This is a genomic window from uncultured Gimesia sp., from assembly GCF_963976445.1.
Taxonomy (GTDB): domain Bacteria; phylum Planctomycetota; class Planctomycetia; order Planctomycetales; family Planctomycetaceae; genus Gimesia.
In genome coordinates this window covers 173,015-230,685 of sequence record NZ_CAXBKP010000007.1, presented here as the reverse complement: position 1 = coordinate 230,685, position 57,671 = coordinate 173,015, and the positions used below count along the sequence as shown (strand labels likewise).

At 50.0% G+C, this 57,671-nt stretch carries 52 protein-coding genes (2 of these 52 running past the window's edge); 27 read left to right on the top strand and 25 right to left on the bottom strand.

The features are described from left to right. Window positions 1–180, top strand: the final stretch of a protein-coding gene (locus AAC022_RS10590; RefSeq protein ID WP_339730765.1) for a discoidin domain-containing protein. 2,892 nt of this gene lie to the left of the window's left edge; the window shows 180 of its 3,072 coding nt (coding positions 2,893–3,072); the start codon falls outside the window, past its left edge; its stop codon occupies window positions 178–180. Between the two features lie 92 nt (window positions 181–272). Here the strand turns inward: AAC022_RS10590 and AAC022_RS10585 are convergent, their stop codons facing one another. Continuing rightward, window positions 273–737, bottom strand: a complete 465-nt coding sequence (locus tag AAC022_RS10585) for a hypothetical protein (RefSeq protein ID WP_339730763.1) — start codon at window positions 735–737, stop codon at window positions 273–275. Window positions 738–1,324: 587 nt separating this feature from the next. On the opposite strand from AAC022_RS10585, the gene AAC022_RS10580 reads away from it, so the two are divergent. From AAC022_RS10580 to AAC022_RS10565, 4 genes are all read left to right on the top strand, one after another. Further along, on the top strand, window positions 1,325–1,774 hold the full coding sequence (locus AAC022_RS10580) for a carboxypeptidase-like regulatory domain-containing protein (RefSeq protein ID WP_339730761.1): 450 nt from the start codon (window positions 1,325–1,327) through the stop codon (window positions 1,772–1,774). Between the two features lie 79 nt (window positions 1,775–1,853). Continuing rightward, complete coding sequence (locus AAC022_RS10575; RefSeq protein ID WP_339730759.1) at window positions 1,854–2,777, top strand: DUF1559 domain-containing protein; 924 nt, start codon at window positions 1,854–1,856, stop codon at window positions 2,775–2,777. A gap of 108 nt (window positions 2,778–2,885) precedes the next feature. Then, entirely contained in the window at window positions 2,886–3,806 is a 921-nt protein-coding gene (locus AAC022_RS10570; RefSeq protein ID WP_339730756.1) for a DUF1559 domain-containing protein, read from the top strand. Next, entirely contained in the window at window positions 3,796–6,726 is a 2,931-nt protein-coding gene (locus tag AAC022_RS10565; RefSeq protein ID WP_339730754.1) for an FG-GAP-like repeat-containing protein, read from the top strand. Before AAC022_RS10570 ends, AAC022_RS10565 begins: the two co-directional genes overlap by 11 nt. A gap of 187 nt (window positions 6,727–6,913) precedes the next feature. On the opposite strand, the gene AAC022_RS10560 is transcribed toward AAC022_RS10565, so the two are convergent. The 7 genes from AAC022_RS10560 to AAC022_RS10530 form a co-directional block, all read right to left on the bottom strand. Beyond that, window positions 6,914–9,232, bottom strand: a complete 2,319-nt coding sequence (locus AAC022_RS10560) for a sugar-binding domain-containing protein (protein WP_339730752.1) — start codon at window positions 9,230–9,232, stop codon at window positions 6,914–6,916. 52 nt (window positions 9,233–9,284) lie between these two features. After that, complete coding sequence (locus AAC022_RS10555) at window positions 9,285–10,379, bottom strand: aldose epimerase family protein (protein WP_339730750.1); 1,095 nt, start codon at window positions 10,377–10,379, stop codon at window positions 9,285–9,287. A 10-nt stretch (window positions 10,380–10,389) separates the two neighbouring features. After that, complete coding sequence (locus AAC022_RS10550; RefSeq protein WP_339730749.1) at window positions 10,390–12,021, bottom strand: solute:sodium symporter family transporter; 1,632 nt, start codon at window positions 12,019–12,021, stop codon at window positions 10,390–10,392. A 198-nt stretch (window positions 12,022–12,219) separates the two neighbouring features. Then, entirely contained in the window at window positions 12,220–13,257 is a 1,038-nt protein-coding gene (locus tag AAC022_RS10545; RefSeq protein ID WP_339730746.1) for a galactitol-1-phosphate 5-dehydrogenase, read from the bottom strand. Window positions 13,258–13,501: 244 nt separating this feature from the next. Beyond that, window positions 13,502–14,650 (bottom strand): DNA-binding transcriptional regulator, encoded by a 1,149-nt coding sequence (locus AAC022_RS10540; RefSeq protein WP_339730745.1) that lies wholly within the window; start codon window positions 14,648–14,650, stop codon window positions 13,502–13,504. Between the two features lie 143 nt (window positions 14,651–14,793). Beyond that, window positions 14,794–15,321 (bottom strand): hypothetical protein, encoded by a 528-nt coding sequence (locus AAC022_RS10535; protein WP_339730744.1) that lies wholly within the window; start codon window positions 15,319–15,321, stop codon window positions 14,794–14,796. Window positions 15,322–15,470: 149 nt separating this feature from the next. Beyond that, window positions 15,471–16,493, bottom strand: a complete 1,023-nt coding sequence (locus tag AAC022_RS10530; protein WP_339730742.1) for a DUF1559 domain-containing protein — start codon at window positions 16,491–16,493, stop codon at window positions 15,471–15,473. A gap of 357 nt (window positions 16,494–16,850) precedes the next feature. Here AAC022_RS10530 and AAC022_RS10525 point away from each other — a divergent pair, with 357 nt between their 5' ends. Further along, complete coding sequence (locus AAC022_RS10525) at window positions 16,851–17,927, top strand: hypothetical protein (protein ID WP_339730741.1); 1,077 nt, start codon at window positions 16,851–16,853, stop codon at window positions 17,925–17,927. An 85-nt stretch (window positions 17,928–18,012) separates the two neighbouring features. Here AAC022_RS10525 and AAC022_RS10520 read toward each other — a convergent pair whose 3' ends face one another. Genes AAC022_RS10520 through AAC022_RS10510 form a run of 3 tightly spaced genes read right to left on the bottom strand, consistent with a single transcriptional unit; the run spans window position 18,013 to window position 20,317 of the window. Continuing rightward, on the bottom strand, window positions 18,013–19,563 hold the full coding sequence (locus tag AAC022_RS10520; protein WP_339730740.1) for a hypothetical protein: 1,551 nt from the start codon (window positions 19,561–19,563) through the stop codon (window positions 18,013–18,015). A 17-nt stretch (window positions 19,564–19,580) separates the two neighbouring features. Then, a complete protein-coding gene (locus AAC022_RS10515; RefSeq protein ID WP_339730738.1) occupies window positions 19,581–19,940 on the bottom strand; it encodes a hypothetical protein in 360 nt (119 codons plus the stop codon). Between the two features lie 20 nt (window positions 19,941–19,960). Continuing rightward, a complete protein-coding gene (locus tag AAC022_RS10510) occupies window positions 19,961–20,317 on the bottom strand; it encodes a DUF2089 family protein (RefSeq protein ID WP_339730737.1) in 357 nt (118 codons plus the stop codon). A 259-nt stretch (window positions 20,318–20,576) separates the two neighbouring features. Here AAC022_RS10510 and AAC022_RS10505 point away from each other — a divergent pair, with 259 nt between their 5' ends. The 5 genes from AAC022_RS10505 to AAC022_RS10485 all read left to right on the top strand — a co-directional run bounded on the left by AAC022_RS10505 (window position 20,577) and on the right by AAC022_RS10485 (window position 29,643). Then, entirely contained in the window at window positions 20,577–21,140 is a 564-nt protein-coding gene (locus AAC022_RS10505) for a tetratricopeptide repeat protein (protein ID WP_339730735.1), read from the top strand. A 289-nt stretch (window positions 21,141–21,429) separates the two neighbouring features. Beyond that, window positions 21,430–22,701, top strand: coding sequence for a dGTP triphosphohydrolase (gene dgt, locus AAC022_RS10500; protein ID WP_339730734.1), 1,272 nt, complete (start codon window positions 21,430–21,432; stop codon window positions 22,699–22,701). A 247-nt stretch (window positions 22,702–22,948) separates the two neighbouring features. After that, complete coding sequence (locus tag AAC022_RS10495; protein WP_339730731.1) at window positions 22,949–26,071, top strand: restriction endonuclease; 3,123 nt, start codon at window positions 22,949–22,951, stop codon at window positions 26,069–26,071. 721 nt (window positions 26,072–26,792) lie between these two features. Then, a complete protein-coding gene (locus AAC022_RS10490) occupies window positions 26,793–28,283 on the top strand; it encodes an amidohydrolase (RefSeq protein ID WP_339730730.1) in 1,491 nt (496 codons plus the stop codon). A gap of 154 nt (window positions 28,284–28,437) precedes the next feature. Further along, window positions 28,438–29,643, top strand: coding sequence for a methionine adenosyltransferase (locus AAC022_RS10485; RefSeq protein WP_339730728.1), 1,206 nt, complete (start codon window positions 28,438–28,440; stop codon window positions 29,641–29,643). 10 nt (window positions 29,644–29,653) lie between these two features. On the opposite strand, the gene AAC022_RS10480 is transcribed toward AAC022_RS10485, so the two are convergent. Both AAC022_RS10480 and AAC022_RS10475 read right to left on the bottom strand, forming a co-directional pair. Then, on the bottom strand, window positions 29,654–30,328 hold the full coding sequence (locus AAC022_RS10480; protein WP_339730726.1) for a protein-L-isoaspartate(D-aspartate) O-methyltransferase: 675 nt from the start codon (window positions 30,326–30,328) through the stop codon (window positions 29,654–29,656). A 157-nt stretch (window positions 30,329–30,485) separates the two neighbouring features. Further along, a complete protein-coding gene (locus tag AAC022_RS10475) occupies window positions 30,486–31,646 on the bottom strand; it encodes a hypothetical protein (RefSeq protein WP_339730724.1) in 1,161 nt (386 codons plus the stop codon). A gap of 636 nt (window positions 31,647–32,282) precedes the next feature. Here AAC022_RS10475 and AAC022_RS10470 point away from each other — a divergent pair. Genes AAC022_RS10470 through hypE form a run of 12 tightly spaced genes read left to right on the top strand, consistent with a single transcriptional unit; the run spans window position 32,283 to window position 43,172 of the window. Beyond that, window positions 32,283–32,786, top strand: coding sequence for a cyclic nucleotide-binding domain-containing protein (locus AAC022_RS10470; RefSeq protein WP_339730723.1), 504 nt, complete (start codon window positions 32,283–32,285; stop codon window positions 32,784–32,786). Then, window positions 32,783–33,910 (top strand): 4Fe-4S dicluster domain-containing protein, encoded by a 1,128-nt coding sequence (locus AAC022_RS10465; protein ID WP_339730720.1) that lies wholly within the window; start codon window positions 32,783–32,785, stop codon window positions 33,908–33,910. The genes AAC022_RS10470 and AAC022_RS10465 overlap by 4 nt, the downstream gene beginning before the upstream one ends. Continuing rightward, complete coding sequence (locus AAC022_RS10460; RefSeq protein ID WP_339730719.1) at window positions 33,907–34,782, top strand: FAD/NAD(P)-binding protein; 876 nt, start codon at window positions 33,907–33,909, stop codon at window positions 34,780–34,782. Before AAC022_RS10465 ends, AAC022_RS10460 begins: the two co-directional genes overlap by 4 nt. A 2-nt stretch (window positions 34,783–34,784) precedes the next feature. Next, on the top strand, window positions 34,785–35,573 hold the full coding sequence (locus AAC022_RS10455; protein WP_339730718.1) for an oxidoreductase: 789 nt from the start codon (window positions 34,785–34,787) through the stop codon (window positions 35,571–35,573). A 5-nt stretch (window positions 35,574–35,578) separates the two neighbouring features. Continuing rightward, window positions 35,579–36,871: a Ni/Fe hydrogenase subunit alpha gene (locus tag AAC022_RS10450; RefSeq protein WP_339730717.1), complete on the top strand. Its 1,293-nt coding sequence runs from the start codon at window positions 35,579–35,581 to the stop codon at window positions 36,869–36,871. A gap of 25 nt (window positions 36,872–36,896) precedes the next feature. Then, window positions 36,897–37,373, top strand: coding sequence for a hydrogenase maturation protease (locus AAC022_RS10445; RefSeq protein WP_339730716.1), 477 nt, complete (start codon window positions 36,897–36,899; stop codon window positions 37,371–37,373). Then, window positions 37,366–37,737, top strand: a complete 372-nt coding sequence (locus AAC022_RS10440) for a hydrogenase maturation nickel metallochaperone HypA (RefSeq protein ID WP_339730714.1) — start codon at window positions 37,366–37,368, stop codon at window positions 37,735–37,737. Before AAC022_RS10445 ends, AAC022_RS10440 begins: the two co-directional genes overlap by 8 nt. Then, window positions 37,734–38,423 carry a hydrogenase nickel incorporation protein HypB gene (hypB, locus tag AAC022_RS10435; protein ID WP_339730712.1) on the top strand — a complete coding sequence of 230 codons (690 nt, stop codon included), beginning with the start codon at window positions 37,734–37,736 and terminating at the stop codon, window positions 38,421–38,423. Before AAC022_RS10440 ends, hypB begins: the two co-directional genes overlap by 4 nt. Further along, complete coding sequence (gene hypF, locus AAC022_RS10430) at window positions 38,401–40,698, top strand: carbamoyltransferase HypF (RefSeq protein WP_339730710.1); 2,298 nt, start codon at window positions 38,401–38,403, stop codon at window positions 40,696–40,698. Before hypB ends, hypF begins: the two co-directional genes overlap by 23 nt. Next, window positions 40,689–40,964, top strand: coding sequence for a HypC/HybG/HupF family hydrogenase formation chaperone (locus tag AAC022_RS10425; RefSeq protein WP_339730708.1), 276 nt, complete (start codon window positions 40,689–40,691; stop codon window positions 40,962–40,964). The genes hypF and AAC022_RS10425 overlap by 10 nt, the downstream gene beginning before the upstream one ends. Beyond that, on the top strand, window positions 40,961–42,055 hold the full coding sequence (gene hypD, locus AAC022_RS10420) for a hydrogenase formation protein HypD (RefSeq protein WP_339730707.1): 1,095 nt from the start codon (window positions 40,961–40,963) through the stop codon (window positions 42,053–42,055). The genes AAC022_RS10425 and hypD overlap by 4 nt, the downstream gene beginning before the upstream one ends. Before the next feature lie 40 nt (window positions 42,056–42,095). Beyond that, entirely contained in the window at window positions 42,096–43,172 is a 1,077-nt protein-coding gene (gene hypE / locus AAC022_RS10415; protein ID WP_339730705.1) for a hydrogenase expression/formation protein HypE, read from the top strand. A 34-nt stretch (window positions 43,173–43,206) separates the two neighbouring features. On the opposite strand, the gene AAC022_RS10410 is transcribed toward hypE, so the two are convergent. The 10 genes from AAC022_RS10410 to atpD all read right to left on the bottom strand — a co-directional run bounded on the left by AAC022_RS10410 (window position 43,207) and on the right by atpD (window position 50,574). Beyond that, entirely contained in the window at window positions 43,207–43,713 is a 507-nt protein-coding gene (locus AAC022_RS10410) for a CBS domain-containing protein (RefSeq protein WP_339730704.1), read from the bottom strand. A 75-nt stretch (window positions 43,714–43,788) separates the two neighbouring features. Further along, complete coding sequence (locus AAC022_RS10405) at window positions 43,789–44,676, bottom strand: F0F1 ATP synthase subunit gamma (protein ID WP_339730703.1); 888 nt, start codon at window positions 44,674–44,676, stop codon at window positions 43,789–43,791. A gap of 1 nt (window position 44,677) precedes the next feature. Then, on the bottom strand, window positions 44,678–46,225 hold the full coding sequence (locus AAC022_RS10400; RefSeq protein WP_339730701.1) for an alternate F1F0 ATPase, F1 subunit alpha: 1,548 nt from the start codon (window positions 46,223–46,225) through the stop codon (window positions 44,678–44,680). Window positions 46,226–46,275: 50 nt separating this feature from the next. Next, the gene (locus AAC022_RS10395) at window positions 46,276–47,073 is read right to left on the bottom strand and encodes a hypothetical protein (protein WP_339730700.1); all 798 of its coding nucleotides are present in this window, start codon (window positions 47,071–47,073) and stop codon (window positions 46,276–46,278) included. Between the two features lie 30 nt (window positions 47,074–47,103). Next, window positions 47,104–47,382, bottom strand: a complete 279-nt coding sequence (locus AAC022_RS10390; protein ID WP_339730697.1) for a F0F1 ATP synthase subunit C — start codon at window positions 47,380–47,382, stop codon at window positions 47,104–47,106. 14 nt (window positions 47,383–47,396) lie between these two features. Then, complete coding sequence (locus AAC022_RS10385; protein WP_339730695.1) at window positions 47,397–48,116, bottom strand: F0F1 ATP synthase subunit A; 720 nt, start codon at window positions 48,114–48,116, stop codon at window positions 47,397–47,399. Beyond that, window positions 48,113–48,433, bottom strand: coding sequence for an ATP synthase subunit I (locus tag AAC022_RS10380; protein WP_339730692.1), 321 nt, complete (start codon window positions 48,431–48,433; stop codon window positions 48,113–48,115). Before AAC022_RS10380 ends, AAC022_RS10385 begins: the two co-directional genes overlap by 4 nt. Beyond that, window positions 48,433–48,786, bottom strand: a complete 354-nt coding sequence (locus AAC022_RS10375) for an AtpZ/AtpI family protein (protein ID WP_339730690.1) — start codon at window positions 48,784–48,786, stop codon at window positions 48,433–48,435. The genes AAC022_RS10380 and AAC022_RS10375 overlap by 1 nt, the downstream gene beginning before the upstream one ends. Beyond that, complete coding sequence (locus AAC022_RS10370) at window positions 48,779–49,174, bottom strand: F0F1 ATP synthase subunit epsilon (protein WP_339730688.1); 396 nt, start codon at window positions 49,172–49,174, stop codon at window positions 48,779–48,781. Before AAC022_RS10370 ends, AAC022_RS10375 begins: the two co-directional genes overlap by 8 nt. Then, window positions 49,171–50,574 (bottom strand): F0F1 ATP synthase subunit beta, encoded by a 1,404-nt coding sequence (atpD, locus tag AAC022_RS10365; protein WP_339730686.1) that lies wholly within the window; start codon window positions 50,572–50,574, stop codon window positions 49,171–49,173. Before atpD ends, AAC022_RS10370 begins: the two co-directional genes overlap by 4 nt. Before the next feature lie 447 nt (window positions 50,575–51,021). Here atpD and ppsA point away from each other — a divergent pair, with 447 nt between their 5' ends. From ppsA to AAC022_RS10345, 4 genes are all read left to right on the top strand, one after another. After that, window positions 51,022–53,445: a phosphoenolpyruvate synthase gene (ppsA, locus tag AAC022_RS10360; RefSeq protein WP_339730685.1), complete on the top strand. Its 2,424-nt coding sequence runs from the start codon at window positions 51,022–51,024 to the stop codon at window positions 53,443–53,445. 60 nt (window positions 53,446–53,505) lie between these two features. Next, window positions 53,506–53,958: a hemerythrin domain-containing protein gene (locus AAC022_RS10355; RefSeq protein WP_339730683.1), complete on the top strand. Its 453-nt coding sequence runs from the start codon at window positions 53,506–53,508 to the stop codon at window positions 53,956–53,958. A 78-nt stretch (window positions 53,959–54,036) separates the two neighbouring features. Beyond that, the gene (locus AAC022_RS10350) at window positions 54,037–55,041 is read left to right on the top strand and encodes a zinc-dependent alcohol dehydrogenase family protein (RefSeq protein WP_339730682.1); all 1,005 of its coding nucleotides are present in this window, start codon (window positions 54,037–54,039) and stop codon (window positions 55,039–55,041) included. Window positions 55,042–55,275: 234 nt separating this feature from the next. Further along, on the top strand, window positions 55,276–56,649 hold the full coding sequence (locus tag AAC022_RS10345; RefSeq protein ID WP_339730681.1) for a sulfatase: 1,374 nt from the start codon (window positions 55,276–55,278) through the stop codon (window positions 56,647–56,649). Between the two features lie 20 nt (window positions 56,650–56,669). Here the strand turns inward: AAC022_RS10345 and AAC022_RS10340 are convergent, their stop codons facing one another. Next, the gene (locus AAC022_RS10340; RefSeq protein ID WP_339730680.1) at window positions 56,670–57,557 is read right to left on the bottom strand and encodes a sugar phosphate isomerase/epimerase family protein; all 888 of its coding nucleotides are present in this window, start codon (window positions 57,555–57,557) and stop codon (window positions 56,670–56,672) included. Between the two features lie 50 nt (window positions 57,558–57,607). Then, window positions 57,608–57,671, bottom strand: partial view of a 3-deoxy-7-phosphoheptulonate synthase gene (aroF, locus tag AAC022_RS10335; RefSeq protein ID WP_339730679.1) — the final stretch only. The gene runs 953 nt beyond the window's last position; only the last 64 of its 1,017 coding nucleotides appear in the window; its start codon lies off the right edge, out of view; it ends in the stop codon at window positions 57,608–57,610.

The following is a 57,671-nucleotide window of genomic DNA, read 5'->3' as shown; positions in this document are numbered from 1 at the left end:
AGTGACGACGGCAAGACGTGGTCCACGCCGATCATCGAGGGTAAAGCGACGACGGCAATCACTGATATCCCGTTTCCTCAAGACGTTTCTGCCCGCTTCGTGAAGATCGAGCAAACAGGTCAGCACGGTCTATTTTGGTCGATCCATGAATTGAAAGTGTATGGCAAGCCGACTGAGTGACGGCTTGCGTCTTTTCAGGTCCCGTGTTTTTGGAACTACCACGAAAAAACTGGATTGTCGTTCATGCAGGGAGCCTGTTCCTGATGAGCACGTTAGTTCTTCGTCAGTGAATCGAACAGTTGCTCGTATTTTTCTGAGGTCGCGCTGATCGTGATATGAAAAGTGGATGATAAGGGAGTGATGACTTTCGGTACTGAGACAACAGTTCCGTTGATCAACATTGCAATTTGCATCCCTGCGGGATTTGCTGTTGCCAAAGCCAGCTTGGTCTCGCCGGCAGGTGTGAGATTTACGATAAGCGCTGGAGGGATATCCGGTGTGTCCTCGGACCGTTGAACAGTCGCCACATCCGCAGCCGTAATAATTGCCGGCGTTGTCAGATAAATCGTTGCGTTAGTATCAGGGATCGTTGCCTGCTTGGTAGTCGGGGTTTTAATAGGGGAGACTATGTAGAGCTCCAGCGTGGCTTTTTTTGCCAAGGGGCGTGGAACGTTCTTGATCTTTGCGCATCCGGTTAGAAGTAAGAGGGCAAGGCAGGCGCATTGCAGTATTCGCATGGTTCATCCTTCAACATTTAGCATGGTCAAACTCGGATTGAGAATAATCTTACAAACCAACTGTATACTTCAAATTTATTGCGGCAGTGCAGGCATGTAAAAATCCGATACATAATAAATCATAGTTTTGGCTTGCCAGTGATTCGCTACTTTTTCTTCGTGCCTTGGTCTTCGTCTTTACTGTCGGTTTATTTTAGAATACTTGCAACAACTTTAGGGGTAAATATCTCTGACCACAATATTGGTCGCGACAGTGTTCAAAATAATCAATAACAGTGTTCAAAAGTGTCGAATGTGGCAGGTGGCACTCACAAACCAAGACGATATTTCTATTTGAGAAGTCATTTTTATGGGTGTTCTATTGTGCGCTTTGTTCGGGGAATATAATTAAGAAATTCACTAAGGTACCTGTAGGATTTGTGTTGAGTGCCTTTACTGAATATTGATTATGCAGTTCATTACGCATATGATAGCACAATAGTAGTCTAATGATCCGGATGGCGTCGTCGTCAAATGTATCACACATCTCTGGGACTCTATTTCATCGACCTGTTTCGGGTTATTCTTCTGAGAGGAAAGCATTTTCTATGTTTCATCGTCATCAGTATTCTCTGGTTATCCTACTCTTTCTTTGCATGGGTTGTGGTGAAGGCGTTCCACCAAGCAAGTTAGATCGGCAGTCTGTGAGCGGTTCCGTCACGCTGGATTCCAAGCCGCTGTCCAACGGTTCAATCACATTTCATCCACTAAGTGCTACAGGTGAGTCAACCGTGTCAGGGACTCTGGTCAAAGAGGGTGCCTTTAAGCTATCTGAAGAGAACGGGCTTCCCCCAGGCAAGTATAAAGTGGTTATTACGTCGTCAGCTGCGACAAGCAGTCTCCCCACGGACCCGGAAGCAGCTATGGATGCGGCTTCCAAGCCACCAGCGGAAGGCCCGGAAATTCCTGCAAAGTACAATTCGAATACAGAATTGACATGCGATATTGTTGATGGCCCCAACGATTCACTTTCATTTGATTTAAAATCGGGATCCTGATCACACAACTCATCTAATTCATTTTTATTGTTAATGTATAAATGTTCTTTTTTCTTTTCATTTCTTTAAGGATGTTGCTATGTGTAACAAACGAAAGTCAGGTTTTACTCTGATTGAGTTACTGGTCGTCATCGCCATCATTGCCATCTTAATCGCGTTGTTGTTGCCCGCTGTGCAACAGGCGCGTGAAGCAGCCCGCCGTTCACAGTGCAAAAACAATCTGAAACAGCTGGGGTTGGCCATGCACAATTACCATGAAGTGACGGGCAATTTCCCGATCGCCTCAATGGGGATCGGGGTTCCCGGTCTGTCCAGTTCACAAAGTGGGCATGTCTGGATGCGCTACATTCTTCCGTATATCGATCAGGCGAATATATACAATCAGTGGGATGAATCCCTGCAGTATGCTCAGGGAGTTAATACCGCCCTGATCCGGACTGTGATCAAACCATTACTCTGTCCTTCGGATTCGGCCACGAAAACCTGGAATAACACTCCCAACTATAACTATGCGGTTAACTTCGGAAATACGACGGTTCAAAATGTGACTCCGTTTAATGGTGTCGCCTACCTGGGCGGCCCATTCAAGTATTCCATTTCGGCCACGACAGGGTTTTCATTCAAGATCCGTGACATCGCGGACGGTACTAGTAATACGCTGTTGTTAGGCGAAATTCGTCAGGGACAAAATGGCCAGGATCTACGAGGTCTGATCTGGTATGTACCTCACGTGGGGTTCACAGCGCATTACCCGCCCAATACCAGTGTACCGGATAACCTGAATCCTGGTTTTTGCGTTGCCGCGAATTCGGCAATCAACCTGCCATGTCAGGGAACCAGCACAGCGGCTCCACTCAACTTCTCAGCCCGCAGTATGCATACGGGTGGGGTGCATGTGGCAATGTGCGATGGTGCAGTCCGCTTCGTTTCGGAGAACATCGATATCGGCACTTGGCGCGCACTCAGTACGCGGTTTGGGAACGAAGTCATTGGTGAATTCTAGATCTGCCACAGAGTTTGCGCCATCAGGCCTGAGGTGACATTGCCGCAGGCCTATTGGTGCATCCAATTTTACGAGTTATCATTTCCATTTATATTAGAGGAGATTCCATTGAGACGCTCTAAAAAATCAGGTTTTACACTGATTGAGTTACTGGTGGTGATCGCGATTATCGCAATCTTAATCGCTTTACTGTTGCCCGCAGTACAGCAGGCACGTGAAGCGGCCCGTCGTTCGCAGTGTAAAAATAATCTGAAACAACTAGGATTGGCTATGCAAAACTACCATGAAGTGACGGGAAATTTTCCGATCGCCTGCATGGGGAGCATCGCTGCAGGCGACAATAATCAGAGTGGCTGTGTCTGGATGCGGTATATCCTGCCTTATATCGATCAGGCGAACATGTATAACCAATGGGATGAATCCGGACAGTATACCCATGGACCAAATAACGCCCTGATTAAGACCGTCGTTACGCCACTTCTCTGTCCTTCTGACTCGGCCACGAAGACCTGGAATAATACCCCCAACTATAACTATGCAGTCAACTTTGGGAATACTACAGTCGAAAGCGTGACTCCTTTTAACGGTGTCGCCTATCTGGGGGGGCCATTCAAACATTCCAATTCGAGTACGATAGGTCATTCCTTCAAAATACGAGACGTCGCAGATGGCACGAGTAATACTATTTTGCTAGGTGAGATTCGTCAGGGACAAAATGGCCAGGATTTGCGAGGTCTCATCTGGTACGTGCCACACGTCGGCTTTACGACGCATTATCCTCCTAATAGTAGTGTGCCGGATAATCTGAATCCCGGTTTTTGTGTCGCTGCCAATTCTGCAATCAAGCTCCCTTGTCAGGGAACGAGCTCAACAGCCCCACTCAACTTCTCCGCTCGCAGTATGCATACGGGCGGCGTGCATGTGGCACTGTGTGATGGTGCGGTCCGCTTCGTTTCGGAGAACATTGATATCGGCACCTGGCGCGCACTGAGTACGCGGTTTGGGAACGAAGTGATTGGTGAATACTAGTACGCCTCAAAAGTTTCGCTATCAGATCTGGATCTACATCGCCGCAGGCCTCTTGACCTGTGGCGGTGTTGTCTATTACCTGTCTGGTTCATCAACAGATTCCAAAGAGTTGCTCGCGCATGCGAATCGTGAACTGGCGGCAGGTCACGCTGCCAGTGCGCAAGCATTAGCAGATCAGATCATAGCCCGGGACCCCAAACAGATTAACGCCATTCTGCTGGCTGCCCGAGCAGCACAATCGCAGAATGATCGTCCTGCGACCCTGGCTTATTATGAAAGCCTTCCTCAATCATCGAGTCCCGAACTCGTCGACAGTCTCTGCTTCGGTGCCGACCTCGCCATACAATGGGGACAGGTTTCGGCTGCCGAGAAGCTGTATCGAAGGTGTCTCGATGAATTACCTCTTCACCAGCGAGCGAACGCGGGGCTGGCCTACTTGCTCGGAGTCGAAGGCCGCTGTGCGGAATCCGTGGAGCCTCTGCTTCGACTTGTTCAGCAGAGCCAGTTCGGTTTACATCATCTGGTCTTGCTGGGGGCGAGCCATCCTGTCATTGCCGATACCGGCTTCATTGAACGTTGCCGCACAGAGAATCCTCAGGATCCACTTCCGCTGATCGGCTTGGCGCGTACTGCCGCCTCACAGAACGAATTCGACACCGCGCGTGAATGGCTCGAAACCGTTGTCAGCCAAGAGCCGCTATCAGCTGAAGGTCAGGCCCAGTTGGGGCAGGTTCTGCAGTCCATACATGCAGAAGAGTTCAAGAAATGGAATCGTGACCTGCCTGAAGATGTAGAATGGAATGCGGGAGTCTGGGTAGCGCGGGGGCTGTGGTTTCGTGAGCACGATGATCTTCGCGCGGCAGCACGGTGCCTGTGGGAGGCGGTACGCCGCGATCCTGATCACAGGGTCGCCAACCTTCAACTCGGACAAACACTGGTTGCTTTGGGATTAAAGGAAGAAGCGCAGCCCTTCCTCAAACGCGGTAAACAGTTACTGGAGCTGGCGCAGGTGGTGGATGATCTCTTCGCGCATCCACGAAATACGGCTGGCATGCAGCGAGCTGCCCAGCTTACGGAAGAACTGGGGCGTCTCTGGGAAGCCTGGGGATGGGCGATGCTGGAATTCACACAGAATCCTCAGGTCAATTGGCCACGCACCGTGATTGAACGCCTGCAGCCCCGACTGACTGCAAATCTACCACGCACCCTGATCAGTGCGAATCCTGCAGCACGCATTGATCTTTCAAGTTATTCACTGCCCGAGTGGGAGGGAGCGGATATCGCGGAAACGAATGAGCGTTCCGTGTCTAATCTGTCTGTCGCATTTCGGGATGATGCAGTGGTGTCTGGAATCGACTTTGTCTATCGCAGTCGCGGAAAGGCCGAGACGGGTGAAATGCGGATGTATGAGAGCAACGGCGGGGGCGTTGCCGTTTTCGATTATGACAGCGACGGGCACCCGGACCTCTATCTGACACAGGGAGGAACGCTTTCGCCCGAAACACAAGCACCCGGCATGACTGATCGCATCTTTCACAATCTGGGAACGGGGGCTTTTGCTGATGTGACCATAAATGCTGGACTCGGTAGCGCGTCCTACGGTCAGGGGGTGACCGTAGGAGACTTTAACAACGATGGTTTTCCGGACCTGTACGTGGCCAACCTCGGACAGAATCAGCTGTATGAAAACCTGGGCGATGGAACATTTCAGAAAGTGACCCACACATCGAAAGACAGTCCCGAACAGTGGACGACCAGTTGCCTGATCGCGGATCTAAACGGCGACGGTCTTCCTGATATTTACGATGTAAATTATCTGTCGATTGAAGATGCGCGCCGGGCCACCTGTCGCAAAGGGGAAGAGCTTCAGTGGTGTAATCCCAGCAGCTTTGCCGCTTCGCAGGATCGATTGTATTTGAATACTGGTGATGGGACTTTTAAAGAGATCAGCGAGCAGGCGGGGATTGTCGTTCCGGATGGAAAGGGATTGGGGATTGTCGCCGCTGATTTTAATGGCGCGGGACAATTGAGTCTTTTTGTAGCGAATGATGCCGTGGCGAATTTCTTTTTTCAAAACGACTCGAAATCTTCTGCAGCACCGCAGTTCAGAGAGTCCGCGACCAGTCTGGGGCTGGCATTTGAAACTAATGGTTTCCCGCAAGCCTGTATGGGAGTTGCGGCAGGAGATGTCAACGGGGATAGCTGGCTTGATCTATTCGTGACGAACTTTTATGCACAGTCCAACACGCTGTACCTCAATCAGGAAGGGGGCGTGTTTCTTGATGCCACTGGTCGCAGTGGCTTACGCGAACCGGGATACCATCGGCTGGGATTCGGAACTCAGTGCCTGGATGCGGAATTGGATGGTTGGCCTGATCTCGTCGTCACCAATGGTCACGTGCTCGACCTGAGCGCGGGGGGCATACCGTATCAGATGGCGCCACAATATTTTCGTAATGTCGGTCAGGGAGAATTTAAAGAGGTCGCCGCCAGCAAATTAGGCGACTACTTTGAACAGGCCAGGCTCGGCCGCGGTCTGGCGCGGCTGGATTGGAATCGAGACGGGCGGCCCGACTTCGTGGTTTCGAATATCAATGCCCCTGCATCCCTGGTGACCAATCTCACAGAGACACCAAATCACTACCTCGCCATTCAACTCTATGGCGTTACCTCGTCACGCGATGCGATCGGAGCAGTCGTGACAGTTCGCACTGGTGAGCGTGTCCAGGTGCAACAGTTGACTGCCGGCGATGGCTTTCAGGCCAGCAACCAGCGTCAACTCCTGTTTGGACTGGGAGACAAGATGATCATCGATGAACTCACCGTGCGTTGGCCATCCGGCAAACAAAGCAAATACTTGAATGTGCCCGTTGATCGAGAACTGAAGCTCATCGAAGGCGAAGAGGCGTCCTCGATTTAGGAACTGGTAACCGAAGTCAGGCCAACTTAACGAGCCGCAGAGCAGGATGTTTCAATACGCTGGGCATTCGTGATCTTGGTTTTCATCGCTTCCGAAGTAACCGATGCAGTAACCAAAAATAGAGGCACCGCAGGAGGGCAGGCCCGCATTGCCCCCCTGCGATTCAGTGCCTGTTTGCACCGTGAATCTAGGGCTGGTTGGAGAACAGTAACTCATGCAGCTTGGCGAGATCTTTGGCGGGAATTTTGATTACCTTGCGGTCGTAGGTCATTAAACCGTTGATTTCCCCTTCGACATCGGTTGTCTGGGTGTAAACCCCGGCTGCGATGCCGCGTTTGCGGAGCTCGTCCAGCAGTTGCAGTGATTTCTGGTAACGTGATTTGTACTCGGCTTCGTCCTTCGGTAGATCACCATAACCCCAGTTGCGTCGGGTGGAATCCCATAAGTGATCTTTCACTGGATAGCCGTGACCGCCGAACTCTCCGATGACTTTGATGAATTCATCGTCGTAACGATCTGCATCGAAGGGAAAACCGGGATGGGGATATTGATGCGCGTCGACCACATCGCCTACAGGCCAGAAATTGCCGCCGCTGGCGATGTTGATCAGTCGAGACGGATCTCGTTTGACGGTCCATTTTCCCACTTCTACAGTGCGGTGTTGGCCCCAGGCTTCGTTGAACGGAACCCAGACCACAATTGAGGGATGATTCTCTAGCGTGTCAATCATGCTTTCCAGTTCGACCATGTACTGATCGTGCTGTGGATCAGGCCATTTGGCATCTTTAGGATTGGGTTTGAGTCGTGTCCAGGGGGGATTGTGTCCTGCACTGACTTGATCCTGCCAGACCATCATGCCCAGTCGGTCACAGTGATAATAAAAACGCCGCGGCTCAACCTTGATGTGCTTACGGATCATGTTAAAGCCGGCGGCTTTGAGATACTCAATGTCGAACAGCAAGGCTTCATCGGAGGGGGGAGTCAACAGGCCATCAGGCCACCAGCCTTGATCCAGAGGTCCCCAGTGGAAGATGGTTTTTCCGTTGAGCGTGAAACGCAAATGCCCATCTTTATCACGAATTTTGCTGACACTGCGAATTCCCGTGTAAGACTTGACCTGATCCGAGACATTGCCCTTTTCGATCAAGGAAATTTCCAGATTGTAGAGATGCGGTGAGTCGGGAGACCAGAGTTTTGCGTCGGGAACGGTCAGCGATAATTCGTTGGTGCTCCCTTGGGCCACTACGTGGGTCTCTGCGACTTTTTGATCCCCGTCTTTGACGATGATCTGGATGGTTTGATCTGGCTTACCACCGATGATCTGGGGACGAACTGTAATGGTTCCCGCCTTAACGTCCGTTTGGATCTTCAGATCTTTGATATAGCTCGATCCGACCTGCTCCAGCCAGACGGTCTGCCAGATCCCCGAGACCTGGGTGTACCAGATTCCGTGTGGGTCCAGGATCTGCTTACCGCGAAGTTGCCAGCCTTCAGTGGCATCTTTGACACGGACGACGACACTATTTTCTCCGGGGCGAATCAGGTCTGTCACGTCAAAGGAGAAGGGGGTATGCCCGCCTTTATGAGAGCCGACAAGCTTCCGGTTCACGAATACGTCGCAGAAATAATCGACGGCTTCAAAATTCAGCAGGGTTCGACGATCGGCTGACTCGGGCGCTGTAAAGGTGCGACGATACCAGAGTGCTTCTGAAGGATTGAGCAACCGTTGGACACCACTCAATTTCGATTCCAGGCAGAACGGGACCAGGATTTGACCAGCCCAGTCTGTGGGGATCTTCTTCTGATCGAGGGGCGTGATTGCATAGTCCCAATTGCCATTGAGGTTCTTCCAGTTATCACGGACGAGTTGTGGACGAGGGTATTCGGTCCAGGCGTTTTCAGGGGTGACTTGTTCGCCCCATTTTGTGATCAATTTGGAATGAAAGGGGACGGTACTGCGTTTAGGAGGAGGCAGTACGGGGACCTGCTTGGCATCGATGACGTGCACATCAATAAACTGGCCCCCTCCATCCTGGTAGCAGTGTACTGCCAGCAGGTTCTTCCCTTTTTGAAGGGCCTGTCGCCCTTTTTCGTCCAGGGGAATCACGCTAAAGTTGGTAGTCCAGCCTGTTAAATCTGCGACCTGCTGACCGTTAATATAAATCTGGGCTTCATCATCATGATGTACCATCAACGCGGGTTTTTGTGGGACGTCTTTCAGCTGGAACGATTTTCGCAGCCAGATGTTTTTCGTTTTCCATTCGGTTCCGACGCGTGAACCGGGAGTTCTACGAGTGCCGAATCCTCCGAAACCTGCCTGCCATTTGCTGTCGTCAAACTGAGTTGATTGCCAACCGTCGGCAGGACGTTTGAGCGTATACTGCCATTGATCGTTGATTTCCTGTGCCATCACGAATGTGCAACTGAAAATCAGCAATGCAAATGCTGAGACAATGCGAAATAAAACAGAGGACGAGAACAAGTTTGTTTTTCGGGTTGGATACATAGCGCCGTTCCAAAGGAGTCGTTGTTGAATCTGCTGTAATTGAAGTGTTTGATTATTTGGTTGAGAATTGAAAGACCGTCGTCGACTTATATTCTTCACCCGGTTTCAAAATCGTTGTCGGAAAGTTTGGTTGATTGGGACTGTCGGGATAATGTTGTGTCTCCAGGCAGAAACCGCCGCGATGCAGATACGGTTTACCAGACTTGCCACTCAAACGCCCGTCCAGAAAGTTGCCACAATAGAACTGGATTCCAGGTTCCGTGGTACGGATTTCGAGAACGCGACCTGATTCGGGTTCGTATACTTTGGCAGCGAGTGTCAGCTGATTTTCTTTACCGTGTTTGTTGAGGGCCCAGTTATGATCAAAGCCGCCTCCGAATTCCAACTGCTGGTGTTGCTGATTGATATCCCGTCCGATTGGTTTGGGGGAGGTAAAGTCGAATGGTGTTCCCGCGACAGCCGCCAGTTCGCCGGTGGGAATCAGAGTCTGATCAACGGGCGTGTATTTCCTGGCATTCAGCATCAGTTCATGGTCGAGAATGGTCCCTGTGCCTTCCCCCTTCAAGTTGAAGTAGGTGTGCTGCGTCAGATTGATGGGCGTTGCTTTGTCGGTCGTTGCGAGGTAGTCCACGATCAGCTGGTTTTCGTTGTTCAGCGAATAGGTGACTTTGATGTTGAGGTTTCCCGGATATCCTTCTTCCCGATCTTTGGCAAGATAGGTCAGTTCGATTTTCGTAGGAGAAACCAGTGTTGCGTCCCAGACGACTTTGTCGAGACCGATGACGCCGCCGTGCAGATGATTCTCGCCATTGTTTTTTGCCAGCGTATAGGTTTCACCATTGAGCGTGAATTGACCTTTGGCGATGCGGTTGCCGTAGCGGCCGACAATGGCGCCGAAGTAGGGCTTGTCAACCGCGTTGATATAGTCCTCAACACGATTGTAACCCAGAGCAATGTCCGCCATTTTTCCGTTCCGGTCGGGGACGGAAATGGACGTGATGATGGCACCATAGTTGGTGACTTTTACTGTCATGCCTGAGTTATTTTTCAACGTATACAGCTTGATGCTGTCGAAATCTTCGACCTGACCCCGTGCAGGGGCAGCCAGGCACAAAACAACGGCAGTAAATAATGAGAATATTTTCATTTCAACTTCCTTACGAGGCGAGGACTGAGAAGTCTGCAAACGTAGCGTAAATGGTGAATACAATCACGATCAGGATAAGTCCGGCTGGTTTGGCGAATTGCCACGGCGTCATATCGACGGCTCCCACATCTTCCTGTTCAAATTCAGTTTCGCGAGGGGCGACTTCACCAATCACCAGCATCAATATTAGTAACCAGCTAAAGACAAGTCCCAGAAAGTGGAATTCGTGCAGGGAAGCGACGATAGTATCGAACGGAGGGACGAAGTACCCAATGGCAATCACGGCGAAGCCCACAATTAATCCGGCCTTGGCGGCAATCGAAGGCACGCGTTTGGTTAACATGCCCATCAGAACCACAGCAAAAATGGGGATGAAGTAAATACCGTTCATTTTCTGCAGGTAGCCGAAGATGCTGGTGGTATTCGCCAGGAGGGGAGCAAGACTCATCGCTACCACGGCGACAATCCAGCCGAATATTTTACCCGATTTTACCACAGAGGCCTCACTGGCATCCTGTTGGAACACGTTTTTATACAGCCCCAGACTGAACAGGGTGCAGGAACTGTTCAACGCGGAATTGAAACTGGAAAGGATGGCACCGATCATGGCGGCAGCGAAAAATCCAGTCAGCGGCGCGGGGAGTACGCGGTTCACCAGTAACCCGTAGGCATGGTCTGCTTTGATATCTTCGCCCGCAAACATGGTGAAGGCGATCATGCCGGGAATCACAAGATAGAGCGGTCCGAGCAGCTTCAATGCGCCTGTCAATAGAACGCCTTTCTGCCCTTCGGCTAAACTGCTGGCACCCAGCGTACGTTGAATAATCTGTTGGTTGGTCGTCCAGTAGAACAGGTTTAAGAGAAAGATACCTGAGAAGACGGTTCCAAAAGGGACTGATGATTCGGGGCTGCCAATCGAATTGAGTCGCTCTTTCTGTTCTTCAAAAATCTGTGAGGCACCTGCGGAGATTCCCCCATCACCACCAAGCATTGACAGTGCGAAGCCGGTAATTAAGAAGCCTCCAACCAGCAGGCCGATGCCGTTGATTGTGTCTGAGACGGCGACTGTTCGTAAACCGCCGAACAAGGCATAAATGGATCCGATGATGCCGACAATCCAGACAATCAGCCACAGCGAGAGTGTGTGCGCATCGATGCCCAGTGATTCGGGCCAACTGCCCAACATCGAAGGGACGTCAAGAATGCCGAGCATGCCTGTGGCACCGGTGTAGAGAATAATCGGTAACAGGATTCCCACATAAGCTACCAGGAAGATCAGGTTCGTAATCACCTGTGTCTGGTGATCAAAACGAATTCCCAGGTATTCAGGAACAGTGGCGACCCCACTTTTGAGGAATCGCGGCAGAAAGAACCAGGCCATAAAGACCAACGCAATCACACAGAGCACTTCCCAGACCATCACGCACAGTCCGTCAGTGAAAGCAGCGCCGTTAAGCCCGACCATCTGCTCGGTGGAGAGGTTTGTGAGTAACAGTGAACCAGCGATTAAGGGAAAGGTCAGCGAACGCCCGGCGAGAAAATAGCCGCTGCTGCTGGAATGATCATCGCGGCGCGTAATCATCCAGGTCAGAAAGGCGACCAGGCCTGTAAAAAACAGAAAAGAAATAATTGTCAGTAGCATGATGTTTCGTTCCCATAATCGTTTGAGGCTATGATTTGGTTCAAGTGCATCGAAATCGTGCGTTAGTTGAAAGGCATTCGATACAGTACACAGCCTCTGCTCTGAATACCAGTAAAACAACAGCGTTCAGGGGCTGTTGCACTGGTTTCCTTCAGTGAGACTTATCTGTTTTCCGGATCAGTAATTTTCTATTCCTTTTTAAATGGTAGGGTCGAGAATGACTTTCATAGCGCCCGGCTCACCAGCATACAGGCGCGCAAACCAATCGGGACCTTGTTTCAGTGAAGCGGTTGCGGTGATGAGTGGATCAACGCGAATGGCCTGTTTCTGCAGTAAATCAATACAGGCGGGATACTCGCCGCTGGAAGCACATGATCCAAAGATGGATAACTCACGTGTGACAATCGATTGCAAAGGCATTTCGATCGTGGGGGAAAGATTGCCAATCAGGGTGACCGACCCTCCTTTCCGTGCGCAGTCAACGGCGGTACGCACGGTGGCCGTGGTTCCGACTACTTCCAGTACGACATCGGCACCATGGCCGTTCGTTCGTTGTCTGACTTCAGTGGGCACGTCTACTTCATCTGCCTTCAAGGTTACATCTGCACCCAGTTGCTGCGCCAGTTCCAGACGGCCTGAGTCCAGGTCGACGGCAATGACCTGGGAACAGCCGGCGAGCCGGATTGCCTGGATGACCAGCAACCCGATCATTCCACTTCCGACGACGACTGCCGTATCGCCGAGCGAAACGGGAGTCCGATTGGCGGCATGCACGGCAACGGAAACCGCTTCGATCATCGCCGCATGGGCAAAGGGGAGATCTTTCGGCAGCGGGTAGCAGATATGCTGTGGAACCGAAACAAATTCGGCAAACGCACCATGTCGTCGGTATTCCTCGCACGAAACACCCAGTACCTTGCGCTGATCACAGAGGTTGATCTCACCACGGCGACAATAGAAACATGCGCCGCAAGAGACGGTTGAATCAAACGTGACATGATCGCCGGGCTGGAATCCGGAAACGTGGTCACCTACTTCTGTGACCACGCCGGCAGCTTCATGCCCCATTACCAGTGGCGGAATGCGTCGTCCGGTGCTGCCATCGTATCCATGAATATCACTGCCGCAAATGCCACAGGCGCGAACTTGAACCAGGATATCAGTCGCGCCGATCTCTGGTTTCTCAAAGTCGGTCAATTCAAGTTGCTGATATTCCGTTAATACCATTGCTTTCATGTTATTGCTTCTATGATTAATGCGAGCGAGAATCATCGGTTGAACAAGGGACTCTGTTCAGGAGTCAGGGACTTTCCCGCCAAGAAGATTCCGAGGAAATCGCCTTTTTATAGCCAGATGATCTACTTCTGAGTCTAATCACCGAACAGGGAGAGATGCTTTACAAGAGTCGATTATAAAAGCGTGCTGATTAGAATCAATGAGATGGGACGTCAGTGGTATAAGATATATTGTCACGTCGGAATCAGGCCTGAGCTTGCTGACGAAACTCTCCAGGAGTGATCTTGGTCAGTCGCTTGAAGACGACGTGCATGTACTCCGGATGCTCGAATCCGCATAAAGTAGAGATGCGTTCGATCGAGAGGTCTGTTGTATGCAACAGCTCCTGAATGCGCCTGACTTGCACATGTCGGATCTCTTCCTGTGGAGTGCGTCCGAGATATTTTCTCAACTGACGTTCCAGAGTGCTGCGCGAGACAGAAGCGTTCTGTGTAACTTCGTCAACACTGATCCCCCGGCAGGCATTTTCGCGAATGAACTGCAGCGCTGCTGCGATATTCGGGTCATCAATGGCAACAACATCTGTAGATTGTCGGGTGGCGATTCCAATCGGTGGGATCACCTGAGAAGACTTTGCGATCTTTTTGCCGTTCATGACCTGGGACAGCAGATCGGCGGCACGGAAACCGACGGCTTCCGCATTGGGAATGACACTGGACATGGGAGGGGCACAGATGCGACACAGTAACTCGTCATTATCGACACCGATCACGGCCACATCTTCTGGTACTGCCAGTTCGGCATTCGAACAGGCGTCGAGCACATGTTGCCCGCGCATATCGTTGCAGGTCATCACGGCGAACGGTCGCGGAAACTGCTTCAGCCATTTTGTCAGTCTGCTTTGAACATCTTCCCATGATCGTACTGAAGGACCATGCCAGGGAGAGTTGTAGATATCACAGTCAAAACCGGCTGCACGTAATGTTTCGACAAAGCCGTCCTGTCTGCGCTGGGACCACGCTTCACCCGTGAAGCCACAAAAACCGAACTTTTGAAAGCCTCGCTCAAGTAAATGTTCGGCTGCCATCCTGCCAATAGCCGCATCGTCGGACCTGACTTGCAGGAGTCCCAGATCTTCCCCACGATCTGTGAGTTCTACCAGAGGAACGCCGGTCGTCGCCACCGCCTTGACGAGATCGGGAGTAGTGGCGCGGGAGATGATTCCATCGCCGTTCCATTTTCCCAGCCACGCGGGCGGTTTTTTTCTAAGGTCGCGTTGTTCCAGAAAGACGGACCATTCATCATGCATTCGCATAAAGCGGACGATGCCCGCCAGCAGATCTCTGCCGTAGCTGCTGGATGTTTCGATGATCAATGCTACGTGTCGCTTCATCCTGCATAGCTTATCGGTTTCGAAACGGACCGTCGAGGCTGTCTATGCTGGGGTGAACGAGGGTAAAGGGATTTCAACAAACAGCAACGCTTTATCGCAATGAAACAGGCCCAATGGTACCGTTTCATTGCGATGTTTGCTGATCATAAGCGTTTCAGGTCGATATTCAATGACTCATTATTACCATTGGGGTCGATCTTGATTGTGACCGGTGATTTCACCGCGTCCGAATAGAGAGTCGGGATGCGATCCTTCTTTTCCACGGTTTGAATCGGCTCAGTAGGAGCAGGTTCAAAGTTCTTTCCCGATGCAGTCCCATCACTGTCCGGCACGGTTTCTGGTTCTTGCATCGTTGTTTGATAAACGACGACGCGAAATTCTCCTTCGATCGAACCATCGCCCGCATCGTAAGTTGACATCACAAAGGAGCCATCCTCTTTGATGATTCCACCGGCAGTCTTTCCTTTTTGAGTCGAAATCGGAACAAAAGAAATAGCCCCTCCTCCAACCAGCGGCTTGCCATCATAGTGGACGATGCCACCGGCCGGGTAAACTGTTGCCTGGTCGTTGCCACCACAGCCAGTCAGTAGGCCAGGCAACATGCCAGTCAACAAAATAGACAAGTTTAATACCAGACAGCGATGGATAGTTTTTGGTGTGAATGAAATCATAGTATTTCTTTGAGCTAAAGTCGTTTCACGTAACGTCCTTGATCATGATTGAAATCATTGCATTCAAGAAGTCAACATGAGACGAGACAGAGCGGATCGAATTATCAGTATCAGAAAGCAGGCCGTTTTTCTGTGGTCAAGACTTCAGATTAGAAATCGCTAATCACTTCGCGACCGCCCCGCGTACCCAAGGCTTGCCAAAGTGTCAAATCGATATTCTCAGAGAAAAATCTCACTGAGCCATCCGCCATTGCTCCCTGGACACCACCCGTGTGATAGCTGCGTGCCGCCGAGTACATTTCGGTATAAGGCGAGCCTATTTGAACACATGGCATGCCTTCCTCAGGGTAATTACGACATCCCCAAACTCCATCGGGAGTCGAGCTGTTTGGTCCGGTTTGGGTACTGAAAATGTTCCCTCCCATGACTCCATAAGTCCAGGTACCACGGGAGTCCTGTCTGGATGGTCCGGTTGAACTTTGCAGACGAAACTGGAGCTCGCTCAATGCCAGCGTGTTGGAAGTACCATCAATGATGTCACGAATTCCATAACTGGAATTATTGCCGAAGACGCCCCCTATTTTCATATCGCTTGTATGAATACTGCCATAACCAGCTTTGCCGTAGTTGGCTGCATAATTGCCGCGGGCTAAGTTTTCCAATCCGGTCCCATTTGCCATTTGCTCTTTATTTTTAGGATGAGAAGGGCAGAGCATGATGTTGATTTGTTTGCTGCCCACATCCATGCCTTGCGAAGTGTATGTTCCATTTCCCAGCCAGTCGAGAACTTCAGGTCGTTCGTTGGCAATGGTCATGAAATCGTCGAACATTGCCGACTGCTCAATATCTGCCAGCAGCATAAGAATCCATGAACCACCAATGGCGACTCCTCCAGACCCATTTGAGCCATTTGGATTATCACCTCTGCCGTTAACACTTCCAGGAGGAAAAACCATGAATGTCGAGTGGTAGTTGTGTAAAGCTACCGCAAGTTGCTTCAGGTTATTTTTGCATGTAGATCGTCTGGCCGCTTCGCGTGCCTGCTGAACAGCCGGAAGCAATAATGCCACAAGGATCGCAATGATTGCGATGACCACGAGTAGCTCAATCAAAGTGAATGCAGAACGGCGAAAACTTTTTGGATAAAATCGACAAACGAAATGATTTCGCATCAAAAATTCCTTATTCTGTAGAAGTGAAAGGTGGAAGATCCTTAAACATCGGACAATCTTGAAATTCTACTTATGCTATCTATACGCGATCTACAAATGGTATTCTTGCGGATACGTTATCTATGGATAGTTTCGTGTTCAATGGTAGTATGCTCATATCAGCATTTATTCATCAGTTGTTAACCTGACGTTAACTTAAGGTTTTGGCATAGATATCTCACTAAAAGTAAAGCAACAGAGATCAGTTCTTCAGGACTCATTCTTCTCTTTGTTATTTTTATGGTAGTTCGATGTGGGACCGTGTACGATTACTGATATCGAATTCAGATTCTCCCAAAAGAAAACAAAGGCCGAATTATGGCTCGCTGTCAATGTGATCCTGGCATGTTCCGATTTACGGTCTCGTATGCGAGTCGTGTCATTTTGTGTTTATTGATCACGCCTGGTGTGATTTATTCTGCTGATACAAAATCTAAAACTGCTGCTCCCGAAGAACGGCTTGAGTCGCTGAGGACTTTGATGCAATCGGCGCAGACTCCGCAGCAGGCCTTTGAAGTGTCTGTCATTGGCCTGGATCTTGCGGACGATTTGCTCAAGCAGAAACTGTTTTCAGATGCAGCAAAAGCGGCAGCCATTTCGAAAACGGCAGCGAAAAATGCAGACAATTCATATCTCTATCAGTCCAGTCTGTATTATTCCAAATATGCACTTGGCTTGGACGCCGATTATCGAGAAGTGGAAAAATCGCTCAAGGCTTTAAAGGCAGACCCAAAAGATCGAGATGCGGCTCTGGCAGCCGGGTTCTTTTACTGTTTGCAGAATTGGGACTGGAATCAAGGGCTACCACTATTAAAACGGTGCTCGGACGCATCGCTGGTCTCACTGGCCAATCGAGAACAAGAATTTCCCTCGATCGCCGCCGATCAGATCAAGCTGGGAGATCTCTGGGCCAAATATGCAGCAGAGGGGGACCCCCAACTGAAAACAGCTTTACTGCAACGAGCCAAGTTCTGGTATCTGAAAGCATTACCCCAGTTACCTGTATTAGAACAAGCTGCTTTAGTGAAGCGGATCAAACGCATCCCGAAAAAAACATTTCAATTAAATATTGCGGTCCGCATTGATGGTTCCGACACGCTCACGTTATCGGAAGACAGATTAACGTGGCGGAATCACGCTTACCGATATCCCAGTATTCTGATTATGAATGGAATCGAATGGAAAACTACGCAAACACAGGTTTTAGCCAATCAGGGAGGGACCCGGGTATTACCGCATCACATTCATCTGACGAGTGTGCGTTTAAAGAAGCAGCGCGGCCGCGGTCCTGTCAGTCTCAAGGTGACAGAGAGCCAAATCCAGGTTACATTTGACGACTCGAAACCAGGGGGCGCCAGCCACTATGTGATTGTGCTCTCGTTTGATACTTTTTGAAGGTGGTGAATTGGCGCATCAGACTGTTGGATATTAGTCACCATGAAAAACACGAATTCAAGTGCAGCGTCGGAGTTCAGGAAAATTAACGGCTGACATTGAGGATGATCGTCGCGCCTTTTTTTCGAAATGGAGACTGCATGTAGCCGCTGGTGGGCAAGTCGACCTGGATATGTAACCGATGCCGATCGCCATCCAGCTCTACGGTATAACCAATCATTCGGTACTGCAGGTCTTGTCCACCTGCACGTGCTGCAGTGACATCGACAGTGCTGACTTTATTCCAGCCTTTCGGCAGATCGACGACGATAAGGGCGCGATCGTTGAATAGCTGCTTATTCGAAGACAGATCAGCGTGATAGGTATCTGTGTATTCGCTCTTCAATGCAGTATTTGACAATACTGCCGTGATCTGTAACTGATCGGGAGTGATGAGTGATACCGTCTTCTCAAACGGGGGTTTCGTAAAGGCCTTTGAAATGACCAATGCAGGGTCACCAAATAGAATCCGGGAGGCGGTCCCCTTGAGCATCACTTCGCTGGGAGTCCATTTCGGTGATCGCATCTTGTCTGCAAACGGCTCGAATGTTGGCAGCGTTCCACCATTTCCCAGTATGACTCCGTTGTGAGTGTGTCGCATGATATCGCCGAGCGACTTTCCGGAGTAGGCCAGGTACTCCATTTCCTGGTAAACAGGAATCCCGTGGTCGGGATGCAAGGCCGCCAGATAGGCGATGGCGCTGTTACTGAGCAGGTTCAGGCAGAAGCAATCATCATCGGCGACCCTCTCACTCTTTACGGTTCCGTTCGCCGTCCATTGGTTAAACCAGCGACTGGTGACACCGGTGTAACAGGCGCCGTTAAACACGATGCAGGGAGCGAGTTTTAGCTGTTTTGCCTGCTGGCCTTGTAGTCCGTCAACAATTCGATCCGGATAGCCGTGCCCTCCCAGATGGATCAGGCCTGCGTCTTGCATTGAGCCCAGTTTCGTGTTGGTGAATCCGCGTGTTCCGTGGGAAATGCTCGCGAGTGCGGTCCGTTCCTGAAAAACGGGAATCATAAAGCAACCTGGTTGCTGAATGAAACTGTTCTGTGTGGCTTGAGAATTGGGACCGAAATTATCAATGAGCTTGCCTGGGAGTGTTAATTCCCCGCTTAGGGTTTTCGCAATTCGATCTACGAACATGGCGGCTGCTTCCGGAGTCGTGCCGGTGATGAATCCGCTGCTGACATCCACGAGTGGGTCGTCATCAATCTGTGTCGTCAATTTCAACCATTTCCAGGCAAAGTTCACATCAAGTTCGTCCGGCTTGATAAAAATTAACGCATACCGCGGCTGTATTGTTTTGAGTTGTTCCAGAACCGATTCAAGGTTGTCGGTAGAGAATATCAAACAGGTGGCATCCGGATGCAGGGCCTGCGCTTTCTGAATCGCCTGCCGATAATCGCGATCCGCGGTTTCGGAAGCAAGAATGATATAGGGGCCTGACGAGTCCAGTCGAACGGCAAGTGGCTCACGAGGCTTTGACAGTGCGAATGGCTGGCAGGCAGAGAACATGACAAAACCGGTGACAGCTATTCCGACCAAACTCAAGTTCCAAATTGAAGCGATGCGTGTCTTTTGTTGCATGATCATGTTTCGTCTCCAGTCATTCAGCCGACGCGAATTGACTTTGCGGCGATGCGGCGGTTTTCAGCTTCTTCGTAATTTTTGCGTATCACAGGAATCAGTGCGCCATTGACAATTGCAAAAACGAATCCCGATAAAAGGAACGGATACCAGATCCCATACGGTTGTCCGTTAAACAATGCGACCAGGCCTGTGGCAACCAGAAGTAGTCCGACGATGAAAAACAGGAACATCCCGCCGAGAATGAATCTTCGTCCCTTCCCTTGTGGACTCAGGATCCCACAAAGTGCCCCCAATAACCCGCATAGTGTGCCTCCACCCCCGCCAACAATCGTGCCAAACCAGGCACCAAATGTATTGGGATCAAACCAGAGTGCGTCCATAATTGTATTCCTCTCTGCTTTTAGTGATTGGAACGATGTAACTCGAGAATGCTCTGGGCCGCTGTGCTGGTAAGCTGACCAGCTTCAACAAGATTGGCAAGCAGATTCGCCATTTCATCTTGCTCACGGCTTTCGACAATCAATTCCAGCCGCACGATTAGCTTATCCAGTCGTGCGCGAACAGTCGGGTAGCTGATACCGTAATAGCGTGCCAGTTCCTTCAGTGAACCGGATGCCAGTACAAGCTGCAGTACGAACTCAAGATTCTCCTGATCCAGAGACAGTAATGGGTGCTCAGGTCGTTGAGTTTGACCAGGAATCAGCCTGGATTTGTCGGCGATTTTCTTCACAGATTCATTTAGCTCGATATTGTTCATGTTTAATAATATTAAGCATTTTGTTAATAAAGTAAATGTTAATGTTCAATAAATATGATAATAGTTAAAAAATATCCTGGTTTGAGCCAGATTCGATCGGAATGAAACGTATTGCACGATAGGACTGTTCTGGACTACATTACGCGCGGCGGGGGCCTATCTGATCGCGGGGCCGGAACTGGTACCCTTACCCATTTTACCACTCAGGTGTGTGTATCCAGCAATCATGCAATCATGCAATCTGAATCAGGATATTTTCATGTCGAATCTGCTCAAACTTCCTCTATCGGGGATCGTCCTCTGCCTGTGCTGTCTCGCGGGGTGCATTCCGGTTTATATGAATGCTCCCGAACGGTATAAGCCACTCTCCTATTTTCGCACATTGGATGATGTGAAAGAATATGAGGATCGATTAGCGGAATATAATGTCGCCATTGATGCTGATTCAGGGGATGTCGATGCGCTCTTCGGACGGGCGGTTTTGTATATCGGCGTCGGGCGATATACGGCTGCGAAAGAAAATTTGGATCAGGCGATTCAGCAGGCGGACAAACAGCCTGATTATAATTCCACCCGGCTCGCATCAATCTACGTGCACCGAGGGCTCCTCAACTGGGATGACGAGAAGGTCGACCTGGCGATTGCCGATTATTCTCAGGCGATTGAACTCAAACCTGATGACTGGGAAGCCTATTTTCATCGCTGGCTGGCTTATCAATATCAAGGCAAGGACGAAAAAGCAAAACAGGATCGCAAGCGAGGCAAAGAGTTGATGCCCAGTGTGTTTGAGAAAGAGTACTCATTCACTGATAGGATCATCTAGCTTCTGTTCAGCAGCAGTTTGAACGAAAACGGTGCCATGTCCGAATGGTTTTCTGACCGCTGAAATTCTTTCGCAAGAAAAGTGATGGGGTTCGTATTTTACGACACGACCCCTTTGACCTTTTTTTGCCTCTTTCCTATTCTCTGTGAATGCTTCCCGCATTCATGTTTGTTTTTCTGGAGTTAGATCGAAGTCAATGTCGCATAAATTGTCGTGGAATAAACTCCTGTCATCGAGCAGAGTTCCCAACCCCAAAAGAGATACATCAAAAGAGGTGAGCCGGAGTTATGTGAAAGCAGATCGGCGAACCGCGTTTGAAGCCGACTATGACAGGATCGTTTTTTCTCTCCCCTTTCGCAGGCTTGCCCGAAAAACGCAAGTGCATCCCATGGCCAGCAATGACCATATACATAATCGACTCATTCATTCGCTTGAAGTAGCCAGTGTGGGGCGTTCGTTGGCAGATCGTGTTGCTGAACTTGCAGTGAAGAAGAGCGATCTTTCTAAGGATGCCAATCTCGATTTAAGTTGGATTCTGCAATCTGCCTGCCTGGTTCATGACTTGGGAAACCCCCCCTTTGGTCATGCGGGTGAAGAGGTGGTTCGGGCCTGGGTCAAAGAGCATTTGACCGAATACTTCTCCAGCAAAGCGTTTGAGGATGACGATCAACGGGCACGTTGTATCAGCGATTGTCTGAACTTTGAAGGGAATGCACAGGGCTTTCGTATCGCATCACGTTACGACAATCCGAGTGCCGGGTATTTAAGATTAACATACGCCACGCTGAGTTCTGCCGTGAAATATCCGTGGCTGTCTACAGATGATCGCACTCCCCGAAAAATGAAGCACAATGTCTATACGACAGAGGCGGACATCTTTAAGGAGATTGCAGATGAGTTGGAGCTCTATAACGCGCAGGGAAAGTTCTGTCGGCACCCCCTCTCGTTTTTGACGGAAGCGGCTGATGATATCTGCTATCGCATTCTGGATCTGGAAGACGCCGTCGAAATGGGGATCTGTAAGCGGAACGAAGTTCACCAACTCTTTCTGGCGATTTCGCATAACAAGGAAAATGAATGGATGAGTCTGCCCCAATTGAGGGGGCAGGCGATTCAGAGTCTGATCAATGAGTTCTGGAATGTGTATGAAGCTGATTTCGATAGCATTATGAATGGAGAACGTGAAGAAGATCTCAAAGCTTCGTTGGATGAGAAACACAGAAAACTACTCGATGAAGTGAATCAGTTCTACGAAGATATCTTCGGGCACCGGAAAAAAATCGCGACCGAATTGGGCGCGTATCATATCCTGGGGCGAGTTTTGAAATCGCTGTTCAAAACGATTCAATCGATTGTCGAATCCGAACACTATGACGAGATCCATTTCCTCTCGAAACGCTGTATCGAGCTGACCTGGGGAAAAGATCATGTCGATCAGAACTTAACCAATAATTACAGTTGGTGGGTGCAACAGGTCATGGATTATGTGAGTGGCATGACCGATGATTACGCCATGAAAGTCTCAGGAGAAATCGGCGGTTTTTCACTGGATATGAAATAATACGGATATGAAATAAGACCAGCGATTCGCTCCAGCAGTGATGGAATGAATCCTCGCCTCTGTTTTACTTCATTATCAGGCACTTTGATCGCTTCGAGGTCGATTTCTTGTCCCGGTTCGATTTTGATCTGACTTGGCGGAGGATGCTTTACTAAATAGTACTGTATACTTTAGTATCTGGTTGATTCGTATATGTTTCGGACACACGCTGGGGTTTCGTATTTGATCGCGGAAGGGGACCTGATTCATGGGAAGCAAACCTGCTGTAACCGGCACAACGCATATTTTGCCGTACAGCGAGTTGTCACCAGCTGACTTTGAACGGATGTGTCTCTGGCTCGCTCTGCGCGAGGGGTATGAAGAGGCTGAGCATTTGGGGGCAGCCGGAAACGAACAAGGCCGCGATATCCTGTTACGCCTCGAAGAAAATCAATGGGCGATGCAATGCAAACGCGTCAGGAGATTTGGGCCTACGGATGCGATTAAGGAATTGGACAAGATTTTCTCACTAGATCACTCGGAACGACCGTACGGAGTGATTTTCGTCGCGACTTGTGATATTTCAGCGGAAACACGAAAACGGGCGAAGGCTCGATGTGCGAATGAGATCATATGCGAGTTCATTTCACTGACCGAATTGGATCAGCGTGTCAAATGTCATCATGATCTGGTGATGGAGTTTTTTCAACTTCCTCACGGACAACTTGACATTTCCCCCCTTTTTTTTATGGAGAGTTTTAGCGACATCATTTCGCAGGCGCTGAATGAGATGCGACTGTTTGAGTTAATTGAGCTACTCGCGGCACTGCTGTGCCATGATCAGGCTCACAACTTTGCAGCAGATGATGTTCGCCTCAAATTTTCAAATCTACTGAGACCAGCATTAACCGAAGTCGCTGTCACGTCTCTGCACTTTTCCGATCAGGACTTTCGTGATTATCTGATGCAGGAGGAAGAACAGTCTATTGAATCATTTCAGGAGTATTTACAAAAGCAATGTCGGAGCCGAGCGGCGTCGTGGGTGCGAACCCGGCTGAAAGAAGATCTGTTCCATGAACTCTTTTGTGATTATTATGAAGCCTATCAGCTCTTTTTTATACAGGACGAGACAGAGTTGAAATCACTGCAGTCACGTGTGGGATCGAAAAACGGACAGGCTTTGCTGGCGCAATTGAACGATCAATTGCTGCTTGCGAAAGCAGCAGGCACATTGGTTCCGCGACTGCAGCGAAGTTTTAGTGATGAAATAGTGATCCTGTTAACGTCACTTCAAATGACTCACGAAGTCATTGAGAAGTCTCACGATTCGATTGACGTTGTGATTTTCGACGTTTCAGGGCGTTTTCCAACCAAAGTATTTGTCTCCGCGACATCTCGGGAGACTGATCAGGACTGGATTGAGATGATTGAAGCACGACGAAAGAACCAGTCTGACTTGACGCATTCCTTTTTAGTAACGGACAACAGGGTTGGTGCCGAAGCAGAGAGGTTTGCATCTCGGCGTGGATTTTTGATCAAGCGGATGACAGAGTTTCGCGAACTCTTACAGACTACCTCTTCCGATGAAAAATATATTTTCGGACGTTTGGCGACAGAGTCTTTGTTATCGGCGATCGCCGTAAGTGATGTCTATGTTGAGCCCAAATGTGAGATTGTCCAACCTGGCTTTGACTCACAACAACTCTCAACGGCGACGGAACTGGCACGCGGACAGTTCGAGGCATTTTTAAATGATTCCGAACTGAAAGTGTTCATGGTCTTTGGGGAATATGGAGTAGGGAAATCAGCCTTTCTGGCTCAGATGGCCTATAAGATGTGTGATCCTGGTGCACGATATCGGGTGGTTTACGTTCCGCTACGGAAACTCGAACATGGCGATCAGATTCCCGAAGTTGTTGGCAAAGCAGTTACTCTGGCTGAATTATATGAAGGTCCGGCGCAGCGCACCTGTGTGGTGTTGGATGGCCTGGATGAGATTCCCGGAGCCATGCAACCCGATGAGCGACGACATAATATGTTGCGCATCATTGAGGCGTCTCGAAAAGCGGAGAAACTGGTTGTCTCCGCACGCAGTTCCTATTTCAGGGGATTGCCCGAGTTCTGGTCACTATGGTCTAAAGACGACGATCATCCATTCTGGAATAAACTCACGAAACATATTTTGCCGCAGGGCATCCGACCGGCGGTTCGCTCTATCGTGTTGCGGGAATTTAATTACGATGATATCGACGAATACGTCGCGAAATTCGGCGCAGAACGGGGAAAGGGGGCGGAATATACCAGTCTGTTTCACAAGCGGCTAAAACAATTCGACCCCCAGGGGGTATACAAGCGGCTGGCGCGAAGTCCGTTGTATTTGAGTCTGCTCGTCAATACAGAGCCCTGGGATGACCCCAGTATCGACAGTATTGCCTCGGTCCTGAAAATGCTGATTGAGTTCTGGCTGGCACGCGATACGGAAAAAGGCCCGGCACGCTGGTTACTTTCGCCCGTCGACCGAATGGAGTTTGTTTACGAATTGGCCTGGTTTATGTATCGACAGCAAAAAGTTCAAATTCCTTTTTCCGAACTGGATGAGTTCGTTACCAGCCTGTATGGCGTTGAAGGGAAGGTGGATGAAGCAATTGCCCTGGATTTACAAACGACCGGCTTTCTCACCACGGAAGGACAGGGAATGCAGTTCTGTCTCCCGGCTTTCATGGACTATCTGGTGGCCCATCGCTTTGCTCGAGGGGAATTTCCAATTGCTCCCCCGAGACTGCCGACCGGCGGTCAGGGACGAATCTGGTTGAGTCTGCTCGAAAAAGGGCTCACCGCAGCCGACGAATGGAACGATTCGAAAACCGATGCCTGGCTCAACTCCCTGGGGATCCGGTTCAGTGATTATGACGTGCCGATTTCCACCAGTCCTGTGGGGATCTTGTACAATGTCGCTGATGAAGAATCATTCGATTGGCCCGTAGCTAATAGCGAGTCGCATGGTAAACAGCGGGTGGTGTTGAATGCTACTTTTGGCCAGCACACGGGAGTCGGAGAACGCTCCATTCGCGTCCTCTATGGTTCGCCAATGGGCCTTCATTGCCGGCCGAGTGCCTGGATTACCAATCAAAGCCTCAAATGGCAGGCTGAATTACCCAGTAGACCGAAAAACGCTTTTGTTGAATTCAGACATCAAGGGGCGAAAGCGGACCCCAGGTCACTGCTGGAATTGGTAACGATCGCGGTTGAGGGAAATGTAGTCTTCGAAATATTCTATGATCATTGCACCGATGACGAATTCGAACAGTTATTGCTGGCGATCGGTGGACATCGAGCAACCGGTAAAGATTACGACTGGGTCATGCAGGTGTCCGGTAGTGCCTACGAGTAGGGTTGGTTTCAGTGGTAATAGAAGGATTAATAATGGGGAATCCCTTATCGTGAGAGAAGGGGTTCTGGTCTTCTTTTATTTTGAGATTCGGTTTTCTTAAGAGTAAGAAAAAATATGTTCTCTGATGAGCACTAGTGTGGAATGATCGACTATTGCCACTGGTTCGCATGGGTAGAATGTTCTCAACAATTGGCATTCCTGATCAAGGAATTGGTCAATTCATCGATGAGCAGGATTGTCTTTCCTGATACCGAGTCGCTTACAAAAATAATGGAGGCATTGAGAATGTTGACTATCAAATATCTTATTGAACGGCACGAATCGGTCAAGCGGAAAGCTGGTCGAATGCTGGCTCAGCTTGGTCAGCATTTTGTTCAAGCTTGTCGCAGCCTGGTTCAAATCGTGACCGGTTTGTCGCTAAAAAGCGTGCAGCCTGTGCAGTGGGGTAGATTGTTCATCAGCGAAATCGTACTGAAACCAGCGGGTTTTATAGTGCGAAGATGTTTCGCTGTGGATGTGGTTAGCAAAAAGTGTGATTTCACTCGCGCGCCCGACGCATGTGAAACATTTTTGCGGTGTGCGACAGCGTGTCAAGTTCTGTTTCGTCACTGTGGATCAACGGGTAATGCACAGGGAAATCAGATGACATCTTGCGCAGGCTTTGGTAGGCTGGGATCACGAACTAAAAACCGTACCGCGTTGATTTAAGAGGAAAAGCATCATGCGAGTGAACTTAAATAGGAATCTGTTGTGGATTGGATGCGCAGTGGTATTACTGCAATTGAATGCAGGTCGTCTCTCTGTAGCTGCTGAAAAGTCTGCTGCGAAGCTGAGTGAATCTCAACAGACGGCTGTGGACGATGTGACCCAACGCGCAGAAGAACTGAAAGCCGTCAATCAGTCGATCTGGAATTATGCGGAGGTGGGACTTCAGGAAACGAAGTCATCGCAGTTATTGATAGAGAAGTTGAAAGCAGACGGGTTCACGATCAAAAGTGGTGTGGCGGATATGCCAACGGCGTTTGTGGCCAGCTATGGGAGCGGTAAGCCGATCATTGGGATTCTGGCAGAATATGATGCGTTACCAGGGTTGTCACAAAAAGCGGTCCCTTTTCGAGAGTCTCAAACAGAAGGGGGCGGGGGGCATGCCTGCGGTCACAGTGGATTAGGGACGGCTGCTCTGGGGGCGGCGCTGGCGGTAAAGCAGGCGATCGACAAACATCAGCTTAAAGGGACGGTTCGTCTGTATGGAACGCCGGCGGAAGAGACGGGACTCGGAAAAGTTTACATGCTGCTCGACGGGCAGTTCCAGGATTTGGATATCTGCCTGCACTGGCATCCTGCGAATAAAACCAATGTGCATCTAGGGAGTTCTAAGGCGCTAGTTTCGGTCAAGTTTACATTTACCGGACTGCCGGCACATGCTTCAGTGAGTCCGGAAAGTGGTGTGAGTGCCCTCGACGCAGTCGAGTTGATGAATATCGGCGTGAATTATATGCGGGAACATGTCAAAGAAGACGCGCGGATGCATTATGTGATTATCGATGGCGGAGGGCAGCCGAACGTGGTACCTGCGAAAGCGACGGTCTGGTATTACGTACGGGCGAATACGCATGAGGATCTGGAACGCAATTATCGCTGGGTGGTGGATATCGCGAAAGGGGCGGCGTTAATGACACGGACCAAACTCAAGATCGACGTCGATACCGATAATCACGAGCTGATTCCCAATACGCCTTTGTCGAATATGATTCATCAGAAGTTGACGGCCATCGGACCTCCGAAGTTTTCAGCGGAAGAAAAGGGATTCGCGCGACGGATTCAACAACCTTTGATTGAGAAATTCGGTCAGAGTTTTCCCGTCGCGATTGAGAGCCGGGTGCATACGCTGGTCGAATCCAGAACGTCATCGAAAGGTTCAACCGATGTCGGGGATATCAGCTGGCATATTCCCACTGGAGGATTGCGGACAACCTGTTTTGCAGCGGGGAATCCGGGTCATAGCTGGCAGAATGTCGCCTGCATTGGTTCATCAATCGGTGAGAAAGGGATATTATACGCGGCACAGTCGCTGGCGGCGTCAGTTGTGGAACTGCTGGAGAACCCGGCTTTGGTGACGGAAGCGAAAACGGACTTTGATCAACGAATGTCAAAGCGGAAATATATTACGCTGATTCCCAAGGGGCAAAAACCGCCCGTGAAAATTCGTTAAAGTAGGGTGAGTAAGACTGAGGTCGACTGTGCTTGTTGAGGTGGTCTGCGCCTTTGGCCTGTACAATATCGATTACGATGAAGAATTTTTTTTAATTATTAGTAATAAAGCAGCTTAAGTTAATACCGGGAATCATCAGGAAAAGAGTACATCGATGCAAAACTTTAATCTGGCACTGCTGGGAACGGTTACTACACCAGAGCGACAGACCGAATTTGTCGAACGCAAGGGGATTGGTCATCCAGATACGATATGTGACGGGATTGCTGAGTCGATTTCCCTCGATTTATCTCAGACCTATATTCAACGGATCGGCCATGTTTTACATCACAATATTGATAAAGGTTTACTGGTAGCCGGCCAAACGTCCCCCGCACTTGGTGGGGGGATTGTGAACGAACCGATGCGTCTGGTGATTGGGGACCGGGCCACCGCAGAAAGTGATGGTTACCGGATTTCGATAGACGAAATTGCCATTTCCAGTGCAAAGAATTGGATTCGAGACAATTTGCGATTAGTGAATCCTGACAAACATCTGGTCTTTCAAAATGAATTGAAAACCGGCTCCCCGGAACTGACTGATATCTTTGCCCGGAAATTACTCTGCGCTAATGATACTTCCGCCGCGGTGGGCTATGCACCTTTGTCGGAGACCGAACAGCTGGTATTGGCGACTGAACGGCGGATCAACTCGGATGAATTCAAGGCCGCGTTTCCGGAAACGGGGGAAGACGTCAAGGTGATGGGAGTCCGCCGCGATCGGAGTTTGTATCTGACGGTCGCAGTGGCGATGGTGGATTACCATTTCAAAGAAGCACAGCAGTATTTTGACCGAAAGCGGGAATTGCAGCAGGAACTGACTCAGTTTCTGGAGCCTCAGCTCAAGGAGCTGGATCAGGTTCAACTCGAAATCAATACGCTCGACGATCCGGAGCGCGGTTTGGGGGGAATGTATTTAACGGTTCTGGGAACTTCTGCAGAGGGCGCCGATGGTGGTCAGGTTGGACGTGGAAATCGGGTGAATGGGTTGATTACTTTGAATCGACCGATGAGTACGGAAGCAGCCGCTGGTAAGAACCCGGTCAGCCATGTCGGAAAGATCTATAATGTGTTTAGTCATTATCTGGCGGATCAAATCTACAAATCGATTGCCCCTGTGAGAGAGGTCTGCGTCAGACTCTGCAGCCAGATCGGTCGCGAAATTAGTGATCCCTGGATGATGAGCGTGGAAGTGGTATTAAGCGCGAATACCAGCCTGGCGGACATCGAGCCGGCTCTCCAGGAGATCGTGCAAAAAGAGCTGGCGGGGATGGACGATTTTGTGCTTCGGCTTTCTCGGGGTGAGTTCAGCGTTTATTAATCTGGAGGTGTTATCGGGACCAGCCATATTCTCCGATCAAGGGGACAAAGGCGAACGCTCCCAGGTCTTCCTGTGATAATTTGCCATTGATCATCGTATACCGGCACATGGTCTGCCCCATGAATTCTGATCCGATGGGGATGATGATTCTGCCTCCTTCTCTGAGTTGTTCGACGTAAGGTTCCGGCAGGGTTTCTGCACCCGCAGTGACAATGATGGCATCAAAGGGAGCCGCTTCGGGGACTCCCAATGTTCCGTCAGAACTGTAAACGTGTACGTTGGAATATTCTAGACGCGTGAGCCGTTCGCTCGCCTGTTTGACTAATTCCGGTATGCGTTCGATTGTATGAACTTCGCGGGCCAATAGAGATAAAACAGCTGCTCCATAACCGGACCCAGTACCTACTTCTAATACATTCTCTTCTCCCGTCAGTTGAGCCGCTTCGCACATAAAGGCAACGGTATACGGCTGGGAGATTGTCTGGCTGCAATCGATGGGCAAGGCACAGTCGTTGTAAGCGAATTGTTTCTGCTCTGGTGAAACAAAATCCTCGCGGGGGATACGATCCATTGCATCCAGAACGCGAGGATCTTTGATGCCTCGAAATCGAAGTTGATTTTCGACCATTTTATGCCGTGATGCTTTCCATTGATCACTGCTCTGATTCGATGCTGGCTTGGTCATGATGACTCACTCTCTAAAGGAATAAAAAAGATTAAGGCCGCGTTAAACTGGCAGGTCCTTGCTTTCTAATTCGAGTAAGACTGCAATTGTAGCCGTACATCACAATTGAGAGAACGTTGTCGTACAAATGTGTTCGACTCGATCCAGGCTTTCTCGTTTACCAGCGAAAATAAGCAAGCAGCGGTTGTTCTTCCGGCATATCCCGGCTATCAATGATGTAGGGGGAGCCGCCATGCTTGTAGGTGTGTCTGACTGCATAATTCAGTAACGCAGTATCCCCTGTCTCGGGTTGTGAATGCGTTTTTGCCAGTTCGCCATCATTGGGAACGTTCCCCCAGAGTTCGCTTCCTAATGGAGTAAACAATGCTTCGACACGGCCTTCACCAGCTGCCTGCAAAATCTCTTCTAGCTGATGCGAGATCCGTGCTGTACCGAGATGCTTTTTGTATTGCTGCAGCGATTTGTTTAAGGACTCCTTGGAGAACTGTTCTACCAGCGGTAAGGCCAGTTCGAGCAATTCCTGCTCGCCTAAGCGGTCGGGCGAGGTCTGAATTCGATCAGCGAGAAGATTCTTCGAGTGAAAATGTTTTCGGAACATGCTTTGTTGTTTTTCGGCGGCGACCAGAATGATGGGAGTGCTATCATGATTCAGGTGCTTTTCCAATTGTTTTGCCAGCAGCTGAAAATAGTCAGAAAGTAGTTTTTCATTCTGTTCTTTGGTCAAGCCGTGACCATGCTGTATACCCGCATTATCTCCACCCGGATTGTTGGAAGAAGTCGTGTGCTGTTGGAATGATTCTTCAAATTGCGTATCAGCAGAAACTTCTTCCAGGCTCGTCGGAACATTATCCGGGAGCTCAAGCTGTGAAATATCACCTTTCTGATGGTGAAACAGCCGCACCGATTTGGGGCAGATCGCCAGCAAATGGAAGTGGTCATCTTCGAATGATTTATAAAATAAGGGGCTGACATAAAACGCATCGTCAACAGAAAGCATTTTTGGGCATTGATGGTCAAGATCGTATTGATGGGATAACCCGGATGCTAACAGCAGGCAGAATCCCTGAGCGGGACCTCGCTCCCAAAAAGTAGCATCGTTTTGAATTTGTCGACCCACTTCCAGAAACTTGCGTGTTTCTACGGAGCCCAGTCCTCGCTGCTGCAGTAAGCTCTCCGCTTCATCGAGTAAATTGCGCAGATGGATCGCGTCTTCCCCATGTTCTGAAACCGCTTGATGCCGTGGTAGATAGATCGAAACACAAGGTCCTTGTTCCCATTCGGACAGTGATTTGAGTTTATCGTGTGACAGGGTCTTCATCGAACGCTCCTTGATCATGAAATTCTGAGTAAGATGGTGGCACTCAACAGATAAGTCTAATCCTAACTCGCATGGAAGAATCTCTGGAATGAGGATCCATTATGAAAGCACTGCTTATTAGTTGATTCTGATGTGGCTGAAAAATGGACTCTATTACAATCTTATAATAGGCGTACTTCTCTGAAAAGAAAACGTAGATCGTAAAAATATGAGAGTGATTAGATACAATCAGGCGGGTAGGGCTCTGTCATTCTTATGCAATTTAAACAGAAATAAAGAGGGGAAATAATCGGGATCTGTTTCTCAGTGCCATTGAGGATTCTGATACAATGGACCCAAGCTGAATCTGTTCGGCTTCGAAATAGTGTAGAATCGCTAAATAGATTTTACATCAGGCGATCTCTCTAATTCATCTCAGAGGATATGCTTCACAGGGTATGGGGGGATTCCCTATGCAAGGGGTGGCCTCGATTCATTGCATGCAAGCCCAGAAGATAAGATTATGATGTAAAATGAGATTCAGGAATTCAATCGTAAGGACAGCGCTTTCTTTCTATAGACGGTACTAGAAAGGAAGGTTAAACTTGAAGCAGATTTTAATGTATTGTTTCTAATATAAAAACAGGAGAGGCTGCGATGGAGATTCAACAGCTTCAGCAAATCTTGAAGGAACTTCGATTCACGGCGGGGCTGTCAGAAGAGGATCAGAAGAAACTGGCAGAGATCTCTCGTTCCCAGGATTTTCCTAAACATGCCACGATCTTTTCAGAAGGTTGTGATCATAACGACGTTTATGTTATCCGTAGTGGGCGTGTCGAAATATGCATGAGTATTCCAGCCCGTGGTTGCTTGCCGGTTCTGACTTTGGAAGCCGGGGATCTGGTGGGGTGGTCCTCGGTGTTGCAACAGGGGGAGATGACGGCAACGGTTGTGGCAGTCGACGATACACAAACGATTGCCATTGATGCTGCCAGATTGCGGACGTTGTGTGAGGATGACCATGATATTGGCTACCAAATGATGCGGCGGATTGCGATGGCGCTATCCCAGCGGCTGGTAGCCAGTCGGCTACAGGTCCTCGACATGTTTGGTGACGCCAGCTCTTATAATAACAGTAGTCCGGAAGGGGCCTCTGAATGAGTGAGGAACTACAGGTTGAAGACGTCCGATCCTGTTTTCTTTCAAGCGAGCAGTTTGCAAAACTTTTCGAAGTCTTGTACGGCTTGGATTATGAAGTCATCGGCCCGACCATTGATCAGGGAGCGATTACTTATGATCGATTGACATCAGTAAATGATCTACCGCGTGGTTGGACTGACATTCAAGAGCCGGGTAAGTATCGTCTTCAAGAACGAGACGATGATGCCTTGTTTGGATATTCAGTCGGGCCTCATTCCTGGAAGAAAAATCTATTTCCACCCGTCAGTACGCTCTCTGTTGCGGATCGCACGGATGAAGGTTGGCAGTTTACTGAAGTGGAAGAAGATTTACCCAAAATGGCGTTTTTAGGAGTGCGGGCGTGTGAATTAGCAGCACTCAAAATTCAGGACCGGGTATTTCTTGGCGGTGCTTATGTCGATCCGATCTATCAGGGGCGGCGCGTGCAGGCATTGGTAATTGCTGTGAATTGTACACAGGCGGCTGCAACCTGCTTCTGCACCTCTATGAAGTCGGGCCCGCGTTGTCAGTCTGGCTTTGATCTCGCACTGACTGAGTTACCAGACGGCTTTGTGGTGGAAATCGCGACTCCTGCAGGTGAGACCGTCATTGAGGCATTACGAACACAGGAACTCTCAGAAGATCAGTTGTCACAAGCCACCGCGGCGCGGCAGCAAGCCGTCGACCAGATTGAGCGGGAACTGGATACAACCGATATTCGCGATTTGCTGATGTCGAACCTGGAATCTCCGCGTTGGGATGATATTGCCGAACGCTGTTTGTCCTGTACGAACTGTACGATGGTTTGTCCGACCTGTTTTTGCAGTTCTGTCGAAGAAGTCAGCGATTTGACAGGAGATCATGTGGAACGACAGCGTGAGTGGGACTCTTGTTTCAATATGAACTTCAGTTATATGAATGGGGGGCTGGTACGGAATAATGTTCGTAACAGATACCGTCAATGGATGACTCATAAACTGGCGACATGGATTGATCAGTTTGGAACCTCTGGCTGTGTCGGGTGTGGCCGATGTATCACATGGTGCCCCGTTGGGATTGATTTGACACAGGAAGCTGCTGCAATTCGGAAAGACAGTCAGAAATGAATTCATTGGGCGCGACAACCGAAGGGAACAGCGATTCAACGAATAATCCCTGGTTACCCCAGACGGCGGTGATTCGTAAAATCGTGCACGAAGTCACCGATGTCGCCACGTATCAATTAGCGTTAGCTGATCCTGCCGCTGCAGAGGCATATCGCTTTCAGCCCGGGCAGTTCAATATGCTGTATGTGCCGGGGGCCGGTGAATCGGCGATCTCGATGAGCGGTAATCCTGAAACGCATGATTCACTGCTGCATACCATTCGGTTTGCCGGAAATGTAACGCGCAGCATCGCAGCCATGAAAGTCGGCGATACTCTGGGGCTTCGAGGCCCCTTTGGAACCAGTTGGCCGTTGGAATCTTGTGTTGGTCAGGATGTGATCCTGGTTGCAGGAGGAATTGGCTTACCGCCGTTGCGGCCGGTGATTTATCGTCTGCTTGCTGAACGCCAGCGATATGGACGATTACATTTACTCTATGGAGCGCGCTCTCCCGAAATGCGGCTCTATACGGAAGAGTATCCGCTCTGGACCGAAGGCGGGCTGGATGTCAGACAGACCGTTGATCGCTCCAGCCCCGGGTGGCATGGGAATGTGGGAGTGGTGCCGTTGTTGCTGGAACGGTTAGAAGCGTTTGATCCCGCGCGGACGATTTTGATAATCTGCGGACCAGATTTAATGATGCGGTTTACTGCCCGGGCAGCGCTGCAGATGGGAATGACAGCCGAGCAGATCTGGGTCTCCACCGAACGCAATATGCAATGCGCGGTGGGCCTGTGCGGACATTGTCAATTAGGGCCGGAGTTTATTTGCAAAGATGGCCCTGTTTTCCGTTACGATCAGATTTCACCTTATATGAAAGTGGAAGGGCTGTAATCGTGGGACAGGAAAAACCCCGGCTTGCCGTTTTTAAATTTGCGTCCTGCGATGGATGCCAGTTATCACTGCTTGATGCAGAGGATCAGATATTAGCTGTCGCAGGTGCGGTTGAGATCGTTTATTTTCCGGAAGCCACGAGTCGGATGGAAGAGGGACCTTACGATATTGCACTGGTTGAGGGGTCTGTCACAACGCCGCACGATGCCGAACGGATTCAGCAGATTCGACGCGATTCAAAGTATTTGATGACGATCGGTGCCTGTGCCACAGCCGGAGGAATTCAGGCATTACGGAACTGGGCCGATACCGATGAATTCATGCGGGCCGTGTATGCGAGCCCTGAATACATTCAAGTACTGGAAAGTTCAACGCCGATTTCCGATCATGTCAAAGTCGATTTCGAATTGCGTGGCTGTCCGATTAATCAGTATCAGTTAATTGAAGTCATTCAGTCGTTATTAGCAGGCAGAATTCCACGGACGCCGCAACATAGTGTCTGTCTGGATTGCAAACGTCGTGGAACCGTCTGTGTCACCGTGGCACAGGGGATCGCCTGTCTGGGCCCCGTGACGCAGTCTGGCTGTGATGCATTGTGCCCGAGTTATCACCGAGGTTGCTATGGATGTTATGGGCCGGCTCCTCAATCGAATCTGGTGAGTCTGACGACACTGATGAAAAAAGAAGGCGAATCCAAAACAGAGGTTGCGCATCGCCTGCGTAACTTCAATGCCTATGCACCCGCTTTTCGAACTGAAAGCCAGCGGTTACTCGAACAGGATGAGGAGTAGAGCTGATGGCGGACCGAACAATCAAAGTCGAAACAATGACGCGGGTCGAAGGCGAAGGCGGTCTGTACATTCATTTGAACGGTGACTCTGTTGATGAAGTTCGGCTGGAGATATACGAGCCACCTCGACTGTTTGAAGCGCTCTTACGTGGCCGTCCTCTGGAAGATACACCCGATATCACAGCACGCATTTGTGGAATCTGCCCGGTTGCTTATCAGATGAGTAGCGTGCATGCATTAGAAGCGGCGCTTAACGTGACCGTTTCGCCAGAAATTCGTCGACTGCGGCGGCTGTTGTATTGTGGTGAATGGATTGAAAGTCACGGTTTACACATGCACTTGTTGCATGCCCCTGACTTTCTGGGATTCGATAGCGGTCTGGATATGGCGAAACAGTTTCCGGACGAAGTCAATCGGGGACTGCGATTAAAAAAACACGGCAATCAACTGGTTGATATGCTGGGCGGCCGGGCCATTCACCCTGTGAATGTCTGCGTCGGTGGTTTTTATCGGATGCCTACTCGAAAGGAATTTCAGAAGCTGGTTCCCGATTTTGAATGGGGATTGAACGCGGCAGTTGAGACTACGCGTTGGGTCGCCGGTTTTGATTTTCCCGATTTCAATACCGAATGCGAATATATTTCGCTGTCGCATCCCGATGAATACCCGATGAATGAAGGATTCATGAAAACCAGCAGTGGTGATACCATTGAGGTCAGTCGGTATGATGATGAGTTTCAAGAACGGCAGGTTCCCCATTCAACGGCACTGCAGGCGATTCGAAAATCAACGGGGCGTCCCTATTTGCTGGGGCCGTTAGCACGCGTCAATCTGAATCGGGAACAGCTTTCACCGACGGCACGCAAATTAGCAGACGAAGTCGGGCTGGAACCTGTCTGTCGCAACCCGCATCGGGCAATCATCGCACGCGGGCTGGAACTCGTGCATGCGTATGAAGAAACCTTGATGATTCTGCGCGGGGATCACCCGACCGGGAAACCGCGTGAGTCCTATTCGTATCAAGCCGGCGAAGGGACGTCTGCCACGGAAGCACCCCGGGGAACACTGTTTCATCGTTATATCATTGATGAGGCTGGTAAGATTGTGAAGGCAGTGATTATTCCGCCGACCTCACAGAATCAGGCGCAAATTGAAGCAGATCTGAAGCAATGGGTCTCGCAAGTAATCAGTGATGACGAAAACGAGACGGCCCGACAATGTGAAAATCTGGTGCGAGCCTATGATCCTTGTATCAGTTGTTCGACGCATTTTCTGAATGTGAAAATTGAACGGACCTAAAAGGAAAAACGAAAGTGCTCATGCCATGAAACCAGAGACCATGATAGCGGGGATCGGCTCTCCTCACGGTGATGATCGTGTGGGCTGGGAAATTGCCAACGCCATTCAAAGCAGAACCAGTGATCGAGCTTCCGTTCGTCTGGTGCGAACTCCCGATGAATTACTGGACTGGTTAGAAGGCATTCAAGAACTCGTGATTTGCGATGCCTGTCAGGGCGCCGGGGAAGTTGGCAGTGTCCATCAATGGGAGTGGCCTTGTGCAGATCTAGAGTCGATTAGCTGGTCGGGGACGCATAATCTTTCACTGCTGGCTGTTCTGGCATTGGCCCGGCAACTGGACCGGCTTCCTGCATCAGTCTGGATCTGGGGAGTGGAAGTGCAGCAGGTCCAGCCTGACCAACCCATGTCGAATGCCGTCATGGCGGGAGCAACGAGCGCAGCAGAGTCGATTTGTAAAGCACTTTCGATTCCCCAGAATGAAACGGAGAAGCAGCATGCATGAACGCTCGTTGGTGCATCGTTTACTACAGCAGGTGCAGCAGATCGTCGCAGATGACGGGGGCGGTCAGGTCACGGAAATTCGCGTGCAGCTGGGAGATTTGTCCGGTGTCGAGCCATTATTATTTCAGGTAGCTTTTGAGGAGATGGTTTCAGTCATGTTTTCGTCAGCCTGTCAATTGTCGCTGGATGTGGTGCCTGTGACGGCTGTTTGTGATCATTGCCGTCAGCAATTCGAAATCGTCGATTTTCAGTTTCGGTGTCCTGACTGTCAAACGGGCGCAGTGCAAGTGGTTCAGGGCGATCAGGTGAAACTAATCAGTATCAATGTCAATTCAGACAACCCGGTGGAAGGAGTTGCCTCATGAATCAGCGCACGATTATCGTCAAAAAAGATATCCAGGCAGATCAGAAAGCGGATGCAGCCGTGGAACGCGAGAGGCTCGGGCGCCGGGGGACATTGGTCGTCAATCTTCTCTCATCGCCGGGTGCCGGGAAAACCACGCTTCTGGAAGCAACGGCCCGACAGTTCGCCGGACGTCGGAGCATGGCCGTTCTGGTTGGGGATCTGGAAACGGATCGGGATGCGCAGCGGTTGGCACCTCTGGTTCCTGTAGCGCAACTCACAACCGGCGGGGCCTGTCATCTGGAACTACCGCTGGTACAGCGCGGGCTGCAAGCTCTGGGGGATCCCGCTGTCGATTTTCTGTTTATTGAAAATATCGGGAATCTGGTTTGCCCCGCATCGCATGATTTAGCAGAACATCTGCGGGTAGTGCTGATCAGTACGACCGAAGGGGATGACAAGCCGGGGAAATATCCGAAAATGTTTCGGACCAGTCAGGCGATGGTGATTACGAAACTCGATTTACTGCCGCATGTTCCTTTTTCCGTCGACGCGGTTACCGAAGACGCACACCGCATTCAACCAGAGTTAGACATTTTAACGAATTGCGCCTTGGATGGAGATGGTGTGTCGGACTGGTGCGAATTTCTGGAGCAGCAACATCAACAGCTTTTGGCTCGATACCATGCAACGGCAGTCAATCACTGAGCTCGCTAAACCGCAACAGGCCGTGCAGTTGACGTTAAGCGGTCGTGTTCAGGGGATCGGTCTGCGCCCCGCGATCGCACGTTGGGCAGGCACGCTGGATTTAGTTGGTTACATCAAAAATACCACGCAGGGGGTTGAGCTGATTATCGAAGGCCCAGTTTCTGTCGTAGCGCGTTTTGAAATGCAATTAGACACACATCTGCCTCGAGAAGCCCGCATTGAAAAGCGGGAACGGAAACTTTGTACGGTCAGTGGCTTCAGCGACTTTGAAATCATCGGTGGAGAGACAGGAGGACCTCTGGCGACACAAGTCCCTGCCGATCTCGCTGTCTGTCAGGAGTGTCTGGCTGAGGTTTCAGATGATTCTAACCGACGTTTTGGATATCCCCTGACGAGTTGCACGAATTGCGGTCCCCGGTATTCAATTATTAAATCGATGCCTTATGAGCGGGCACAAACGGGAATGTCCGAGTTTCCGCTTTGCGATTCTTGTCGGGATGAATACCAGTCTTCCCGTGATCGCCGGTTTCACGCACAGACGAATGCCTGTGCTGAGTGTGGCCCTGGTATCTGGTGTACCGACGCCAAAGGGCGGCGTTTCGCTTCAGCAGGTGAGTCAATTGAAGTTGCATCGGCCGCGTTGCAGCAGGGGCAGATTCTTGCCTTGCGTGGGTTGGGCGGTTATCAACTGCTGGTAGATGCGACATCCGAAACCGCGGTAGCAAGACTAAGAGAACGAAAACGTCGTTTTGGGAAACCGCTGGCTGTGATGGTGGCTTCCGTAGAACATGCGGCGCAGTTGGTCTTTCTGAGCGATTCGGAACGCGGAGATTTAAGCAGCTCCGCCGCCCCGATTGTACTGTTGCCTACCCGAAGCAATTCTGGAATCGCTTACAACGTTAATCCCGGCTTGAATCTACTGGGAGTGATGTTGCCAACCACGCCCCTGCATCGGTTATTGCTGCAGCAGTGCTCTGGTCCTCTGGTTGTGACCAGTGCCAATCAGGAAGGGGAACCGCTGGCCTATCAACGTGGGCAAATCGGAGATCAATTGATATCAGTCGCCGACCTGTGGCTGGAGCATGATCGACCGATTGAACGTCCGATCGACGATAGCGTCGTACGCTGGATGGCAGGACGGAGAGTCACCATTCGACTGGCCCGTGGACTGGCCCCCTCTCCTTTGGAGTTGGAATGTGACGAACCACTGATCGCGCTGGGAGGACAGCAGAAAGCGGCGTTGGCACTCTGTAATGGCAGGCAAAGTATTCTGGGGCCGCACGTCGGCGATTTGGGAAATCTGGCTTCCTGTGAACGTTATCAGGAACAATTACAGGCTTTACAAAAACTATATGGGATTGAGGATGCGGCGTTTGTCTGTGATAGGCATCCGGAATATTACACTACGCAGTGGGCGGCTCAGCAGTCGGCTTTACAAGAAACAGTGCAGCATCATCATGCGCATATCGTCGCCAGTATGCTGGAGCAGGGGTGGCTCGATCGCCGTGTGTTAGGAGTCGCCTTTGATGGAACCGGTTGGGGCGATGATCAGACAATCTGGGGGGGAGAATTTCTTTTATCCACGGCGACCAGCTACGAGAGGGTCGCACACTTAAGACCGTTTCCGCTTCCTGGCGGTGAACGTGCAGTCCGCGAACCGTGGCGTGTTGCGGTCTCTCTGGTGGCACAGGCTGTTGGAAAACAGGCGGCTTCCCAATTGAAACTCACTACGGAGCCGGTGGAGCCGTTATTGAAAATTATCAATTCACGACACTTCTCACCCAAAACGACCAGCGTCGGTCGCCTGTTTGATGGTGTGGCTTCACTGATTTTGGGTGTGACGCATGTGGATTTCGAAGGGCAGGCGGCAATGTTGCTGGAAGCAGCCTGTGATCTGACAGAAACCGGGAGTTATGAAATGATATTACAGGCGAAGAAGCCGATTCAGCTTGATTGGCGGCCCCTTGTTTCTCAGATCCTGGAAGACCGAACCTGGGGAGTTGCTCCGGCAGCGATGGCGATGCGCTTTCATCGTGGACTAGCCCAAGCGGTGGCCCGGTTGTGTCGTCAGTTTAAAACTATGCCCGTTGTTCTGGGGGGCGGCGTTTTTCAGAATCGATGTTTGGTGGAATTAATCGTCGAAGAATCTGCACAGAACGGACAGCCACTTGGGTTGCCCGGAACGATTCCCCCCAATGATGGCGGTCTCGCGGCAGGGCAACTGGCGGTTGCGGTTTCCCGCCAGAAACAGAAAGGGGCGGGCCGATGTGTTTAGGGATACCCGGAAAGGTGGTTCGCTGGCTGGAACGGGAAGGGGCGTTTGCCCAGGCAGAAGTGGAATTCGACGGAGTCCGCCGGGTGGTGCATATGGCGTGTGTCACTGAGGCGGCGTTGGGAGATTATGTGGTCGTTCACGCGGGAATTGCCATCAGCCGTATCGATCCGTTAGAAGCGAAACGAATCTTCGAAACGATTGCCGAATGGGGCGACGATGAAGGCTGGCGTCCAGAACAACCCGAAGCACCTGAGGCTTCACAATGAAATATCTGGACGAATACCGTGATCCCCGGGCTGCCCAGTTATTGCTGGATGAAATACGCAGGGTCTCTACGCGTAGCTGGACGTTAATGGAAGTCTGCGGAGGCCAGACTCACGGTCTGTTAAGACATGGCATTGCCGCGGAGCTAGAGGGGACGGTGGAGTTAATTCATGGTCCCGGCTGTCCTGTCTGTGTGACCGATCAGGAAGCCATCGATTTCGCCTGTCAACTGGCGCGGCGTGACGATGTGATTCTGGCCAGTTTTGGTGATATGCTGCGGGTGCCGGGGAGTCGCGGTTCATTGCTGGATGCAAGGACGGCCGGCGCGCGAATACAAATTGTTTATTCTCCATTGGATGCCATGGCTCTGGCACGGAAACATCCTGATAAGCAGGTCGTGTTCTTTGCGGTGGGTTTTGAAACGACGGCACCTGCGACCGCTCTCGCCGTTAAACAGGCCGGGCGGGATCAACTTGACAATTTCAGTATGATTGTTTCGCATGTGCGCGTGCAGCCTGCGATGGAGGCTTTGGTTCAGGCTCCGGATCACCGGGTGCAGGCATTTCTGGCAGCCGGTCACGTCTGTACGGTGATGGGGTATGAATCGTACGAGTCGTTTGTAGAACAGTATCGCCTGCCGGTCGTTGTGGCTGGCTTTGAACCGTTGGATTTGCTGGAAGGGATTCTGGCGTGTGTGAAACAACTCGAAAAAAATGAAGCACGGCTGGAAAATCGGTACGCCCGCACGGTACAGGCAGCTGGAAACCGGGCAGCGCAGGATCTGGTGCGGGAGATTTATCAAGTCTGTGATCGCGCGTGGCGCGGGTTTGGTGTCGTGCCTAAAGGAGGCCTGGAACTGCGCCCAGAGTGGCGTCGGTTTGATGCCCGTGCTCGTTTTTCTGAACCGGCTTTACCCGTGATTGAGGTCGATGAGTGCCGCAGTTTCGAAGTGATGACGGGACACCTCAAGCCTCCCGACTGTCCTTACTTCGGGAAATCTTGTACTCCCGAATCGCCGCTGGGAGCTCCGATGGTTTCTTCTGAAGGAGCGTGTGCGGCTTATTTTCGATATGGTATGACTACCAGCCGCTGATCGAACTGAAAGATCAATCTCAGTAAAGTTCTTGACGACCATGCATGACAACGAAAAAAACGCATTTTCCTCCTGGCAGATGAACTGTCCCGTTTCGATTCCCACTAATGCGGACTGTGTGACGCTGGCCCATGGAGAAGGGGGCCGCCTTTCGCGAAAACTGATTCAGGAACGCATTGTCCAAACGTTAAAGAACGAAACTCTGCTAGCTTTGAACGATGCCGCCCAACTCCCACAGGTGAATGGACCTTTAGCGCTGACGACGGATAGCTTTGTGGTTTCCCCTTTGTTTTTTCCGGGTGGTGATATTGGCTCGCTGGCTGTATATGGAACAGTCAATGATTTAGCCGTCAGTGGTGCCAGACCGCTCTGGCTCACGCTTTCGTTGATTATGGAAGAGGGCTTGCCACTGGTTATTTTAGACCGAGTACTGGAAAGTATTGCCGAGGCGGCACGGCAGACGGGAGTTCAGATTGTGGCGGGCGATACGAAAGTCGTTCCCCGAGGAGCCGCGGACGGTTTGTTTATCAATACGGCGGGCGTCGGCGAGTTGATCGCTCCCATTCCCCCTGGCGCTCCAGCACTACAGGAAGGGGACGAATTGATTGTCAGTGGTTCCATTGGTCGTCACGGGATTGCCATTTTAGCTGTACGCGAAGAACTGGGGCTGGAACCACTGCCATCCAGTGACTGTGGCTCCTTACTTCGACCTGTTGAAATCTTACGCGAAGGAATAGGGAATCAGATTCGCTGCCTGCGTGATGCAACTCGGGGAGGCGTCGCGGCTGTGCTACATGAATGGGCAGAGGCGAGCGAAATGACTCTCAGCATTGACGAGCGCAGTCTCCCGGTTTCGCCTGATGTGCGGGGGATCTCGGAACTGTTGGGACTTGATCCTTTGCATATCGCCAATGAAGGGACGATGGTCATTGCTGTCAAACTGGGGGCCGGCGCTGAAGCCGTTTCCCTGTTACAGTCATTACCGGAATCGGCTGATGCCCGGGTAATCGGTGTCGTGAAACCCCGGGGCATTGCAGCCGTTACTATTCGACGTACTCTCGGCGCAGAACAACCTCTGGATGATCCCCTGGGAAGCCCCTTACCACGAATCTGTTGATTATTTCAGGACTCTCTCCTGAAGACAGTAGCTTTTAAGTGCGGTCGATGGTAAATCGAAGATTCATGATCTGAGAGGTGTCGCGCAGTTGCCGTTCATGTTCGCTCGTGTGGACGATTTGATTGTAGTAGGTTTCCATCTCTTTCAGAATGTCACTGCGACTCACGATGCCCTGCAGTTCACCGTTCTCTACAACAGGCAGATGATGGATGTTATGGCTCGTGAAAATGGAGACAATCGAAAAAAGTTCTGTCTCGGGAGCGATACAGATCGGATGCGCCGACATGATTGTTTTCGCACTTTGTGGCGGACTGGGGTTACCAAAAAATAGTTCGTTGGAAACCGCCGATAGACAATCTCCTTCGGAGATGAAGCCCAGAAGAAACTTTTTGTCATTCTTGATTTCTACGACAGGTGCATTCGAAAGCTTATGTTTCACTAAAAAGCGAATGACTTGAGTAAGAGTCATGTCTGGTGTGACCACTTCCACGTAATGTGTCATAAAATCTTTAGCATGGGGTGATTGTTTGGGATCGTTCATGGCTTTGCGCTTTCTATGATGAAATTGTTTGAATGAGTCACATTTAGGGTTCTTTTAATTTTTTCCCAATTTGTCCTATTGGGAATCTTTCAAGGCTTCGAATCCGGTGACGACATCGAGTAATTCTTCTGTAATTGAAGTCTGTCGCTGCTGGTTAAATTCTGACTGCAGGTTCACGAGGCGTTCTTTGATATTGCGTTCGGCGGCCTGCATGGAGGCGATCCGGCTGGCGTTTTCACCCGCCAGCGATTCTGCACAGGCACGAAATAGCGAGACGAACAAATATTGGCGAATCAACCGTGATAAAAGCACGCTGTGGTTCATTGTAAACATGGGGAGTGTGCGTGAAGACCAGTTTCGCTTTTGATGACGGAAAAAACGTTCCGGGTCAATCGGCAGCAACTGCAGGGCATGCGGTTTATAGCTCGAGGCGGAAACACGCTGATTATAGAAAATGAATATTCGTCCCAAACGTCTTTGATGTCGCCATTGGTCAATATTAGTCAGGATATCAGTGACCAGGGGTGCAATGCTCGTGGCAGAGCCGGGGAGAGTGAATTCAAAATCGACGTCAACGCCTGTGTCCTGCACTTTTCCCTGAACGCGGGAACCAATCACCATCCAGGAAAAACGATCTGTTTTCGAACTGTCATTGGAAAAATATTCAGATGCGTAGGAAGCAATCTGCTCATTGAATTGGCCACACATTCCCTGATCAGATCCAAAAATGATGATCCCGGTAGAACCATCCGCTTGTAATTCTGGGAGACTGGTTTCCCGTTCCAGATCCCAGAGGACCATTTTGAGCCCCTGTTCTACCGTTTCCGAATAATCTTCCAGAGAGTCCACGGCCTGTTCGTACTGTCGGATACTGACTGCTGCCAGAGTTTTCATGGTACGTACGACGGACTGCAAATCTTTGGTACTATCGATGCTTCGTTTTAGTGTTTCCAGGTCTTGCATCTTAAGGGCTGACTTCAGGAGTTTTGTGATGAAATTTGTGAATCAGTTCTTTGGCCGTATCGATAATTGTTCGTTGATTTTCTTCGGAGAGCTTCTTGCCTGCGAGAATAGATTCACTCAGATCGGGGAAATCGTTGATCAGGATTTTCTGGACAAATTCTTCTGTTTTTCGAATTTGAGATAATTCGGTCTCGTCAAATGCCCCTCCGGCCATCGCGAGCAAGACGGTGATCTGTTCGGGCACGGAAAGTGGTTGATACTGCGATTGCTTAAATATTTCACGAACACGACGGCCTCGTTCAAGCGTAGCCAGCGTTTCTTTATCCAGGCGGCTGCTGAACCGGGAAAATGCTTCCAGTTCTTCAAACTGGCTGTAAGACAGACGTAAGTCGCCAGCGACGGCCCGGTAAGCCGGGAGTTGCGTTTTTCCGCCGACACGAGAAACTGATCTACCGACATCTACTGCCGGGAGAATACCTTTTTGAAATAGATGAGGCGAAAGATAAATCTGGCCGTCGGTAATCGAGATCAGATTCGTCGGTATGTAGGCAGCTAGATTTTGGGCTTCCGTTTCAGCGACGGGTAATGCCGTTAGGGAACCGCCACCCAGAGATTCCTTTAAATGCGTCGAGCGTTCCAGCAGGCGGGAATGCAGATAAAAAATGTCGCCGGGGAATGCTTCTCGACCGGGAGGGCGTCTCAATAGCAAAGATAATTCCCGATAAGAGCGGGCATGTGATGTGAGATCATCATAAACGACGAGTACATCCTTCCCTTGATCCATGAAATATTCGCCCAGGGTTGTCGCTGCGTAGGGGGCGACAAATTGCAGGCCGGGGGGCGAATCACTCTCGGCAACGACTACAGCCGTGTATTCGAGGGCACCGTGTTGCCGTAAATCGTCGATCACTTTGGCAACAGCAGAATTGCGCTGCCCGATGGCGCAGTAGATGCAAATCACATCTTTATTGTGTTGATTGATAATCGTATCAATTGCGATGGCGGTTTTTCCCGTTTGTCGATCTCCAAGAATCAGTTCGCGTTGACCGCGACCGATGGGAATTAATGAGTCGATGACTTTGAGTCCGGTCTGCAAGGGCACGGTCACCGGTGCGCGGTCGGTAATGGAAGCGGGATCCCGTTCGTAAGGTCTACGCTCGGCTGCAGACACCGGGCCATGACCATCCAGGGGCCGTCCCACCGGGTCGATGACGCGACCGATTAATGATTCGCCGACAGGTACATCCAGCAGGCGATGGGTACGCCTGACTTCATCGCCAGCCGTCAACTGCTCGCTGTGGTCAAGCAGGACGACACCGATCTCATCGACGTCCAGGTTTAATGCCAGGCCGAGGACATGGTTTGGAAACTGTAACAACTCTTCCGACTGGACATTGGGTAACCCGCTGACGCGCGCATGACTGCGACCGACATACGTAACTTTGCCAATTTCGATGGGGCGCGGCTCATAATTATGTTGTGCCAGTACGCCATCAAATTTTTCAAAGGTACGATCGAGAAGTGATTTGATCTCGGGGGAAGTCGCCATGTTTTACTTTCAATACGATTCAGTCAGCCTGTCTGAAAACTCGCTCCAAACTAAGATGTTGATGGAAGTTCATTTTCTGATTCCAGTGTGATGACTTCATTCAACGATTGGACAAATTCCTCTTCTAATTCTTCGAGCGGTTCCAGGATATTCCAGGCGATTTTGTAGCCTCCGACATGAAAATCAATTCCACAGATTAATTCCGGCTTTTCCTGAAAATCAATATCCACATCAGTAAACAGAAAATCGTGTACGAATGCGGTGATATTATCGCGGTCTGTTTGACTGAGGGGAAACGCACTTTCCACTAGAATGCGATGTTGTTTCGATTCGAGCAGAGCTACAACATTCTTTTTTTGTTGCTCGTCAATCCCTTTGATCCGGTCAAGAAACACTTGAATCGTCTGTTGTTGTAAATCCGTATTGGCCAGTTCTTTTAATACGCATTGACTCATGTGATGGATGTGGCCTGCCATGCGGAGCCGGGCTTCGCGTAGAAACGATTCACGTTCCCGATGCAGGGCGCGATACCATTCTGTTTTCTCTTCATCCACTTCGGCACGGGCGCGTGTCAGGTGTTCCTCGCGCCAGATTTGAATGTCTTTTCCTGCGTCGGCCAGTAGTTCATCTTTTGCATGAGACAGTTCTTCTGTTTTCTGCTTAAAAGACGCGGCCTCTGATTCTGCCTGCCGTTGAAGCTTGATTGCGTCTTCATGTTCTATCGCAATCTGTTTTTCCCGTTCCTGCATGGCCTTGAGGATCGGCTTGTACAGAAAGTGAGATAACAACCAGACCAGGACCAGGAAGTTGAGAATCTGAGCGGTAAATGTAAACCAATCAATGGACATAGTTTATTCCTGCATAACTTTTCAAACTGATTAACCGCCATTTGTCTGAAGAAAGTGATTCCAGAACGGATTCGCGAAAATCAAAATCATCGAAATCACGAAACAGTAAATCGCCGTTGATTCCACCATCGCCAGCCCAACAAACAGGGTACGTGTGATGGTGCTTGCTTCGTCGGGTTGCTGGGCGATCGCACTGAGTGCCTGGGCGAGTGCCCGTCCTTCACCCAAAGCAGGCGCCATTGATCCAATGGCGATGGTGATTCCTGCGGTAAAGATTGAAACGGCGGCAATAATCGTATTTGAATCCATAGAAACGTCCTCTTTTATTTTGTCTTTGTGTTTACAGGTTCCGGATGATCGTCCGAAATGTTGTCTTCAACTTGTTTATCATGGTTTGCTGAAGCGATATAGACCATGGCCAGCACAGAAAAAATATAAGCCTGAATAATCCCGGTCAGTAATCCGAACGCTTGCATCAGAATTGGTACAAACAGGGGAACAAATCCTAGCAGAATTGCTCCGATCACTGCGCCGCTCATCATGTTCCCATATAGGCGAACCGCCAGAGCCAGGGTGCGTGAGAGCTCACCGATAATAGTAAAGGGCAACATAAAGATTGATGGACTGATATATTGCTTCATATACCCCAGAATTCCCTGTTGGGCAATTCCATAAATGGGCACGGCCACAAATACACATGTAGCCAGAGCGGCGGTTGTGGAGAGTGAACCTGTAGGGGGATAGTAGCCGGGAACAATTGCCATAATATTGGAAACGGCAATAAATAAGAATAACGTACCTACAAAAGGCAGATAGGAGCCGGGATTCTGCTGGCTGACTTCCTGGATTTGATCGCGCAGACCCAGTACAAGCACCTCCAGCAGGTTCTGCCCGCGGGATAACTTCGTAGTGGAAGAGAGCCGGCGTGTGATCAGCCAGGACACAAACACCAGCAAGGCCATGACGAGCCAGGTAAACAGAATGGTCCGGTTCAGGATAATGAATTCCCATTGCCAGAGCGGTTCATCAGGCGAAAAATTCATGAAACAGTTTCCCCTGAGATAGAAGCGTTTTCCGGTCTGAACTGTCGCGTGCAGGCATAGCGCGCGACCATGAACCCGAGCAGGCAGGCGACCATTCGTTGCCAGCGATCGGTTTCTGAGAGCCAGATTCCAATAAACCAGAAGCCAGCAAGCGTGATCAGAGTTCTACTCAAGGCACTCATCAGAAATAAGAGCCAGGGGTGCCTGACTTTGGGGAGCTGCTTGATCGTCAACCACAGTCCGCCGAAAAAGATCACTCCCAATATCGTGCCCGCAACAAAACTCACGATAAGCTGGAATATAAAAAGAGGATTCATTACTCGATATTTCCTTCTTTGTGTAGCCATTTCCAGGCATTAAAACAGCCGAAGCAAATTCCACCGATCAGCAGCATCAGGCTCCATGAGTAGCGGGAAGGCCAGCGTGAGTCAATCCACATGCCGACGATGGCCCCGACGACAGCTGGCACTGTGACGGACCAGCCTATGAGACCGAACATCCCAAATCCAAACCAGATCGTATGATGTTTTTCGTTTTTTGCTTTTAGTTTGCGCATTTCCTGAGAGGCGATACGTTGTTCAATTTCTGTCTGATTATGCAGGTGTAATTGATGCGGCTCAAAATTCGCGTTAGTTGATTCATTGCTTTGATCCGGGGTCTGGTCAGGCATCGGTGTTCATTCCCTGCTTCACAAAGTGCCTGAGAATATCCGCTTCCAGTTTGGCTATCGCGGAGCGGATCAGACGTTCTCGTTCATGATATGCTTCAAATTGTTCTGTCACTTTCTGACGGAGTGTACCCAGATCGTCCCCTTGAACGGCGTAGATCGTTGAGATACGCACTTCTGATCCCGTTTTTGTCAAGATGCCCCCACCAATGCCCAGGTAATTCTCGCAGTTCTGTTCATCGACAAATGTCAGAATGCCTGGCAGAAGAGCCGATAAAAAGTCGACATGCTTTGGCATTAAACAGAAGGAACCGTTTTCCGCTTCCGCAATGACCTTCGTCACCGGCTGATTAATCATGATCTCCGTGGGTAACAGTACCTTCAGGTTCATTTGGTTTCACCCTTTTTGACTTCTGCAATGGAGCCAATCATATACAGGGCGCGTTCCGAGACATCATGGAATTCATCATTTAGAATTCGTTCGCAACCATCGAGGGTTTCGTCCAGTGAGACGAATTTTCCATCATAGCCGGTAAACTGCTCGGTGCTGAAAAAGGGTTGTGTCATAAACCGTTCCAGGCGACGTGCCCGGTTCACTGTGCGGCGGTCCTCACGGGAAAGTTCTTCCAGACCCAGCATGGCGATGATGTCTTTGAGGTCTTCATAGTTCGCCAGTGTTTCCCGTACCGCTTGAGCGACCTGGTAATGTCGTTCTCCCACAATCGGAGGCATCAGCATTTTAGAGCTGGAGTTCAATAAATCAATGGCGGGGTAAAGCCCTTCCGAAGCCCGTTTGCGAGAGAGTACCACAGAAGTCGAAAGGTGTGCGAAGGTATGGACGGCGGATGGGTCAGTGAAATCGTCGGCGGGCACATAAACGGCCTGTACCGAAGTGATCGATCCGTTTGTGGTGGTGCAAATTCGCTCCTCCAGCTCTGCTAAATCAGAAGCGAGCGTCGGTTGATAACCGACGCGCGAGGGGAGTTCCCCCATCAGCCCTGATACTTCGGTTCCTGCCTGAATGAAACGGAAGATATTATCAATCAGTAGTAGCACATCCTGCCGTTGGTCGTCACGAAAATATTCTGCCATGGTCAAGGCTGCATGGCCGACGCGGTAACGGGCGCCCGGCGGCTCATTCATCTGGCCGAAAACCATGACCGTGTTCTCGAGTACTCCCGCCTCTTTCATTTCACGATATAATTCTTCCGCTTCCCGGCAGCGCTCGCCTATGCCGCAGAACAGACTGACTCCTTTATGTTCACCGACTACATTATGGATCAGTTCGGTAATTAACACAGTCTTTCCGACGCCGGCCCCGCCAAAAAGTCCTGCCTTTCCGCCCCGTTCTAATGGGGAAAGCAGGTCAATGGCTTTGATTCCGGTCTTGAAAATATCGGATCGAGGTGGGCGTTCGACTAATGCCGGTGAATCATGATGGATCGATCGCCAGTCGGTGCTCTCAATCGGATCACCGACATCGATGGTCTGGCCGAAGACATTCAGCATTCGCCCCAGTAGTTCGCGTCCAACGGGAACTTTGAGCGGATGACCGGTATTGATGACTATTGAACCGCGTGACAGACCGCGTGTCGCTGTTAAAGCGATTCCGCGGATGGTGTGATTATTTAATTGAGTGAGGACTTCAATCACGATTTCCTGATGATCACCGGTATGTAGCTCACTTTGGACTGGTGGCAAATGATGAGGAAAGTAGGCATCAATGACACTACCTCTAACCGAGAGAATCGTTCCCTGGTCGAACTCATTGGTCAGGATTTTCTGCTGCATTGAGAATCTCATCCTTCCTGCGTTGAACAGGTTCGCTGTTGACTCATTACTGCATGCTATCAAATCAGCAGCCGTCTGACTACTTGTCCTTAGCTGTGAAAATGATTGATTTTTCATTAGAACTCAAGCGATTGAAAATGAAATAGGACTGTTTTACATGAGAATACAATGTCGACGAATGGCTGCTGGCTCTGACTAATGGTTTTCCCTATGCGAGTACCGGGAATGGCCTCTATTGAAGTCCAGTACATTCTTGGTACTAATGACACTGAGAAAATATAGAATGTGGAAAAGTGACAGGAAAATTTGATCGTTGCTCTTAAATTCTCTATAATGACTTTTTGGTCTCTTAGTGAATTGGTTCAATCCCCCGTGGATGGGTCAGTTGCGGTCAGGATGAGATTAGCTATGACGCACAATCAAAATTAGAAAGCAAGGAGCGGAGCCGTGACGACAAAGGAGCCTCTGATTTTATGGTTCGAGAAGCTTAGCATCGGAGATGTCCCTGCAGTAGGAGGGAAAAATGCTTCGCTGGGGGAAATGTATTGCAATCTGAGTTCCAAGGGGATTTCGGTGCCCAATGGATTTGCCACGACGGCGGCTGCGTATCGTCTGTTTCTGTCTGAGACCGGCCTGGATCAACAGATTCGGGAAATACTCCAGGATTTGGATACCTCAGATATTTCCAATCTTCAAGCGCATGGTTTAAAAGTCAGGCATGCCATTCTCTCTGCAGAGATCCCGCAACCTATCCAGGATGAAATTTATCAAGCGTATCAAACACTAAGCGAGAATCTGCCTGGAGGTGTTGATGTTGCTGTCCGCAGTAGTGCGACAGCAGAAGATTTACCCGATGCCAGCTTTGCGGGGCAGCAGGAGTCTTATTTGAATGTGCAGGGGCAAGCCAACTTGATGGAGACCTGCCGTCGCTGTTTTGCGTCCCTGTTTACGGATCGTGCGATTTCGTATCGCACGGAAAAAGGATTTGATCATTTTGATATTGCGCTTTCGATTGGCATTCAGCGGATGGTGCGCTCAGATTTGTCCTCGTCAGGGGTTATGTTTTCCATTGATACTGAAACTGGGTTCCGAGATGCGGTTTTGATCAACGCCGCCTATGGTTTGGGTGAAAATATCGTTCAGGGCAGTGTGAACCCGGACGAATATTACGTATTCAAACCGACACTCAAAACTGGTTTTAAACCGATTTTGAAGAAGTCATTAGGGTCGAAGGAATTCAAGTTAATCTATGATGCTGGCGGCGGGAAAATGACTCGCAATGTGCCCGTCGATGTAGTTGATCGAAAGCAGTATGCCATCAGTGATGAAGACATTTTGACACTGGGACGCTGGGCCTGTGTGATTGAAGACCATTATTCCAAGGTGCAGGGGCGCTTCTGTCCGATGGATATGGAATGGGCCAAAGATGGTATCACAGGGGAATTATTCATCGTCCAGGCGCGTCCTGAAACGATTCATTCCAATAAAGAGTTAAACCGGCTCAAGACCTATCATCTGAATCAGCGGGGAAAAGTTCTCTGCACCGGGCACAGTGTGGGGGAACGAATCGGTCATGGTGTCGCGCGGGTGATTCATAGTGCGGAACATTTAGATGAAGTGCAGCCGGGCGATGTGTTGATTACCGACAAGACTGATCCGGACTGGGAACCGATTATGAAAAAAGCGGCTGCGATTGTCACTAATCGTGGTGGGCGAACCTGCCATGCTGCGATTGTCAGCCGAGAACTGGGACTCCCGGCGATCGTCGGTGCGGAAGATGCCACGAGTGCGATTTCCTCCGGAACGATGGTGACTGTTTCCTGTGCCGAAGGTGATACCGGCTTTGTGTATGAAGGACAGCTTGATTATAACGTCGATGAAGTCGACCTCTCTCAATTACCACGCCCCAAGACCAGCGTGATGATGATTGTAGGGAATCCCAACGAAGCATTTCGCCTTTCCATGCTTCCGAGTAACGGCGTTGGTCTGGCGAGAATGGAATTCATTATCAATTCATTCATTCGGATCCATCCAATGGCACTCTTGGAGTATGACAGCCTGGATGATCCGATTCTAAAGGAAGAAATCGATCGTCTGACTCCTGCTTATGCCAATAAGCCTGAATTCTTTATCGATACTCTGGCCCAGGGAGTGGCAATGATAGCGGGTGCCTTTTATCCGCGTGATGTGATCGTGCGGATGAGTGATTTCAAAACAAATGAGTATGCCAATTTGATCGGCGGGCAGCTTTACGAACCGAAAGAAGAGAACCCCATGATCGGGTTCCGAGGAGCCTCTCGATACTATCACCCGCGCTACCGGGATGCGTTTGGTCTGGAATGTCAGGCCATGCGCAAGGTCCGCGAAACGATGGGCCTGAAGAATATGAAACTGATGATTCCTTTCTGTCGTACAGTGGAAGAGGGAAAAAAAGTTCTCGAAGAAATGGCCAAGCATGGCTTGCGTCGCGGGGAAGATGGACTTGAGGTTTACATCATGTGCGAGATTCCGAGTAACGTGATTCAGGCAGAGGCGTTTGCCGAGATCTTTGATGGTTTTTCAATTGGTTCCAATGATCTGACGCAATTGACGTTGGGGGTTGACCGGGATTCTGAAGTGGTGGCGCACATTTTTGATGAACGCGATCCTGCGGTGATGGATTCACTGGCAGCGGCGATTCAGCGAGTCAAAGCGTGTGGGAGAAAAATCGGGATCTGTGGTCAGGCTCCCAGTGATTACCCTGAAATCGCGGAATTCCTGGTGAAGCAGGGAATTGACAGTATTTCACTCAATCCGGATGCCGTTCTGAAAACGGTCACACGCATTGCCGAGGTCGAGGCTGAGTTGAGCGCCAAAGTCAGTCAGTCTTAAACACATAACAAACAGAAAAATCGATGATAATAAACGAACCGTAAAAAGGAGTTGAAGAAGATGAACAAAAACACAAATTCTCACGAGCATTTACAGAATCTGTTGGATGAGCACGAACAGATACTATCACACATGAAAACGCTGAATGACTGGTGGACCGAACTTGATGAACGCGGATTACCGAAATTTGGGGAAATGGGAACCCGTGTGCAAAAGTTTCGTGATCTGTTAGCAAAGCACTTCGAAGATGAAGAGCAGGAAGGTTATTTTAAGCCTGTACTAGATGAGTCTCCTGGTTTTTGTATTATGGTACCTGATTTCAAAGAGAAACATTCAACGATCCTGACTCAGATTGATGATTTTATCTCACGTCTCAAACAACCAGAGCCCCCTTTTGAAAACTGGAGTGCTGCCTTGCAGGAATTTGAGACATTACTGGCAGATCTGCGTGAACATGAAAACAAGGAAATCAAAATGGTTCAGGAAGCATTCGATAAGTCTGCTGCAAACTAGGATGTAACAAGCGATCCGAAATATGATCCGGACTGATTTCCCGTTCGTGTAATTCAGAGTGTGGGAGGACAACTTCTGATGAAAGCGATGGTACTCAATCAGCGTGCCGACATCAGTGGTTCGCCATTGGTACTGGCTGATGTTCCCGCACCCAATCCGGGGCCGAATGAAGTCTTGATTCGGGTGCATTGTTGTGCGATTTGCCGGACTGATTTGCACGTAATAGAAGGTGACTTACCTGAAACAAAGTCACACATCATCCCGGGGCATCAGGTGGTGGGAACCGTCATTAAAATGGGGGCGTCCTGCAAGCGTTTTCAGAACGGTGATCGAGTCGGTATCGCCTGGCTGCGCAGTACCTGTGGTGTTTGTGAGTTTTGCCAGTCCGGACGCGAAAACCTGTGTGAGCAGTCTCGTTTCACAGGCTATCATGCCGATGGCGGCTACGCCGAGTTGGCCGTAGTTCAGGAAGATTATGCTTATGCCATTCCGGATGTCTTCAGTGATTTAGAAGCGACTCCCTTATTATGTGCGGGAATTATTGGTTATCGCGCCTTGAAACAAAGTGACTTGCAGCCTGGTGAACGACTGGGGATTTATGGATTTGGTTCCAGTGCGCATGTCGTGATCCAAATGGCATTGCACCATGGTTGTGATGTCTTTGTCGTCACACGCGGAGAAAAGCATCGAAAACTGGCACGTGAGATGGGAGCGGTCTGGGTCGGAGCGCGTTCCGATCAGATGCCTGTTAAAGTTCACTCGGCGATTATCTTTGCTCCCGCGGGCGAACTCGTACCCGCTGCCCTGAAACATCTCGAAAAAGGGGGCACTTTGGCGCTGGCGGGAATTTATATGTCTGATATTCCTCAATTGAATTATGAGGAAACACTGTTTTATGAACGCAGTCTCAGATCCGTGACAGCGAATACCAGACAAGATGGGCAGGAACTGTTAAAGGAAGCGGCTGAAATCCCGATCTGTCCTCACATCACAACCTATTCATTGCAGGATGCGAATCGGGCCTTGATCGATTTGAAAAATGATCAAATCAATGGGACCGGTGTGCTGGTGATGGAATCTTGATCGAGTAGCAAGCAGCAATTTCAGACAGGTTTACTGTGTACAAGCCTGTGTTACCGTGTCAAACTTAAACTGAAGAAGATTATTTTCTTGTCAGTCAGTCAGTCAGTCAGTTTGTGTTTGTGGTAGGAGTTGTTTTCTGTGAAATCAGGTTTGTATATGCGGATGCTTGTTCTAGTTCTTTTCTTTCTTTTGTACTGGATACCTGGAGCAGCCGCTGCAGCGAGGCGTCCTAATGTGTTGTTCATCGCTATTGATGATTTAAGAACGGAATTAGGGTGTTACGGGCTGCCTTATGTGCAGAGCCCTTCTCTCGACCGACTGGCTTCACAGGGGGTTCTGTTTACGAATCACTTTGTCCAAGTTCCAACGTGTGGCGCTTCGCGTTATGCCTTGTTGACCGGACGCAGTCCGATTAATTCAGGCGTCACCCGCAGTAATCAAGCCTTCTATCGCGGGAAGTCAGCACTCTCAGCCAGACAGACCGCAGGAGCGCAGACTCTGCCGGAACTGTTTCGTCGCAGTGATTATCAGACGACCTGTATTGGAAAAATATCACATACGGCCGATGGTCGTGTATTCGAATATAATGGGAAGGGAGATGGGCGCGAGGAATTGCCTCATGCCTGGGATGAACTGGCAACTCCCTTTGGTTCCTGGAAACGGGGCTGGGGTATCTTTTTTGCTTATGCGAACGGCCGCAGCCGCGAGGATGGATCTGGTATTCGTGATCTGATGCAATTCACCGCAGAGCAGGATGAAGATCTGCCCGATGGTTTGCTGGCACAACAGGCGATTCAGAAATTAGGTGAACTCAAACAGCAGGAGCAGCCGTTCTTCATGGGGCTTGGTTTTATCAAACCCCATCTCCCGTTTGTGGCTCCGAAGCAGGATTGGGAGGCCATGTCGCGTGTTACGATTCCCCCGCCGCCTCATCCTGAAAAAGTGAATTCTCCCTATTGGCATAAGAGTGGTGAATTTTACAGTTACAATATGGAATCTGAAAAAACACGTCCCTTATCTCAAGCGGCTCAAATCAAGACGCGGCGGGCTTATCTGGCCTGTGTGCGCTATGTGGATCGGCAGGTGGGTAAGGTACTCACCGCGCTGGATGAACTGGGGCTAAGTGAGAACACAATTGTCGTTGTCTGGGGAGATCATGGCTGGTTTCTGGGCGATACTGCACTCTGGGCCAAGCATGCACCCTATGAACGTGCTTTAAAGAGTACGCTCATTATTCGAGCACCGGGCGTTTCCCAGGCAGGGTTGAAATCCTCTGCGCTGGTGGAGACGGTTGATCTTTATCCGACACTCGTTGATCTTTGTCAGCCGGAATTTCAAAAGACAGAATTTCCATTGGATGGAATCAGTCTTAAACCGATCCTGAATGGTAACAAGTCTGATGTGCGTGAAGCGGCGTTGAGTTATTGGAATTCTGCTGTCAGTGTGCGTACGAAAATGCATCGTCTGATTGTCACCACCGGCAAAAAACAGCCGTCGAAACGGGAACTTTATGATATTTCTAAGACGCCTGACCCGGTGAAGAACCTCGCAGAAAAACACCCGGAGATCGTGCAGGAGTTGTTAGAGCATCTTCCAGCGCGGAAGTAAGTTGACTGATTACACACGATTCAAAATAAATGTGTTTTCATCCAGGTCAGATATTCAGAAGCATACTCATTCAGGTTTTCCAGGCTGCCACCACCACGAAGGGGCGAGCACATTTCATAGGTTGCGGTTCCTTTGAAGCCACCTTCTTTCAAGCCGTGGAAAAAAGCAGAGTAATCGATGAAGCCGGTACCGAATTTGACGGCACGGACCATATCAGGTTGTTGTCGTTGATAATTGATCACATCGGGTTGGTAGTTAAAACGCGGAAGTCTGATGTAGTCAGCATTTGTGGTGATGGCGGTATATGGTGCCATTTTGCGTGCGGCTTCGAACAGATTTTCATCGCGCAGAGCAGGCGACCAGGCATCAAAACCAAGTTTGCAGTTCGGGCGGTCAATATCGTGCAGCAGTTCTAACAGGGCATCAGAGTGCACGCCGACGTCATGGTGATTTTGGACAGCGATTGTGACACCGTAAGACGCGGCACGGTCACAGCATTCCTGGAGTGCAGAAACGACCTGGCACCAGAGCGCATGTGGTGTCTGCCGTGGGGAGTCGTAAGCGGTAAAAATACGAACGGTCGGAGCACCTAATTGTTGTGCCAACTGTGCCAGTTGCTCGACATACTGGATTTGTAATTCCTGGTATGGAACTTCAGCGGCTCCGGTACCTGAAAAGTCTGTGTAGCCTCCGATGATCGAACATTTGATTTGGTGTTCTTCGAGCGATTGTTGAATCGACGTGACTTGCTCAGACGTCATGTCCAATGGAGACAGGTGAGGTCGTTTTCCCATTAACATCACCGAATCATAACCCAGCTGAGATGCCTGGGCGATGAAGTCGGTGATACTCAAAGTGGATTGTCCCCAGAAACCAGCATAACTGACAGAAAAAAGGCACAGCTTCATGATCGGGCTCCAATGGACAACGTGTGAAGTCAGTTCTCGTTAACAAACGATTATCCTATTTCCTTTCCGAGTGCTGCGGCAACTTTGCGACAGGTTTCCATCGTATCTGCGAAT

Coding starts and splice junctions, on each gene's coding strand:
- AAC022_RS10585 (WP_339730763.1), bottom strand. CDS start 737: ATGCGAATACTGCAATGCGCCTGCCTTGCCCTCTTACTTCTAACCGGA.
- AAC022_RS10580 (WP_339730761.1), top strand. CDS start 1,325: ATGTTTCATCGTCATCAGTATTCTCTGGTTATCCTACTCTTTCTTTGC.
- AAC022_RS10575 (WP_339730759.1), top strand. CDS start 1,854: ATGTGTAACAAACGAAAGTCAGGTTTTACTCTGATTGAGTTACTGGTC.
- AAC022_RS10560 (WP_339730752.1), bottom strand. CDS start 9,232: ATGTATCCAACCCGAAAAACAAACTTGTTCTCGTCCTCTGTTTTATTT.
- AAC022_RS10555 (WP_339730750.1), bottom strand. CDS start 10,379: ATGAAAATATTCTCATTATTTACTGCCGTTGTTTTGTGCCTGGCTGCC.
- AAC022_RS10550 (WP_339730749.1), bottom strand. CDS start 12,021: ATGCTACTGACAATTATTTCTTTTCTGTTTTTTACAGGCCTGGTCGCC.
- AAC022_RS10545 (WP_339730746.1), bottom strand. CDS start 13,257: ATGAAAGCAATGGTATTAACGGAATATCAGCAACTTGAATTGACCGAC.
- AAC022_RS10540 (WP_339730745.1), bottom strand. CDS start 14,650: ATGAAGCGACACGTAGCATTGATCATCGAAACATCCAGCAGCTACGGC.
- AAC022_RS10535 (WP_339730744.1), bottom strand. CDS start 15,321: ATGATTTCATTCACACCAAAAACTATCCATCGCTGTCTGGTATTAAAC.
- AAC022_RS10530 (WP_339730742.1), bottom strand. CDS start 16,493: ATGCGAAATCATTTCGTTTGTCGATTTTATCCAAAAAGTTTTCGCCGT.
- AAC022_RS10525 (WP_339730741.1), top strand. CDS start 16,851: ATGGCTCGCTGTCAATGTGATCCTGGCATGTTCCGATTTACGGTCTCG.
- AAC022_RS10520 (WP_339730740.1), bottom strand. CDS start 19,563: ATGATCATGCAACAAAAGACACGCATCGCTTCAATTTGGAACTTGAGT.
- AAC022_RS10515 (WP_339730738.1), bottom strand. CDS start 19,940: ATGGACGCACTCTGGTTTGATCCCAATACATTTGGTGCCTGGTTTGGC.
- AAC022_RS10510 (WP_339730737.1), bottom strand. CDS start 20,317: ATGAACAATATCGAGCTAAATGAATCTGTGAAGAAAATCGCCGACAAA.
- AAC022_RS10505 (WP_339730735.1), top strand. CDS start 20,577: ATGTCGAATCTGCTCAAACTTCCTCTATCGGGGATCGTCCTCTGCCTG.
- AAC022_RS10495 (WP_339730731.1), top strand. CDS start 22,949: ATGGGAAGCAAACCTGCTGTAACCGGCACAACGCATATTTTGCCGTAC.
- AAC022_RS10490 (WP_339730730.1), top strand. CDS start 26,793: ATGCGAGTGAACTTAAATAGGAATCTGTTGTGGATTGGATGCGCAGTG.
- AAC022_RS10485 (WP_339730728.1), top strand. CDS start 28,438: ATGCAAAACTTTAATCTGGCACTGCTGGGAACGGTTACTACACCAGAG.
- AAC022_RS10480 (WP_339730726.1), bottom strand. CDS start 30,328: ATGACCAAGCCAGCATCGAATCAGAGCAGTGATCAATGGAAAGCATCA.
- AAC022_RS10475 (WP_339730724.1), bottom strand. CDS start 31,646: ATGAAGACCCTGTCACACGATAAACTCAAATCACTGTCCGAATGGGAA.
- AAC022_RS10470 (WP_339730723.1), top strand. CDS start 32,283: ATGGAGATTCAACAGCTTCAGCAAATCTTGAAGGAACTTCGATTCACG.
- AAC022_RS10465 (WP_339730720.1), top strand. CDS start 32,783: ATGAGTGAGGAACTACAGGTTGAAGACGTCCGATCCTGTTTTCTTTCA.
- AAC022_RS10460 (WP_339730719.1), top strand. CDS start 33,907: ATGAATTCATTGGGCGCGACAACCGAAGGGAACAGCGATTCAACGAAT.
- AAC022_RS10450 (WP_339730717.1), top strand. CDS start 35,579: ATGGCGGACCGAACAATCAAAGTCGAAACAATGACGCGGGTCGAAGGC.
- AAC022_RS10445 (WP_339730716.1), top strand. CDS start 36,897: ATGAAACCAGAGACCATGATAGCGGGGATCGGCTCTCCTCACGGTGAT.
- AAC022_RS10440 (WP_339730714.1), top strand. CDS start 37,366: ATGCATGAACGCTCGTTGGTGCATCGTTTACTACAGCAGGTGCAGCAG.
- hypB (WP_339730712.1), top strand. CDS start 37,734: ATGAATCAGCGCACGATTATCGTCAAAAAAGATATCCAGGCAGATCAG.
- hypF (WP_339730710.1), top strand. CDS start 38,401: ATGCAACGGCAGTCAATCACTGAGCTCGCTAAACCGCAACAGGCCGTG.
- AAC022_RS10425 (WP_339730708.1), top strand. CDS start 40,689: ATGTGTTTAGGGATACCCGGAAAGGTGGTTCGCTGGCTGGAACGGGAA.
- hypD (WP_339730707.1), top strand. CDS start 40,961: ATGAAATATCTGGACGAATACCGTGATCCCCGGGCTGCCCAGTTATTG.
- hypE (WP_339730705.1), top strand. CDS start 42,096: ATGCATGACAACGAAAAAAACGCATTTTCCTCCTGGCAGATGAACTGT.
- AAC022_RS10410 (WP_339730704.1), bottom strand. CDS start 43,713: ATGAACGATCCCAAACAATCACCCCATGCTAAAGATTTTATGACACAT.
- AAC022_RS10405 (WP_339730703.1), bottom strand. CDS start 44,676: ATGCAAGACCTGGAAACACTAAAACGAAGCATCGATAGTACCAAAGAT.
- AAC022_RS10400 (WP_339730701.1), bottom strand. CDS start 46,225: ATGGCGACTTCCCCCGAGATCAAATCACTTCTCGATCGTACCTTTGAA.
- AAC022_RS10395 (WP_339730700.1), bottom strand. CDS start 47,073: ATGTCCATTGATTGGTTTACATTTACCGCTCAGATTCTCAACTTCCTG.
- AAC022_RS10390 (WP_339730697.1), bottom strand. CDS start 47,382: ATGGATTCAAATACGATTATTGCCGCCGTTTCAATCTTTACCGCAGGA.
- AAC022_RS10385 (WP_339730695.1), bottom strand. CDS start 48,116: ATGAATTTTTCGCCTGATGAACCGCTCTGGCAATGGGAATTCATTATC.
- AAC022_RS10380 (WP_339730692.1), bottom strand. CDS start 48,433: ATGAATCCTCTTTTTATATTCCAGCTTATCGTGAGTTTTGTTGCGGGC.
- AAC022_RS10375 (WP_339730690.1), bottom strand. CDS start 48,786: ATGCCTGACCAGACCCCGGATCAAAGCAATGAATCAACTAACGCGAAT.
- AAC022_RS10370 (WP_339730688.1), bottom strand. CDS start 49,174: ATGAACCTGAAGGTACTGTTACCCACGGAGATCATGATTAATCAGCCG.
- atpD (WP_339730686.1), bottom strand. CDS start 50,574: ATGCAGCAGAAAATCCTGACCAATGAGTTCGACCAGGGAACGATTCTC.
- AAC022_RS10355 (WP_339730683.1), top strand. CDS start 53,506: ATGAACAAAAACACAAATTCTCACGAGCATTTACAGAATCTGTTGGAT.
- AAC022_RS10350 (WP_339730682.1), top strand. CDS start 54,037: ATGAAAGCGATGGTACTCAATCAGCGTGCCGACATCAGTGGTTCGCCA.
- AAC022_RS10340 (WP_339730680.1), bottom strand. CDS start 57,557: ATGAAGCTGTGCCTTTTTTCTGTCAGTTATGCTGGTTTCTGGGGACAA.